The sequence below is a fragment of the Aquihabitans sp. McL0605 genome (assembly GCF_049993875.1).
Classification (GTDB): domain Bacteria; phylum Actinomycetota; class Acidimicrobiia; order Acidimicrobiales; family Iamiaceae; genus Aquihabitans.
The window spans coordinates 1,365,668-1,422,105 of the sequence record NZ_CP188252.1 but is presented as its reverse complement, the minus strand read 5'-3'; the positions used below and the strand labels follow the sequence as shown (position 1 = coordinate 1,422,105).

At 71.4% G+C, this 56,438-nt stretch carries 47 protein-coding genes, 1 tRNA gene and 1 pseudogene (2 of these 49 running past the window's edge); 22 read left to right on the top strand and 27 right to left on the bottom strand.

Translation table 11 applies throughout. The features are described 5' to 3' along the window. Nucleotides 1-131, top strand: partial view of an MFS transporter gene (locus ACPPVX_RS06400; protein ID WP_426574065.1) — the 3' end only. Its footprint begins 1,483 nt before the window's first position; the window shows 131 of its 1,614 coding nt (coding positions 1,484-1,614); its start codon lies beyond the left edge, outside the window; its stop codon occupies nucleotides 129-131. Here the strand turns inward: ACPPVX_RS06400 and ACPPVX_RS06395 are convergent. After that, nucleotides 122-1,423, bottom strand: coding sequence for a zinc-dependent metalloprotease (locus ACPPVX_RS06395; protein WP_426574064.1), 1,302 nt, complete (start codon nucleotides 1,421-1,423; stop codon nucleotides 122-124). The genes ACPPVX_RS06400 and ACPPVX_RS06395 overlap by 10 nt on opposite strands. A gap of 58 nt (nucleotides 1,424-1,481) precedes the next feature. Between ACPPVX_RS06395 and ACPPVX_RS06390 the strand changes: the two genes are divergently transcribed. Beyond that, a complete protein-coding gene (locus tag ACPPVX_RS06390) occupies nucleotides 1,482-2,507 on the top strand; it encodes an NAD-dependent epimerase/dehydratase family protein (protein ID WP_426574063.1) in 1,026 nt (341 codons plus the stop codon). A 17-nt stretch (nucleotides 2,508-2,524) separates the two neighbouring features. On the opposite strand, the gene ACPPVX_RS06385 is transcribed toward ACPPVX_RS06390, so the two are convergent. Then, nucleotides 2,525-3,718 carry a S1C family serine protease gene (locus tag ACPPVX_RS06385; RefSeq protein ID WP_426574062.1) on the bottom strand — a complete coding sequence of 398 codons (1,194 nt, stop codon included), beginning with the start codon at nucleotides 3,716-3,718 and terminating at the stop codon, nucleotides 2,525-2,527. A 65-nt stretch (nucleotides 3,719-3,783) separates the two neighbouring features. Between ACPPVX_RS06385 and ACPPVX_RS06380 the strand changes: the two genes are divergently transcribed. Genes ACPPVX_RS06380 through ACPPVX_RS06370 form a run of 3 tightly spaced genes read left to right on the top strand, consistent with a single transcriptional unit; the run spans nucleotide 3,784 to nucleotide 5,578 of the window. Then, a complete protein-coding gene (locus ACPPVX_RS06380) occupies nucleotides 3,784-4,302 on the top strand; it encodes a molybdopterin synthase catalytic subunit (RefSeq protein ID WP_426574061.1) in 519 nt (172 codons plus the stop codon). Then, complete coding sequence (locus ACPPVX_RS06375; protein ID WP_426574060.1) at nucleotides 4,299-4,577, top strand: hypothetical protein; 279 nt, start codon at nucleotides 4,299-4,301, stop codon at nucleotides 4,575-4,577. Before ACPPVX_RS06380 ends, ACPPVX_RS06375 begins: the two co-directional genes overlap by 4 nt. Then, a complete protein-coding gene (locus ACPPVX_RS06370; RefSeq protein WP_426574059.1) occupies nucleotides 4,577-5,578 on the top strand; it encodes a rod shape-determining protein in 1,002 nt (333 codons plus the stop codon). The genes ACPPVX_RS06375 and ACPPVX_RS06370 overlap by 1 nt, the downstream gene beginning before the upstream one ends. On the opposite strand, the gene bioD is transcribed toward ACPPVX_RS06370, so the two are convergent. Genes bioD through ACPPVX_RS06350 form a run of 4 tightly spaced genes read right to left on the bottom strand, consistent with a single transcriptional unit; the run spans nucleotide 5,562 to nucleotide 9,310 of the window. Further along, on the bottom strand, nucleotides 5,562-6,233 hold the full coding sequence (gene bioD / locus ACPPVX_RS06365; protein ID WP_426574058.1) for an ATP-dependent dethiobiotin synthetase BioD: 672 nt from the start codon (nucleotides 6,231-6,233) through the stop codon (nucleotides 5,562-5,564). The genes ACPPVX_RS06370 and bioD overlap by 17 nt on opposite strands. After that, nucleotides 6,230-7,384, bottom strand: a complete 1,155-nt coding sequence (locus ACPPVX_RS06360) for an aminotransferase class I/II-fold pyridoxal phosphate-dependent enzyme (protein WP_426574057.1) — start codon at nucleotides 7,382-7,384, stop codon at nucleotides 6,230-6,232. The genes bioD and ACPPVX_RS06360 overlap by 4 nt, the downstream gene beginning before the upstream one ends. Further along, nucleotides 7,381-8,676: an adenosylmethionine--8-amino-7-oxononanoate transaminase gene (gene bioA / locus ACPPVX_RS06355; protein WP_426574056.1), complete on the bottom strand. Its 1,296-nt coding sequence runs from the start codon at nucleotides 8,674-8,676 to the stop codon at nucleotides 7,381-7,383. Before bioA ends, ACPPVX_RS06360 begins: the two co-directional genes overlap by 4 nt. A 10-nt stretch (nucleotides 8,677-8,686) precedes the next feature. Next, on the bottom strand, nucleotides 8,687-9,310 hold the full coding sequence (locus ACPPVX_RS06350) for a HEAT repeat domain-containing protein (RefSeq protein ID WP_426574055.1): 624 nt from the start codon (nucleotides 9,308-9,310) through the stop codon (nucleotides 8,687-8,689). A 14-nt stretch (nucleotides 9,311-9,324) separates the two neighbouring features. On the opposite strand from ACPPVX_RS06350, the gene ACPPVX_RS06345 reads away from it, so the two are divergent. The 6 genes from ACPPVX_RS06345 to ACPPVX_RS06320 all read left to right on the top strand — a co-directional run bounded on the left by ACPPVX_RS06345 (nucleotide 9,325) and on the right by ACPPVX_RS06320 (nucleotide 19,116). Then, nucleotides 9,325-9,960, top strand: a complete 636-nt coding sequence (locus ACPPVX_RS06345) for a TetR/AcrR family transcriptional regulator (RefSeq protein WP_426574054.1) — start codon at nucleotides 9,325-9,327, stop codon at nucleotides 9,958-9,960. 38 nt (nucleotides 9,961-9,998) lie between these two features. Then, nucleotides 9,999-11,066 carry a YlbL family protein gene (locus ACPPVX_RS06340; RefSeq protein ID WP_426574053.1) on the top strand — a complete coding sequence of 356 codons (1,068 nt, stop codon included), beginning with the start codon at nucleotides 9,999-10,001 and terminating at the stop codon, nucleotides 11,064-11,066. Between the two features lie 47 nt (nucleotides 11,067-11,113). Next, nucleotides 11,114-13,249, top strand: a complete 2,136-nt coding sequence (locus ACPPVX_RS06335) for a DivIVA domain-containing protein (RefSeq protein ID WP_426574052.1) — start codon at nucleotides 11,114-11,116, stop codon at nucleotides 13,247-13,249. Between the two features lie 54 nt (nucleotides 13,250-13,303). Beyond that, entirely contained in the window at nucleotides 13,304-16,408 is a 3,105-nt protein-coding gene (locus ACPPVX_RS06330; RefSeq protein ID WP_426574051.1) for a UPF0182 family protein, read from the top strand. Between the two features lie 111 nt (nucleotides 16,409-16,519). Beyond that, nucleotides 16,520-16,596 (top strand) — tRNA-Met (locus ACPPVX_RS06325). A gap of 159 nt (nucleotides 16,597-16,755) precedes the next feature. Further along, nucleotides 16,756-19,116, top strand: coding sequence for an arylsulfatase (locus ACPPVX_RS06320; protein ID WP_426574050.1), 2,361 nt, complete (start codon nucleotides 16,756-16,758; stop codon nucleotides 19,114-19,116). Between the two features lie 420 nt (nucleotides 19,117-19,536). On the opposite strand, the gene ACPPVX_RS06315 is transcribed toward ACPPVX_RS06320, so the two are convergent. Genes ACPPVX_RS06315 through ACPPVX_RS06305 form a run of 3 tightly spaced genes read right to left on the bottom strand, consistent with a single transcriptional unit; the run spans nucleotide 19,537 to nucleotide 21,051 of the window. Continuing rightward, nucleotides 19,537-20,010 carry a tautomerase family protein gene (locus tag ACPPVX_RS06315; protein ID WP_426574049.1) on the bottom strand — a complete coding sequence of 158 codons (474 nt, stop codon included), beginning with the start codon at nucleotides 20,008-20,010 and terminating at the stop codon, nucleotides 19,537-19,539. A gap of 46 nt (nucleotides 20,011-20,056) precedes the next feature. Next, nucleotides 20,057-20,458, bottom strand: coding sequence for a VOC family protein (locus ACPPVX_RS06310; RefSeq protein WP_426574048.1), 402 nt, complete (start codon nucleotides 20,456-20,458; stop codon nucleotides 20,057-20,059). Beyond that, a complete protein-coding gene (locus ACPPVX_RS06305; protein WP_426574047.1) occupies nucleotides 20,455-21,051 on the bottom strand; it encodes a TetR/AcrR family transcriptional regulator in 597 nt (198 codons plus the stop codon). Before ACPPVX_RS06305 ends, ACPPVX_RS06310 begins: the two co-directional genes overlap by 4 nt. A gap of 65 nt (nucleotides 21,052-21,116) precedes the next feature. Here ACPPVX_RS06305 and ACPPVX_RS06300 point away from each other — a divergent pair, with 65 nt between their 5' ends. Further along, a complete protein-coding gene (locus ACPPVX_RS06300) occupies nucleotides 21,117-21,932 on the top strand; it encodes an enoyl-CoA hydratase/isomerase family protein (protein ID WP_426574046.1) in 816 nt (271 codons plus the stop codon). A 234-nt stretch (nucleotides 21,933-22,166) separates the two neighbouring features. Here ACPPVX_RS06300 and ACPPVX_RS06295 read toward each other — a convergent pair whose 3' ends face one another. Both ACPPVX_RS06295 and ACPPVX_RS06290 read right to left on the bottom strand, forming a co-directional pair. Further along, a complete protein-coding gene (locus tag ACPPVX_RS06295) occupies nucleotides 22,167-23,366 on the bottom strand; it encodes a cytochrome P450 (RefSeq protein WP_426574045.1) in 1,200 nt (399 codons plus the stop codon). A gap of 17 nt (nucleotides 23,367-23,383) precedes the next feature. After that, a complete protein-coding gene (locus tag ACPPVX_RS06290) occupies nucleotides 23,384-24,130 on the bottom strand; it encodes an SDR family NAD(P)-dependent oxidoreductase (RefSeq protein ID WP_426574044.1) in 747 nt (248 codons plus the stop codon). Between the two features lie 78 nt (nucleotides 24,131-24,208). Between ACPPVX_RS06290 and ACPPVX_RS06285 the strand changes: the two genes are divergently transcribed. Both ACPPVX_RS06285 and ACPPVX_RS06280 read left to right on the top strand, forming a co-directional pair. Then, nucleotides 24,209-24,811, top strand: coding sequence for a TetR/AcrR family transcriptional regulator (locus ACPPVX_RS06285; protein ID WP_426574043.1), 603 nt, complete (start codon nucleotides 24,209-24,211; stop codon nucleotides 24,809-24,811). A gap of 144 nt (nucleotides 24,812-24,955) precedes the next feature. Next, nucleotides 24,956-25,732 (top strand): SDR family NAD(P)-dependent oxidoreductase, encoded by a 777-nt coding sequence (locus tag ACPPVX_RS06280; protein ID WP_426575000.1) that lies wholly within the window; start codon nucleotides 24,956-24,958, stop codon nucleotides 25,730-25,732. 58 nt (nucleotides 25,733-25,790) lie between these two features. Here the strand turns inward: ACPPVX_RS06280 and ACPPVX_RS06275 are convergent, their stop codons facing one another. Continuing rightward, nucleotides 25,791-26,564 (bottom strand): SDR family oxidoreductase, encoded by a 774-nt coding sequence (locus ACPPVX_RS06275; protein ID WP_426574042.1) that lies wholly within the window; start codon nucleotides 26,562-26,564, stop codon nucleotides 25,791-25,793. Between the two features lie 84 nt (nucleotides 26,565-26,648). Between ACPPVX_RS06275 and ACPPVX_RS06270 the strand changes: the two genes are divergently transcribed. The 5 genes from ACPPVX_RS06270 to ACPPVX_RS06250 are packed head-to-tail and all read left to right on the top strand — an operon-like array spanning nucleotide 26,649 to nucleotide 31,260. Then, nucleotides 26,649-28,112, top strand: coding sequence for an aldehyde dehydrogenase family protein (locus tag ACPPVX_RS06270; RefSeq protein ID WP_426574041.1), 1,464 nt, complete (start codon nucleotides 26,649-26,651; stop codon nucleotides 28,110-28,112). After that, complete coding sequence (locus ACPPVX_RS06265) at nucleotides 28,109-28,915, top strand: SDR family NAD(P)-dependent oxidoreductase (protein WP_426574040.1); 807 nt, start codon at nucleotides 28,109-28,111, stop codon at nucleotides 28,913-28,915. The genes ACPPVX_RS06270 and ACPPVX_RS06265 overlap by 4 nt, the downstream gene beginning before the upstream one ends. Further along, a complete protein-coding gene (locus tag ACPPVX_RS06260) occupies nucleotides 28,908-29,705 on the top strand; it encodes a carboxymuconolactone decarboxylase family protein (protein WP_426574039.1) in 798 nt (265 codons plus the stop codon). Before ACPPVX_RS06265 ends, ACPPVX_RS06260 begins: the two co-directional genes overlap by 8 nt. A gap of 11 nt (nucleotides 29,706-29,716) precedes the next feature. Then, nucleotides 29,717-30,535, top strand: a complete 819-nt coding sequence (locus ACPPVX_RS06255) for an NAD(P)-dependent oxidoreductase (protein WP_426574999.1) — start codon at nucleotides 29,717-29,719, stop codon at nucleotides 30,533-30,535. Between the two features lie 35 nt (nucleotides 30,536-30,570). Further along, nucleotides 30,571-31,260, top strand: a complete 690-nt coding sequence (locus tag ACPPVX_RS06250; RefSeq protein WP_426574038.1) for a TetR/AcrR family transcriptional regulator — start codon at nucleotides 30,571-30,573, stop codon at nucleotides 31,258-31,260. A 72-nt stretch (nucleotides 31,261-31,332) separates the two neighbouring features. Here ACPPVX_RS06250 and ACPPVX_RS06245 read toward each other — a convergent pair whose 3' ends face one another. The 5 genes and pseudogenes from ACPPVX_RS06245 to ACPPVX_RS06225 form a co-directional block, all read right to left on the bottom strand. Beyond that, on the bottom strand, nucleotides 31,333-32,493 hold the full coding sequence (locus ACPPVX_RS06245) for a hypothetical protein (protein WP_426574037.1): 1,161 nt from the start codon (nucleotides 32,491-32,493) through the stop codon (nucleotides 31,333-31,335). A gap of 74 nt (nucleotides 32,494-32,567) precedes the next feature. Continuing rightward, nucleotides 32,568-32,953: pseudogene (locus ACPPVX_RS06240) on the bottom strand (VOC family protein). Then, complete coding sequence (locus tag ACPPVX_RS06235; RefSeq protein ID WP_426574036.1) at nucleotides 32,946-33,749, bottom strand: MarR family transcriptional regulator; 804 nt, start codon at nucleotides 33,747-33,749, stop codon at nucleotides 32,946-32,948. The pseudogene ACPPVX_RS06240 and the gene ACPPVX_RS06235 overlap by 8 nt, the downstream one beginning before the upstream one ends. Nucleotides 33,750-33,912: 163 nt before the next feature. Next, on the bottom strand, nucleotides 33,913-34,902 hold the full coding sequence (locus ACPPVX_RS06230; protein WP_426574035.1) for an alkaline phosphatase family protein: 990 nt from the start codon (nucleotides 34,900-34,902) through the stop codon (nucleotides 33,913-33,915). A gap of 160 nt (nucleotides 34,903-35,062) precedes the next feature. Further along, complete coding sequence (locus ACPPVX_RS06225) at nucleotides 35,063-35,491, bottom strand: hypothetical protein (RefSeq protein ID WP_426574034.1); 429 nt, start codon at nucleotides 35,489-35,491, stop codon at nucleotides 35,063-35,065. 113 nt (nucleotides 35,492-35,604) lie between these two features. Between ACPPVX_RS06225 and ACPPVX_RS06220 the strand changes: the two genes are divergently transcribed. After that, entirely contained in the window at nucleotides 35,605-36,813 is a 1,209-nt protein-coding gene (locus ACPPVX_RS06220; protein ID WP_426574033.1) for a sensor histidine kinase, read from the top strand. Further along, on the top strand, nucleotides 36,810-37,478 hold the full coding sequence (locus ACPPVX_RS06215) for a response regulator (protein WP_426574032.1): 669 nt from the start codon (nucleotides 36,810-36,812) through the stop codon (nucleotides 37,476-37,478). Before ACPPVX_RS06220 ends, ACPPVX_RS06215 begins: the two co-directional genes overlap by 4 nt. A gap of 66 nt (nucleotides 37,479-37,544) precedes the next feature. Here the strand turns inward: ACPPVX_RS06215 and ACPPVX_RS06210 are convergent, their stop codons facing one another. From ACPPVX_RS06210 to ACPPVX_RS06165, 10 genes are all read right to left on the bottom strand, one after another. After that, nucleotides 37,545-38,813 (bottom strand): hypothetical protein, encoded by a 1,269-nt coding sequence (locus tag ACPPVX_RS06210; RefSeq protein ID WP_426574031.1) that lies wholly within the window; start codon nucleotides 38,811-38,813, stop codon nucleotides 37,545-37,547. A 53-nt stretch (nucleotides 38,814-38,866) separates the two neighbouring features. Further along, nucleotides 38,867-39,331: a hypothetical protein gene (locus tag ACPPVX_RS06205; protein ID WP_426574030.1), complete on the bottom strand. Its 465-nt coding sequence runs from the start codon at nucleotides 39,329-39,331 to the stop codon at nucleotides 38,867-38,869. A gap of 161 nt (nucleotides 39,332-39,492) precedes the next feature. Beyond that, on the bottom strand, nucleotides 39,493-40,992 hold the full coding sequence (locus ACPPVX_RS06200; protein ID WP_426574029.1) for an alpha-amylase family glycosyl hydrolase: 1,500 nt from the start codon (nucleotides 40,990-40,992) through the stop codon (nucleotides 39,493-39,495). Then, on the bottom strand, nucleotides 40,985-43,702 hold the full coding sequence (locus ACPPVX_RS06195; RefSeq protein ID WP_426574028.1) for an MGH1-like glycoside hydrolase domain-containing protein: 2,718 nt from the start codon (nucleotides 43,700-43,702) through the stop codon (nucleotides 40,985-40,987). Before ACPPVX_RS06195 ends, ACPPVX_RS06200 begins: the two co-directional genes overlap by 8 nt. 163 nt (nucleotides 43,703-43,865) lie before the next feature. Next, entirely contained in the window at nucleotides 43,866-44,585 is a 720-nt protein-coding gene (locus ACPPVX_RS06190) for a spermidine synthase (RefSeq protein ID WP_426574027.1), read from the bottom strand. A gap of 86 nt (nucleotides 44,586-44,671) precedes the next feature. Continuing rightward, on the bottom strand, nucleotides 44,672-51,556 hold the full coding sequence (locus ACPPVX_RS06185; protein WP_426574026.1) for a fibronectin type III domain-containing protein: 6,885 nt from the start codon (nucleotides 51,554-51,556) through the stop codon (nucleotides 44,672-44,674). A gap of 147 nt (nucleotides 51,557-51,703) precedes the next feature. Continuing rightward, nucleotides 51,704-52,492 carry an ABC transporter permease gene (locus tag ACPPVX_RS06180; RefSeq protein WP_426574025.1) on the bottom strand — a complete coding sequence of 263 codons (789 nt, stop codon included), beginning with the start codon at nucleotides 52,490-52,492 and terminating at the stop codon, nucleotides 51,704-51,706. After that, nucleotides 52,489-53,490 carry an ATP-binding cassette domain-containing protein gene (locus tag ACPPVX_RS06175; RefSeq protein ID WP_426574024.1) on the bottom strand — a complete coding sequence of 334 codons (1,002 nt, stop codon included), beginning with the start codon at nucleotides 53,488-53,490 and terminating at the stop codon, nucleotides 52,489-52,491. The genes ACPPVX_RS06180 and ACPPVX_RS06175 overlap by 4 nt, the downstream gene beginning before the upstream one ends. Before the next feature lie 69 nt (nucleotides 53,491-53,559). Continuing rightward, a complete protein-coding gene (locus ACPPVX_RS06170) occupies nucleotides 53,560-54,429 on the bottom strand; it encodes a DUF4097 family beta strand repeat-containing protein (RefSeq protein WP_426574023.1) in 870 nt (289 codons plus the stop codon). Between the two features lie 93 nt (nucleotides 54,430-54,522). Beyond that, nucleotides 54,523-55,056: a hypothetical protein gene (locus ACPPVX_RS06165; protein WP_426574022.1), complete on the bottom strand. Its 534-nt coding sequence runs from the start codon at nucleotides 55,054-55,056 to the stop codon at nucleotides 54,523-54,525. 9 nt (nucleotides 55,057-55,065) lie between these two features. Between ACPPVX_RS06165 and ACPPVX_RS06160 the strand changes: the two genes are divergently transcribed. Continuing rightward, nucleotides 55,066-56,438 carry the 5' portion of an FAD-dependent oxidoreductase gene (locus tag ACPPVX_RS06160; protein WP_426574021.1) on the top strand. 124 nt of this gene lie beyond the right edge of the window, so the window shows 1,373 of its 1,497 coding nt (coding positions 1-1,373); it begins with the start codon at nucleotides 55,066-55,068; its stop codon lies off the right edge, out of view.

Genomic DNA, 56,438 nt, shown 5'->3' with positions numbered 1-56,438 from the left:
ACCAGGACCTGGCCCCCACCTCACCGGTGGCGTGGCGGCCCGAGAACGGCACCGAGCCGCTGCCCACCGAGTACCCGTGGGCGGCGCGGCCCGAAGACCCCACCGTCCCGCACGACGACCGTCAGGGCTGATCGCCGCCCAGGCCGCCGAGACCACCCAGGTCGTCGGGGATGTCGCCCAGGTCGCCCAGGTCGTCGGGCAGGTCGCTGGCCAGGTCGATGCGGGCCAGCCACAGCCCGGGGGCGTCGACCTCGTTGGGGGTGGGCAGCGAGTCGGCAGACGACCACAGGCGGTCGAGGCCGGCCTGGCCGGAGCGCTCGATGACGCCGGCGATGAACGAGGCGCCGCGGTCGAAGTGGGCCTGGGTGAGCTCGAGCCCGAGCAGCCGCTCCACGAAGCGGTCGGCGGCGTTGGCCTCGACCCGGCGGCGGCGGAGGGCCTCGGTGATCTGGGGGTACGAGCCCACCAGCCCGTGGCCGATCTCGTCCATGATGTGGTCGACGTAGGCGGCGAGCACGCACACGAGGGCGTCGAGCCAGGGGAGGATCTCCTGCTGGCGGCTGGAGCGCACCGCCCCGAGGACGACCTCGGGATCGCCCATCAGCTCCTGGAAGCGGGCCATCGGGTCGCCGCCGGTGGGGTCGACGTCGAGCTCGCCGAGCTTGCTGCCCAGGGCGTCGGGGTCGGACTCGAACGAGGAGGCGTAGTCGCCGAGCAGCTCGTCGAGGCGGGCCCGCACGTGGGGGAGGCCGAGCACGGCGTGGTTGGTGAGCTGGTGGAGGCAGACCCAGAGGCGCAGGTCGTCGCCGTCCATGGACCAATCGGAGGCGAAGGCCTCGACGTTGGCCGCGATGATCAGCACGTCGTCGGACGGCGGGCGGGGGATGGGCAGGTCGAACAGGCCGAAGTTGCGGGTGGCCAGGTGGCCGACCAGCGACCCGGTGGTCATGCCGAGCAGCATCGGGCTGAGCAGGCCCATGATCTGGCCGAGCCACGCCTCGGTGGGGTCGACGCCCTCGATGGCATCCTGCTGCTCGGCCAGACCGAAGCCGGGCACGCCGCCGCCGTCGGAGGTCGTGGGCGGGTGCAGCGCGGCGGCCATCTTCTCGATGAGCGGCCGGTAGGCATCGAGGGTGGCGAGCGTCCACTGGGTGCGCGTGACCGGCGTGACGGTGACGGAACGGCCCGTGGTGGAGGTGGACAGCCCGGTGGCCCGGGCCACGTGGAGGTCGGCCACGCGGGCCAGCTGCTCGTAGCGCACCCGTTCGAGCGGGTCGACGTTGGCCTCGCTCTCGCCGCCGGTGGCGATGGAGAGCGCCAGCTGGCGGGCGCCGTCCCACTGGACGGGGCCCTGCGAGCCCAGCATCTTCAGGAGGTCACCGAAGAACGGCATCCCTTCGAACGGGTTGGGGCCGGAGCTCATGGCAGCCATCGTACGACCCGATGTGGTGTTCCGTCCCTGCGGGCGGCAAGCTCGCGTGATGGTTCGCGTGGTGGTCACCGGAGCGGCGAGCTCCCTCGGACGGCGGGTGTCGGCGCTGCTCGCCGCGCACCCCGAGGTGGACGAGGTGGTCGGCATCGACCTGCGCGCCGGGGCCGGCGTCCGCGCCACCGACCTGGTGACCGGCGACCTGGCCGTCGCCTTCGAGGGGGCCCAGGCCGTGATCCACCTGGCGTCGGCGTTCGGACCGGCCATCGAGAGCGCCGAGATCGATGCCGCCGTCGACGTGGCCATGGCCCGGCGGGTGCTCGAAGCCGCCGACAAGGTGGCAGCCGCCCGCGTCGTGCTGCTGTCGAGCGCCACGGTCTACGGACCGTGGGCCAACAACGCCGTGCCGCTCACCGAGGAGGCGCCCCTGCGCCCGCACCCCGATCTCGCCTACGCGGTGCAGCTGGCCGAGGTGGAGCGCCTGGCGGCCGACTGGGCCGCCGACCACCCGTCCGCCACGGTGGCGCGGCTGCGCCCCGCCCCGGTGGTCGAGGACGGGCGCCTCGGCTGGCTGGCCCGGGCGTTCGACGCCGCGGGCGACGTGCCCACCGCCGACGACACGCCGGCTCAGTACCTGCACCTCGCCGACCTGGCCTCGGCCGTGGTCACGGCATGGTCCGCCGGCCTCGACGGGCCGGTCAACGTGGCTCCCGCCGGCTGGCTGACGCCCACCCAGCGCCGGGCGCTCGATCCGGTCCCCCGGATCCGGCTGCCCGAGGCCGTCGCCCTCAAGGTGGCGTCGTGGCGGTGGCGGCTGGGGCTGGCCCCCACGCCTCCCGGCATCCTCCCCTACGTGCGCCACCCGTGGGTGGTGGCCAACGATCGGCTCGTCGCTGCCGGCTGGGAGGAGACCTCCAGCAACGAGGAGGCCTACGTCATGGGCCACGAGGCCAGCGCGATCGAGCAGATCTCGCCCCAGCGCCGCCAGGAGCTGGCGCTCGGCGTGGCGGGCGCGGTCGCGGTGGCCGCCGCGGTGGGCGCCGGTGCGTTCATCCGCCACCGCCGTCGTCGTCGGTAGCTGCTGGTCGGCGGCGATCAGCCGCCGAGCTTGACCTCGGCGTGGTCGGTCGTGGTGCCGCGGTGCCAGGTGACGTCGACCCGGTCGCCGGGCTTCCAGGCCCGGAGCGAGACCACCAGGTCGCTGGCATCCTCGATCGTCTTGTCGTCGACCTGGGTGATCACGTCGCCGGGTCGCATCTCGGCGGCCGCGGCCGGTGAGCCGGCCGTGACGGTGGTGAGCTCGGCGCCACCGGGCACCCGGAGGAGCTCGGCGGCGGTGGGACTGAGGTCGACGGCGCGCACGCCCATCCAGGCGCGGCGGACCTTGCCGTCGTCGCGGAGGTCCATGGCGGCGGCGATGGCATCGTCGGCCGGGATGACCACGGCGAGGTGGTCTTGGCCCGACTGGGCGAGGACGATGCCGACGAGGTTCCCGTCGGCGTCGACCACGACGCCGCCGAGGGCATCGGTGGGCACCGCCCGGTCGAGCTGGACCGCATCGTGGAGGACCAGGGGATCGACGGTGGCGCGCAGGCCGGTGGCGCTGACCGAGGCGGTCATCACGCGCTGCTGCGGTGAGCCGTCGGGAGAGAGGGATGCCGCGCCGATGACCGCCACGGGCTCGCCGGCCGCCGCGTCGACCTGCTCGGTGCCGACGGGGGTGCCCGTCTCGCCGACGGCTCGGAGGATGGTCATGCCCGTGGCGTTGTCGTAGGCGCCGGCCTTGGCGGCGACGCGGGTGCCATCGACGTCGGTCACCATGAGATCGGTGGCGCCGCTCACGAGCGTGGACGCGACGGCGACGGTCCCGGCGGTGTCGATCCACACGCCGGTGCCCGACTGCCACTGGCCGTCGCGCTGGGCCTCGACGCGCACGAGCGATGGGGCCATGCGCTTGGCGAGCGACTGCGACGGGACGCCGGCCGGGGAGAAGACGGCGGTGGTGACCGCTCGGGCCGCCACCGTGCTGGGCGGGCGGACCTCGACGCGCTTGGGGCCGGCGACCCACATCACCGCCAGGGCTGCGGCGGCACCGACCACGCCGGCGCCGAGCAGCGCCACGGCCGCCCGGGCCCGCCGAGGAGGCGCGGGAGGCATCGGTGCGGGCCAGGCGGCCGGCGTGGGCATGCCGTGGCCCACCTCGGACGGGTGCCGCCACAGCCGGTCGTCGGGGGGCAGCGGAGGGCCCGCGGAGGGGCGTTCGGGGTCTTCGTCATCGTCGAACGCCATGGGCTGCCACGCTACCGATCCGCGCTTGCGGGTGGGCCGCGGCCGGTCACGCCTACGATGAGCACATGACCGCGGACGTCGACGCCATGTGGTTGCCGCCTGCCGGCGATGACTGGTTGGCCTGCGCCGACACGTCCCTGCCCGTGTCCAGGGCGTCGGAATGGGTGGTCAGGCCCGGTACGGGCGCCTCGATCACGTTCGTCGGCACCGTCCGCGACCACGCCGGAGACCGCACGGGCGTCCACCAGCTGGAGTACGAGGCGTACACCGAGCAGGTGGTCCCGGTCCTCGCCGTGGTGGCCGCGGCCACCCGGTCCCGGTTCCCGGAGGTCGACCGGCTGGTGCTCTGGCACCGCACCGGGACGCTGGCCGTCACCGAGTCCGCCGTGGTGGTGGCCGTGTCCACGCCCCACCGCGACGCTGCGTTCGATGCCGCCCGGTGGGCCATCGACGAGGTCAAGGCCACCGCCCCGATCTGGAAGCGCGAGCACTGGGACGGCGGCCACGACGATTGGGGCCGCTGCGACCACCGCGCCGGCCACGACGTCGCCGGCCTGCACGATCGGCAGGAGGCACCGGCGTGATCGTCCTCCTGTTCGTCCTCCTCCCGATCCTCGTCGTCGCCACCTACGCCATGTACGTGTGGGCCCGGAACCGCCAGCCCACGTCCGTCGAGTCCGGGGTCGATGCGTTCCGCCGCGAGATGACGGCCCTGTCCCCCGATGCGGCACCGGTGCAGCGCCGTCCCGACCGCGGCTACGACGCCGGGCCCAGCTCGCCGCGGCAGGCGCCTCGGCGGCCCGCTCCGGGTGAGGGCGATCGACCGATGCCCGGTGCCGACGAGACGGACCTGCCCTGATGGCAAGAGACCTCGCGATCGATCTCGGCACGGCCAACACGCTCGTCTACGCCAAGGGCCAGGGCATCGTGCTCAACGAGCCCTCGGTGATCGCCCTCAACCAGCAGACCGGCGACGTGCTGGCCATGGGCCAGGAGGCGTGGCAGATGATCGGGCGCACGCCCGGCTACATCGTGGCGGTGCGTCCGCTGCGCCAGGGCGCCATCACCGACTTCGACGTGACCCAGCGCATGATCCGGCTGCTGCTCCAGCGCGCCGGCGTGTCCAAGTTCAACCGGCCCCGCGTGGTCATCTGCGTGCCGTCGGCCATCACCGAGGTGGAGCGCCGAGCCGTCACCGAGGCCGCCCGCCGCGCGGGTGCCGCCGACGCCCAGCTCATCGAGCAGCCCATGGCCGCGGCGCTGGGCGCCTACCTCCCCGTCAACGAGCCCGCCGCCAACATGGTGGTCGACGTCGGCGGCGGCACGTCGGAGACCGCGCTCATCAGCCTCGGGGGCGTGGTGGCGCTGCAGGCCGTGCGGGTGGGGTCGTTCGACATCGATGCCGCCATCCAGACCTTCATCCGGCGCGAGTACGGCATCGCCATCGGCGAGCGCACCGCAGAGGAGATCAAGGTGGCCATCGGGTCGGCGTGGCCGGTCCAGGACGACGTCAAGGCCGAGGTGCGGGGCCGAGACCTCATGAGTGGGCTGCCCAAGACGGTGATCCTGTCGCCCCAGGAGGTCCGCGAGGCCATCTCCGAGCCGGTGTCGTCGATCGTCGACTCCGTGGTCGCCTGCCTCGGCGAGGCGCCGCCCGAGCTGGCGCACGACCTGATCGTGCGGGGCATGCACCTCGTGGGCGGCGGCGGCATGCTGAAGGGCCTGGCCCATCGGCTGGCCGAGGAGACCGAGATCCCGGTCACCCTCGTCGATCAGCCGCTCGAGGCCGTGGTGCTGGGCGCCGGGCGCTGCATCGAGGCCTACGACCAGCTGCGCGTGATGTTCATGGGGAACCGCTGATCCCCTGACCGCCCACCACCTCGGTGAGCACGTCGAGATCGGTGACCACGTGCAGCGGCGACTGCTCGCGCAGCCAGGCCAGGTTGCGGGCGTGCAGGTCGTCGGCGGGGTCGAAGCGGTTCAGGAAGACCACCACCGGGAGGGCGCCGAACGCCTCGGCCGACAGCAGGACCGCGTTGACGGTGCCGAGGCCGGCGTCGGCCACGAGGACCACGAGGTCGGGCTCCAGCCGCCCGGCCACGGTGACTGCATCGCCGTCGGAGCCGATGGGCGAGCGGGGGCCGCCCACGGTCTCGAGCCAGCCGATGCCCACCGGGCCGCCTTGATCGTGGGCGGGCCAGCGGAGCTCGTCGAGGAGGTCGTCGATGGTGGGGACCGGAAGGCCGAGCGCGGCCGCGGCCATGGGCGGGGCCATGGCCACCGTGTAGCTGCGGTGGGGGAGGCAGACGGTCTCGACGGGCTCGCCGCTGGCGCCGGCGAGGACCTGGGCGTCGGACGGGCCGGGGTCGCCCAGGTCGGCCGACTGCGCCGGCTTCCGGGCGGCGACGGTGGTGCCGGCGGCGCGGAGCCGGGCCAGCACCTGGCCGCCCACCCACGTCTTGCCGATGTCGGTGGCGGTGCCGGCCACCAGCACCAGGCGGACGGGACGGGTCACGGCGAGGGGACCTCGGTGTCGAGGGCGGCGAGCGCCCCGACGAGGCGGGCCACCTCGTCGTCGGTGTGGGCGGCGGACACGGTGACGCGCAGCCGGCTCGAGCCGGGGGCGACGGTGGGCGGCCGGATGGCCGGGACCAGCAGGCCCTGCTCGAGCAGGGCGGCCGCCGCGGCCACCGCCCGCCGCTCGTCGCCCATGACGACGGGGATGATGGGGGACGGGTGCCCGGGCAGGAGCTGGTCGACGTGGCGGCGCAGGGTGCGGCAGAGCTCGGCGCCCTCGGGGCTGCGCAGCACGCGGATGGCGGCCAGGCCGGCCGCGGCGTCGGCGGGGCTGAGCCCGGTGGTGAAGATGGCCGACCGGGCCGCGTTGACCAGCAGGTCGGCGACGGCAGACGAGCAGGCGGCGAACCCGCCCAGCGAGCCCAGCGTCTTGGACAGGGTGCCGACGCGGACGACCTCGAGGTCGACCAGGTCGACGGGGGTGGGGTGGGGCCCGAGCACGGCATGGGCCTCGTCGAGCACGAGCAGGGCCCGGTGGCGCCGGCAGATGTCGGCCACGGCGACGACGTCGAGGGCATCACCGTCCATCGAGAAGACCGTGTCGGCCACGACGATCACGGGGCCAGGGGCGTCGGCGACCACGGCCTCGAGGGCGGGCAGGTCGCCGTGGGGGAAGATCGCCACGTGGGCCCGGGCCAGGCGGGCGCCGTCGATGATCGAGGCGTGGTTGAGCTCGTCGGAGACGATGGTGACGCCGGGGCCGCCCAGGGTGGAGAGCACGCCGAGGTTGGTGGCGAAGCCGGTGGGGAACAGCACGGCGCGATCGGTCTGCTTCCAGTCGGCCAGCTCCAGCTCGAGCTCCTCGTGGACGGGACGATCGCCGGTGACCAGGCGGGAGGCGCCCGAGCCGGTGCCCCAGCGGTCGAGGGCCGAGTGGGCCGCGGCGATCACCGCCGGGTGGATGCTTAGGCCGAGGTAGTCGTTGGAGGCGAACGACAGGACCTTCCGGTGCGTGCCGTCCTCCTCGACGAGGCCGCCGCGCGGGCCGAAGGCGTCGAACTCTCGGTGGGCCCGCCACCGGCCCTGGTCTCGGATGGTGGAGAGCCGGCCGTGCAGCCACGCGGGCCAGTCGCCGCGCTCGCGGTTCACCCGGCTGCGACCAGGCGGATGGCGGCTTCGAGGGCGTCGACGATGCGGACGATCTCCTCGGCCGTGGTGGTGAGCGGCGGCATGATCACGATCACGTCGCCGAGCGGGCGGATCAGGACGCCGCGCTCGACGCACGCGGCCGAGACCTTGCGGCCCCAGCGCAGGCCGTCGGCGGGCGGCGCCAGCTCGATGCCGGTCATCAGGCCGCACCGGCGGACCGCGGCGACGCCGGCCAGCGGCTCGATCTGGGCCGCCAAGAGGCGACCGAGCTGCGCGGCCCGGTCGTTCACGTTCTGGAGCACGTCCCACTCGTCGAGGAGCTCGAGGTGGCGCAGGGCGACCGCGCAGCCCAGGGCGTTCCCGCTGTAGGAGTGCCCGTGGTAGAAGGTCATCTCCGACAGGTCGGGCCCCAGGAACGCCTCCCACACGCGCTGGCTGGCCACGGTGGCGGCCAGCGGGAGGTAGCCGCCGGTGATGCCCTTGCCGATCACCATGAGGTCGGGCTGCACCCCGCACTGCTCGGTGGCGAACAGGGTGCCGGTGCGCCCGAAGCCCGTCGCCACCTCGTCGTGGATGACGAGCACGTCGTGGTCGGCGGCAGCCCGGGCGACGGCGGCCACGGCGTCGGCCGGGACCAGGGCCATGCCGGCCGCGCCCTGCACGAGCGGTTCGAGCACCACGGCGGCCAGCTCGTGGGCGTGCTCGGCGATCATGCGGATGGCCTCGTCGACCGCGCCCGGCTCGCCGAGGCACGGCGTGCGCAGGACGGGGAAGCGGAGCGGGTCGAACACGTCGGTGCCGAAGCCGCCGTCGCCGATGGCGAGCGAGCCGATCGTGTCGCCGTGGTACGCCCCGGTGAATGCGAGGTACTTGGTGCGCCCGGTGACGCCCTGGTTGGTCCAGTACTGGAACGCGATCTTGATGGCCTGCTCCACCGCGGCAGCGCCGTCGGAGGCGAACAGGAACCGGGGGCGGTCGACCGGGACCCGGGGCGCCAGGGCCTCGGCCAGCTCGATCACGATGCGGTTGCCGTGGCCCAGCATGGTGGTGTGGGCGACGCGGCCGAGCTGATCGCGGACCGCCTGGTCGAGCTCGGGGACGCCGTGGCCGAGGGTGGTGACCCACAGCGAGGAGATGGCGTCGAGGTAGCGGTTGCCCTCGATGTCGATCAGCTCGCGGCCTTCACCCCGCTCGACGATGACCGGGCTGTTGCCCGCGTACGCCTCCATCTGGGTGAAGCCGTGCCACACCGAGGCGACGTCTCGGTCGATCCATCCGTTGAGGTCTGCCACGGGGTCGACGCTAGTTGGAGGTCAGGTCCTCGGCCGATTGGCGGACCTGCCAGTCGCGGTCGGTGAGCGCCCGTTCGAGGGCGGCATCGACCTCGGGCCCCTCGAAGGGGGCGAGCGCGAGGACAGCCCGCCGCCGGACCGTGGCCTTGTCGTCGGTGGCGGCGAGGATCGCGGCCAGGCCCTGGGGATCGCCGATGGCGCCGAGCGCGGCGACGGCCGACTCGCGGACCAGGGCGTCGCCGTGGTGCCGGGCCAGCTCCGCCAGCGCGTCGACGGCGCCGGGCTCGGCGGGCTCGCGCTCGCCGGCGGCCCACGCGGCCACCTCCACCACGGTGTCGTCGTCGTCGTGCAGCAGCGGGAGGGTCGTCACGGCGGCGGCAGCGCCGCCGCCGTGCAGGGCGGCCACCACCTCGAGGGCGCGGGTGCGGACGGCGACGGCTTCGTCGGCGAGGGCCGCCACCAGGTCGTCGGGCTCGAGGCCGTGGGCCCGGAGGAGGGCGCCGAGCGCCGCCGCGCGCACACCCGCGTCGTCGTCGCCCAGGAACCCCCGAGCGGTGGCGGCATCGCCTTGGTGGCCGGCGATCGCCGCTTGGCGTCGGCGCCGAATGGGGTCGGCTAGCGTCCGATCCGTCATAGGAGGAACGCCAGATGGCGGGTGCGAAGCGTCAGGAGCGGGCCGCGGCCACACAGGCCCAGCTGCTCGAAGCAGCACGGGAGGTGTTCGCCGAGCGCGGCTACCAGGCCACGTCCGTCGCTGCCATCACCGACGCTGCGTCGACCGCTCACGGCACGTTCTACCTGTACTTCCGCAACAAGGAGGACGTGTTCGCCCAGTTGATGGCCTCGGCCATGGACGAACTGTACCGCCACACGCTGACCGAGCTCGACCCTGAGGACCACCTCTACGACGTGGGCGTGGCCCGCGAGCGGGTGGCCGGGTTCCTGCAGGTGGCCGAAGCCAACGCCCGGCTCTGGCGGGCCCTCCTGGAGGCCATCTTGGTGAGCCCCACGGTGGAGGCCACCTGGCTCGAGATGCGGGCCAAGTTCTGCAAGGGCCTCGCCGACCGGCTGCGCATCTACCAGTCGCGGGATGAGTTCCGGGACCTCGACCCGGACCTCACCGCCTCGCTGCTCGCCGGCATGCTCGAGTGGGCGGTCTTCATGAGCGCCTCGTTCAGCATCCCGGCTCCTCTCGAGGCCAGCGACCAGTTCATCGACACCGTGGCCGACCTGTGGGCCTCGGCGGTCGACATCGGCGGCACCAAGCGCTCCTCGTCGCACTGACGGAGAGGCTGCCTGCGGTTCTGGCAGGCTGACCCACCGTGGATCCCGCCCCTCGCATCTCTCGCCTCTGGTGGTTCAGCGCGCCGGTGCTGGCCATCATGATCGGCGCGGTCGTCGTGATCGGCACGCTGCGCGTCCCGTACGTGATCCTCTCGCCCGGTGGCGCCCGCTCAGTCGGCCCGCTGGTGACCATCACCCAGAAGCCCGGCGGGCCCAAGGTCACGGTCGACCCCGCCACCGACGACCTGCTGTACCTGACCGTCTCGTCCATGGTGAAGCCCAGCGGCTTCCTCGCGCTCCGGGGCTGGCTCGACGACAAGGCCGAGGTCGAGCCGTCGGCGCCGTTCCTCGGCACCCAGACCAACCAGGAGAACCGTCGCCTCAACCTGGAGCTGATGACCGACTCCCAGGCCAAGGCCAAGAAGGTGGCCCTGGAGCGGTTGGGCTTCGAGGTGAAGACCGTGCACCAGGGGGCGTTCCTCGAGGACGTCGATCCCACGCTGCCGGCCGGCAAGGTCCTCAAGCCCGGCATGACCGTGGTGGGGGCCGACGGCAAGCAGATCGCCACCCGTGACCAGCTCGTGGCCGCCATCGGCGAGCACGACCCGGGCGACACCATGGAGCTACAGGTCGTCCCGCTCGGCGAGACCAAGCCGGTCACGGTGAAGGCCACGCTGGGCGAGCGTCCCGACCAGCCTGGCGAGCCCGTCCTGGGGGTCTCCACCGTCGATCGGTCCACGTTCGTCTACCCGGTCGACATCAGCATCGACTCCGGGCAGGTCGGCGGGCCGTCCGCGGGCCTCGCGTTCACGTTGGCGATCCTCGACCGCATGACCCCAGGGAGCCTCACCGGCGACGGCCGGGTGGCGGTCACCGGCACCATTGAGCTCGACGGCTCGGTGGGCCCCGTCGGCGGCGTCAACCACAAGACCGAGGCCGCCATCTCCGAGGGCGCCAAGCTCATGCTGGTGCCGCCCGACGAGTACAAGGAGGCCGTCAAGGCGTCCAACGGGCGCATCAAGGTCGAGTCGGTGTCGACCCTCGACGAGGCGCTCGCAGCGCTCGAAGCCCACGGCGGCGATCCGCTCCCCGCCGCCACCAGGTGATCTGAGGCTCCCCGAATCGGCCCGGCCGCGGTCGTACCATCGGTGCCGTGCCCGCTGAACCATCCGACCGATCCGCCCTCGATCCCGACGACGTCGCGGGGCACTCGTTCGCGAAGGTGCGCAAGGGGTTCGAGGTCGACGAGGTCCGGGCGTACCTGGTCTCGCTGGCCTCGCAGATCCGGGAGGCGCAGCTGAAGCAGGCCGATGCCTCGCGGCGCCTGGCCGAGCTGGAGCGGCGCGCCACCGACCCCAAGGACCTCGACGAGGAGCAGGTCACGCAGCTGCTCGGCGAGGAGACCGGCCGGGTCCTCGAGAGCGCGCGCAAGGCGGCCGCCGAGATCCGCGCCAAGGCCGAGGCTGCCGCCACCGAGTCGGTGTCGGTCGCCGATGCCGAGGCCACCTCCACCCGCTCCGCCGCCGACCAGTACGCGGCCGGCGTGCGCGCCGACGCCGATGCGTACGCGATCGGCGTTCGCGCCACCGCCGACGCCGAGGTGGCCGAGCAGCGGGCCACCGCCACCGCCCAGACCGATGCGCTGCGGGCCGATGCCGAGTCGGTGCTCGCCGAGCGCACCGCCGAGGCGGAGTCGGCGGCGGCGGAGATCCGCGCCGAGTCCGACTCCTACGCCACGTCGTCGCGGGAGCTGGCCGAGACCTACGACGTCGAGACCCGCACCGCGGCCGACATCTACGGCTCCAACACCCGAGAGTCCGCCGATGCCGCCGCCGCCGAGGCCCGCTCGGCTGCCGACGAGTACGCCACCACCACCCGCGAGGGCGCCGACCGGGTCCGGGCCGAGGCCGATGCCGCCGCCACGGCGCGGATCGAGGCCTCCGCCATCGAGGTCGAGGCCATCCTCGACGCGGCCCGCGAGCAGGGCCGGGGCATGGTCGACGAGGCCCGGGCCTACCGCGAGCGCGTGATCGCCGACCTGGCCGATCGCCGCCGGGCCGCCCGAGCCCAGATCGACCAGCTCGCCGCCAGCCGCGACGCCTTGTCGGTCACCCTCACCGACGTCGCCGCTCGCATCGCGGCCTCGCACCAGGCCCTGGCCGACACCGTCATCGACCCCCGCTCGCTCGGCGACATCGCCACCGACCGTGCCGCGCTCCTCGACGACACCGACGCCGACCCCGCCGCGGAGCCCGAGGCCCCGGTCGAGCCGGAGCCGGAGCTGGAGGCGGACTCCGAGCCCGAACCGGAGCCCGAGGCGGAGGCGGAGCCCGAACCGGAGCCGGAGCCGGAGCCGGAGCCCGAGCCCGAGCCCGAGCCCGAGCCGGAGCCCGAGCCCGAGCCCGAGCCCGAGCCCGAGCCCGAGCCGGAGGTGGAGGCGGAGCCCGAGCCGGCGTCGGCCCCGGTCGCCGCCACCGCGGATGCGGTCGACGCGGTGTTCGCACAGCTGAAGGCGCAGCGGGCCGACGAGCCCACCGCGATGGTCGAGGTCGTGGAGGTGGTCGAGACCGTCGAGATCATCGAGATCGTCGAGGAGGCCCCCACCGGGGACGCGGCGCCCGAGGGCGCGGCCGACGCGGCCAGCCCCGACACCGATGTGCTGGACCGGCGCGATGCGGCCACCGACGAGCTCGAGCGGCAGCTGGCCCGCCGCCTCAAGCGGGTCCTGTCCGACGAGCAGAACGAGGCGCTCGACCGGCTGCGCCGCGTCCGGGGGGTCCCCACCGCCGAGGGCGTGCTCCTCAGCCAAGGTGAGCACCTGGGCCGGTACCACGCCGCCGCGCTGGAAGACCTGGTGGTGGCCGAGCGGAGCGGGGCGTCGTTCTTCGGCACCGCTCCTCGCCGCACCGCCGACGTGGGCGACGTGGCCGGGGAGTTCGCCGCCGAGCTGGTCCGCCAGCTGCGCGGCCGCCTGGAGGCGGCCTTCGACGACGGAGGCGACGAGCAGGAGATCAGCGACCGGATCCGCTCGTGCTACCGGGAGTGGAAGACCCAGCGCATCGCCGACACGGCCGCTCACTACGTGCTGGTGGCGTTCAACCGAGGGGTCGCCGAAGCGGCTGCCGACGGGTCGGCGGCGCGCTGGGTGGTCGACGACGGCGGGGCGCCCTGCCCCGACTGCGACGACAACGCCCTCGCCGGCGCCGTCCCGAAGGGCGAGCCGTTCCCCACCGGAGACCTGTACCCGCCTGCCCACCAGGGCTGCCGCTGCCTCGCCGTGCCGACCTGAACCCTTCCCGGGCTGCAGCCAACTCGCCAGGGGTGACCGGTAGGCTCGCCGCCCATGCCCCCCCAGCCCGAGATGCCCCGCCGTCCCACGCGGCGCGAGCGACAAGCCGCCAAGAAGGCTGACGGCAGCTCGTTCACCGCGGGTCGGGGTCGCATCTTCCTCGGCGCCTTCCTGGCGTTCGCGTTCATCCTGCTCGTGTCGCTGCGCGGCATCGCCGGCTTCTACACCGACTACCTCTGGTTCGACTCGCTGCACCTCAGCCCGGTGTTCAACCGGGTGCTCGCCACCAAGGCGATCCTGTCGATGGTGGGCGGCCTGGCCTTCTTCGCCCTGTGCTGGGGCAACCTGCTCATCGCCGAGCGCCTGGCCCCCGTGTTCCGCCCGTCCTCGGGCGATGACGACCTGATCGAGCGCTACCACGAGGTGGTGGGCCGCCGGGCGTGGATGGTCCGGCTCGGCGTGGCGGCGTTCATGGCCCTGGTGGTGGGCGTGAGCCTCGGGGCCAGCTGGAACGAGTGGATCCTGTTCACCAACCGGGTCGACTTCGGGCAGAAGGACGCCATCTTCCACACCGACGTCGGCTTCTACGTGTTCCAGCTGCCGTTCCTGCTCGCCGCCGCGAGCTGGCTGTTCTCGTCGCTGCTGGTGGTGTTCGTCATCACCGTGCTCGCCCACGTGGTGAACGGCGGCATCCGGTTCCACACCCAGCTCGACCGGGTCACCCCCCAGGTCAAGGCCCACCTGTCGGTGCTGCTCGGCCTGCTCGCCCTGGTGCAGGTGGGCCGGTACTGGCTGAGCCGCTACCAGCTCACGTTCTCCACCCGCGGCACGGTCGATGGCGCCACGTACACCGATGTCAACGTCGAGCTGCGCGCCATCAAGCTGCTGATGCTGATCGCCCTGTTCGCCATCGGCCTGTTCATCGCCAACATCTGGCGGCGCGGCTGGGTCCTGCCCGTCATGGCCGTCGGCCTGTGGGTGCTGGTCGCCGTGCTCGCCGGCGGGGTGGTCCCGGCGTTCGTGCAGCGGTTCCGGGTCGAGCCCACCGAGTCGTCGATGGAGCGGAAGTACATCGCCAACAACATCGCGGCCACCCAAGCGGCCTACGGGTTGAGCGACGTCGAGAGCAGACCCTTCGACTGGACGGCCAAGGACATCCCGCCATCCACCCTGGCGGCCAACGCCGGCACGCTGAACAACGTGCGCCTGTGGGATCCGAAGAGCATGCAGGACTCCTACCGCCAGAAGCAGGAGGTGAAGTCCTTCTACGAGATCAACGACGTCGACGTCGACCGCTACGTCATCGACGGCAAGTCCACGCAGGTGATGATCGCGGCGCGCGACCTGGCGGCCGACGGCATCAAGCAGCCGTCGTGGGAGGCCACCCACCTGGCGTACACCCACGGCTACGGCGTCGTGGCCGCCAAGGCCAACGACCAGTCGGTCAGCGGCGACCCGGTCCTGGTGGCCGAGGACATCCCGGTGAAGGTCTCCGACGGCATGCCCGAGGTGAAGCAGTCCGCCATCTACTTCGGCGAGAACAAGTCCGGGTACGTGATCGTCGACACCAAGCGGCGCGAGATCAACTACCAGGACGACCAGAACAAGACCACGTTCACCACCTACGAGGGCAAGGACGGGGTGAAGATCGGCTCGGGCCCGGCCGGGTTCCTGCGCAAGGCCGCCTTCTCGCTGCGCTTCGGCGACATCAACCCGATGGTCTCGGGCAACATCGAGCCCCAATCGCGGGTGCTGCTCGAGCGCGACGTCACCTCCCGCCTCAAGACGGTGGCGCCGTTCCTGGCCTACGACCACGACCCCTACGTGGTGGTCAACGACGGGCACCTCCAGTACGTGGTCGACGCCTACACCACCACCCGCAACTTCCCGAACGCCCAGCGGGCCGACACCGGCGGCCTCGACCCGGCATCGGGCCTCTACGGCCGGTCGTTCAACTACGCCCGCAACTCGGTGAAGGCCGTGGTCGACGCCTACGACGGCACCGTCAAGCTGTACGTGGTCGACGACAAGGACCCGCTCATCAAGGCGTACCAGCACGCCTTCCCCGAGCTGTTCACCCCCAGCGACAAGATCCCCGACGCCCTCCGGGAGCACTTCCGCTACCCCGAGGACCTGTTCACCGTCCAGACCCAGATGTGGGCCAAGTACCACGTCAGCGATCCCGACGACTTCTACAACCGCAGCGACGAGTGGAGCGTCCCCCACGACTCGGGTGCGTTCAAGAAGTCGGGCAGCACCAACACCCCCGTGGGCCCCGACGGCCAGGAGCTCACCGGCAACGACAAGTACCCGTCCACCTACCAGCTGATGCAGCTGCCCGGTGAGGACAAGCCGTCGTTCGTGCTCCAGCGCCCGTACGTGACCTCGGCCGACGACTCCGAGGCCGGGGGCGGGCAGAACCAGCTGCGCGCCTTCATCGTCGCCGACAGCGATCCCGGGTCGTACGGCCAGCTCAAGACGTACCTGCTCCCGGTCACCGACCTGCCCGACGGTCCCAACCTCGCGGCCGCCGACATGCGCGCCGACGGCGACGTGGCCGACAAGGCCAAGTCCCTGTGCACCGACAAGCGGATCTGCACGTTCGCCGCGCCCTCGATCGTGCCCGTGGGGGACTCGCTGCTGTACGTGCAGTCATTCCTGGTGGCCGGCGACAAGCAGGGTGCGCCCAAGATCGAGCACGTCATCGTCAACTACCGCCGCCCCGGCGTGTCCGACGTGGCCATCGACACCACCCTCTACGGCGCCCTGTCGCAGCTGTTCGAGGGGGTGCCCACCTCCGTCCAGGGTGGGGACCAGGGCACGGTCACCGACCCGGGCACCGACCCGACCACGCCGTCCCAGCAGCCCAGCGACAAGGGCGGCACCATCACCGCCCAGGAGAGCGACCTGATCGACCAGGTGGTCGCGGATCTGGCCGCCGCCGACGCCGCGGCCCGCAAGGGCGACCAGGTGACGTGGGCCGAGAAGGTCACGTCCGCCAGCAAGGCCGCCGAGAAGCTCCAGACCCTGCGCGACGAGGCCAAGAAGAACGGGACCGGCAAGGGCGTCCAGGAGGATGGCGGGGCCACCACCACGACCACCGCTCCGGCCTCCACCACCGACCCCAAGGTCACCACCACCACCTCGGCCGGCACGTAGCCCGATCGGCGGGTGACCGGCCATCGAAGCTGGTCAGGGCCTCGCCGGCCGGGTTGGTCCCGGCGTCAGGTTGCAGGTCGGACGGAGCGGTCGGTAGGGTCAACAGCACGCCGCGGGGTGGAGCAGTCTGGTAGCTCGTCGGGCTCATAACCCGAAGGTCGCAGGTTCAAATCCTGCCCCCGCCACCAAATCGGTACGCAAAGAGGCCCCGCTCCGGCGGGGTCTCTTCGCGTCTGGATTCCGACAGTGCGGGTCCATCGCATTCGTGCAACCACCTGCGCCTGCGCCACCGAGGAGGTGGCGCAGGGCCGAGGACCGAGGCCGTCAGGGGGCGGTATGTTCGGGCCATGAGCACCCCAGACCCTCATCGCACCGTCCTTCCGGCGCCGATGGAGCCGTTCAGCGGGAAGGTGGCACCGCGGGCCACGGACTCCACCCCTGCGTTCCCCAAGCCACCGACCCCGCCGGCAGGTGCACCGAACGTGGTGCTGGTGATGCTCGACGATGTGGGGTTCGGGGCATCGACCACCTTTGGCGGTCCGTGCAACACGCCCACCCTGGACGCGCTCGCTCAGCGGGGCCTCCGGTACAACAAGTTCCACACCACCGCGATGTGCTCCCCGACGCGAGCGGCGCTCCTGTCGGGTCGGAACCACCACTCGGTGCACACCGGGCAGATCATGGAGATGGCCACCGGGTACCCGGGCTACGACACCCTCAACGGCCACGACACCGCCGGGATCGGCGAGATCCTCAAGCAGAACGGGTGGAACACGGCCTGGTTCGGCAAGAACCACAACGTGCCGGACTGGGAGACCAGCCAGGCCGGCCCGTTCGACCGCTGGCCCGTCGGCCTCGGGTTCGAGAAGTTCTACGGGTTCATCGGCGGCGACATGAACCAGTGGCGGCCGTGCGTGTTCGACGGCACCACGCCGATCGAGCCCTACGTCGGCGACCCCGACTACAACCTCGACTACGACCTCGCCGACCAAGCCATCTCGTACATCCAGATGCAGCACTCGGTCGCCCCCGACAAGCCGTTCTTCGTCTACTACGCACCCGGCGCCACCCACGCCCCCCACCACCCCCGTGCCGAGTGGGCCGAGAAGTACCGCGGCCAGTTCGACGACGGCTGGGACGCCCTTCGCGAGCGCACCCTCGCCCGCCAGAAGGAGCTCGGCGTGGTCCCGCCCGAGACCGAGCTCACCGAGCGGTCCGCCGGCATCCCGGCCTGGGATGACCTGTCCGACGATCAGCACACGCTGTTCGCCCGGATGATGGAGATCTACGCCGGCTACATGGAGCAGACCGACCACAACGTCGGCCGCGTGCTCGCCACCCTCGACGACCTCGGTCTCGCCGAGGACACCATCGTGATCTACATCTGCGGCGACAACGGAGCGAGCGCCGAGGGCCAGATCGAAGGGGCGATCAACCTCGAGTCAGCGATGAACGGCGTCGTCCTCACGGCCGAGCAGATGCTCCCCCACATCGACGACCTCGGCACCTGGAAGACCTACAACCACTTCCCCGTCGGCTGGGCCCACGCCCTCGACGCCCCGTTCCAGTGGACCAAGCAGATCGCCTCGCACTACGGCGGCACCCGCAACGGCATGGTCATGTCGTGGCCCGGGCACATCTCCGACGAGGGCGGCCTGCGCGAGCAGTGGCACCACGTCATCGACATCGTCCCGACCCTGCTCGACCTGCTCGGCCTCGAGCAGCCCACAGAGGTGAACGGCGTCGACCAGCGCCCCATCGAGGGCGTGAGCATGGGCTACACGTTCGACGACCCCGACGGACCGTCGACCCGCCGCACGCAGTACTTCGAGCTGTTCGGCAACCGCGCGATCTACCACGACGGCTGGATCGCAGCCACCACGCCCGCCGGACCCCCGTGGTCCTCGGACATCCCGAAGCTCGACCTGATCGACGGGTACGCGTGGGAGCTCTACCACGTCGACGAGGACTTCTCCGAGGCCCACGACATCGCCGCCGACCACCCCGACAAGCTCGCCGAGATGCAGAAGCTGTTCTACGAGCAGGCCGAGGAGTTCCACGTCCTCCCGCTCGACAACGACCGCGTCATGCGCCTCAACCCGGTCTACCGGCCGAGCCTCGCCGGCGGCCGCACCTCGTTCACCTACCACGGCGCCCAGAAGCGCATCCCCGAAGGCGTCGCCCCCGACATGAAGAACCGGTCGTGGACGCTGACGGCCGACGTCACGGTCCCTGACGGGGGCGCGACCGGGATGATCGTCACCCTCGGCGGCCTCTTCAACGGGTGGGCCCTCTACCTCGAAGATGGCATCCCGGTGTTCCACTACAACTTCGGCAACGTCGCCCACTCCCGGATCGCCGGCACCGAACCACTCACCCCGGGTGACCACACCATCGTGATGGACTTCGCCTACGACGGCGGCGGTATCGCCAAGGGCGGCGACGTCACCCTCGCCGTCGATGGTGCCCAGGTCGGGGCCGGCCGGGTCGAGCACACCGTCGCCATCCGCTTCACCATGAGCGTCGAGACCTTCGACATCGGCTCCGACACCGGCACGCCCGTGAACCTCGACTACGACGTCCCGTTCACGTTCACCGGCACCATCCACACCGTCACCATCGACCTCCACCCCCGCGACGAGCACACCGCGTCCACCCACGCTGCCGCCCAAGCCGAAGGCGCCGTTGAAGCCGCCCTTCGCGACTAGAGCCAACCCTGGGTGAGGTGCCCCCGGGAAGTGCCGTTCTTGGATGGCCTCCGTCGATGTCCCGTGACCTGCGCTGTGGCCGTCACCGGTGTCCCACTGATGGGCCACCATGGTGCCGATGCATGAGATCGGCACCGGGAAATCTTGGCAACGTGCCAACAAATCGGTAGGAGGGTTAGGTGTGCAGCAGCCTGTGCACCCACCTGTGCAGGGCCTCTCACCTGCGGCAACGTCGGTGGAAGAACTCGATCGTCGGCCGATCTTCGGCTGCCCCCGCCACCAACGGAATGCGGCAACAAGAGGCCCCGCTTCGGCAGGGTCTCTTCGCGTTGCGATGTCGACCGTGCGGGGTGGTCACGTTCGCGCAACCACGTTGCTCGTCGGGCTTCTGTAGAGGATGTCCTGCGTCGCGAGGGCTCTTCAGGTGGCGAGCGCCTTGCGGATGCAGGCGGCGCGCTCGGTGGTGAAGACGCCCAGGTCGAGCAGGGCGATGATCGAGAGCGGTGCGCCGCTCGCGCCCCAGCTGCCTTCGTCGATGGTGCGGAACGTCACCCACCAGGTGGGGGGCGCGACGTCGACGACGAGCGCGGTGCGGAGCGCGGCGAAGGTGCGTTCGATGACCTGCGCGCGCTCGGCCGGCGTCCACGAGCCGTCCATGACGGCGATGTCGACGGTGAGCGGGGCGATATCGGGGAGGTCGGCGGCCAGGGTGCCGCCGATGGCGATCTGGTCGGCCGGGAGGTCGAGGAAGTGGACCTGGAACCCCCAGCGGGCGGCCGGGTCGATCTGGCCGCACTCGACGAGGGCGACGGCGTCCGTGAGGGTGGTCGCGAGCTCGCGGCGCTGGTCGAGCGAGATCGTGCCGGCGGTGGCGTGGATGGAGATGATCGTCATGGGAGGTCCTTCGTTGGTCGAGCGCGGAGTCGGCGGTCCGGGAGTGTCACCAGGCGAACCAGTCGCGGGGTCCGCCCGTGAGCTGGTCCTCGTGGGCTTCGAAGAGCTCGAGCAGGACGCCGTCGGGGCCTTCGGCCATGACGTAGCCGACGCCGGGTGTGCCGGTGATGGGCTTGCGGAACTCGATGCCGCCGGCGGTCATCTGGTCGATGAGCTGGGGGAGGTCGTCGGTCTGGATGCCGATGTGGTGCACGGCGTTTCGGCCGTGGTCGCGCGGGGCCTGGTCGTAGAAGTTCAGGCGGCCGTCGCCGATGGCCATCATCACGTTGCGGGCGCCGGCGTAGACCTCGTCGGCGAGGACCTCTCCGTGGAACCAGCGTTGGTAGAAGGCGATGCTGGCGTCGAGGTCGGAGGCGAACAGGTGGACGTGGTGGACGCGGACCTTCATCGGTCATCTCCCGTGGCGGGGGTGGCGTGGTGGAGGAGGCGGGCGGCGGCTCGGCAGGCGTCGAGCAGGGGGGCGGTGCTGTGGGCGGTGCGCGACAGCAGGAGCCCGCCTTCGATGACGCTGATGATCATGGTGGCGAGCTGGTCCGCGGCGGCCCGGTCGACGCCGTCGAGGAGCAGGCGCTCGGTGTAGAGCGCCCGCCACCGATCGAAGAAGTCCTGGCAGGTGTCGCGCAACCCAGCGTCGGTGCTGGCCACCTCGAGGGCGACGGTGGCGACCGGGCAGCCGAGCTGGTAGCCGGTGGCCTCGAGCACCGCGGCGAGGTGTTCGCCGGTGCGGGTCACGGCCTCTCCGGTGGAGGCGGAGTCCGCGACGGCTCGGGCGGCTCGTTCGAGGGCCCGTCCTGTGGAGAGCGCCAGCGACTCGGCCACGAGCTGGGGCTTCCCGTCGGGGAAGTGGAAGTAGATCGAACCCCGCGAGGCGCCGGCGGCTTCGACCACGTCGAGCATGCCGGTGGCGGCGTAGCCGTTCGATGCCAGCAGCTGGGCGCCGGCCTTCACCATCCGCTGTCGGGTGTCGTTGCGGGCGCCCATCGTTCTCCTTCTCCCCGCCGGCCTCTCGTTGACAGATAGTATGCACTACTGCATAGTTTCGCGCCATGACCTCCTCCACCGAGACCGCACTCACCACCACCGAGCACCTCGACGGGGGCGTCGCAGTCGTCCGCCTCAACCGGCCGGATCACCTCAACGCCTTCAACTTCGACCTCGTCGACGCGCTCGAAGCCGCACTCGAAGCCCTGCGCCACGACGTCGAGACACGGGTCATCGTCCTTGGGGCCGAGGGCCGCGCGTTCTCCGCTGGCCTGGACCTGGCGGACCTCCGGCCGCTCCCGGGCACCGAGGGCTTCGGGCGCGTCCAGGGTGGCCTCGCTGCGCAGGAGCGCCTGGTCAGCCTGGCCCCGCTGATCCACCACCACCCCAAGCCGATCATCGCCGCGGTCGGCGGAGCAGCGGCGGGCATGGGCATGGCGATCGCACTCGCCGCGGACATCCGGGTCGTGTCCCCCAAGGCCTCGTTCGCCGCCGCGTTCATCCGAGTCGGCCTCGGCGCCTGCGACTTCGGCACCAGCTACTTCCTGCCCCACCTCGTGGGCGCAGGCCGGGCGGCGGAGATCCTCCTCACCGGACGCAAGGTCCCTGCACCAGAGATCCTCGACCTCGGTCTCGCATCGGACCTCGTCGACGAGCCCATCGAGCGAGCCATCGAGATCGCCCGGAGCATCACCGCCCACTCGCCGTTCGGGGTCGCCATGACCAAGCAGGTCCTGTGGGCCAACATCACCGCCCCATCGCTCGAAGCGGCGATGGCCCTCGAGAACCGCACCCAGACCCTCGCCCTGCTCACCGAGGACATGGGCGAAGCCGTCGGCGCCTTCATCGAGAAGCGCCCCGCCAACTACGCAAACCGGTAGGAGGGCTCGGCGTCGGGCTCGGCGCCGTCGTACTTGAACTTTGCTCGGTCATCGTCACGGGCGGTCTCCAGCGGGTTCGTGGTCCAGCCGAGCTGCAGGATCTCGACGTCGATGGACTGGACGGCCTGATCGGCCGGAGCGCAAGCGAGCTCCTGTTGCCGTTTGATAGGTCCGCTCTGGCCGCCGTCGTCTCGGTGGCCATCGTGTGCTTGAGCCCAGATCCCGGAGTGGCCGCTACGGGAGGAGGACGGGCATGCTCTCCCACCCGCGGACCGTAGAGGTGGGGAACAGCGACATGCCGCTGTAGTCGACGTCCCACTCGGGGAACCGGTTCAGCATCTCGTCGAGCGCGACACGCCCCTCGAGCCGGGCGAGGTTCGCCCCGAGGCAGTAGTGCAGGCCGTAGCCGAAGGTGAGGTGCTGCGTGTCGGCCCGGTGGATGTCGAAGACGTCGGGGTTGGTGAAGTGGCGGGGGTCGCGGTTCGCGGCGGCCAAGGAGATGAGGATCGGGCTGCCCGCCGGGACCGTGGTTCCGTAGTACTCGATGTCCTCGGTGACGTAGCGGGCAGTCGCGTGGCCGGTGGGCTCGAAGCGGAGGGTCTCGTCGATCACCTTCGGGAGCAGGGAGCGATCTTGGTGGACCGCGCGCCGCTGATCGGGGTGCTCGGCCATGAGCTTGGTGAGCCATCCGATCAGCCGCCCGGTGGTCTCGTTGCCGGCTCCCGCGAGGACTGCGGTGTAGATCGAGACCTCCGCTCGGGTGAGCTGGCGGCTCGTGCCCGTCTCGTCCTCGAACTCGGCGTTGAGCAGGACGGTCATGAGGTCGTCGGACGGGTGCTCCGCTCGCCAGTCGATGTAGTCCTCGAACATCGCTCCGCTGGCGACCTCTTCCTGCTTGATGTTCATGGGCTTGCCTGGCTCGGTGCGGAGGTTCTTGTCGGTCTTGTCCCGCACGGCCTCCTGGTCCTGCTCGGGGATGCCGAGCAGCATGCTGATGACCTTCATCGGCAGCATCCTGGCCAGCTCCTCGATGATGTCGAAGCTGCTCGCCCCGACGAGCGGGTCGAGGCACGCGATGCAGTAGGCCCGAACCTCGTCCTCGAGCTCGGCCATCCGTCGTGGCGTGAAGACCCGTGACATCAGCCCCCGGTGCTTGGTGTGCACCGGCGGGTCTTCGAAGAGGATCACGCCTCCGGGGAGGTCGTAGCCCGCCCGGATGATGTCGAGGATGTCGGACCGGGTGCTGGTGAAGGTCTTCCAGTTGACGAGCGCCTTCTCGACATCGGCGTGGCGCGTCAGCATCCAGAAGTCGTGCTCGGCGTTGTAGTAGATCGGCGCCTCTTCGCGCAGGCGCTCGTAGATCGGGTACGGATCGGCGTTGATCTCGACGTCGTAGGGGTCGTAGTAGAGGTCGGATCCGGTCGTGGTGGACATGTCTGTCTTCCTTCGGGTCAGCTCGGGAGCATGCAGGTGCTGCCGCCGTCGATGGCGATGACGGCTCCGGTGATGTACGTGGCGCGGTCGGACGCCAGGAACGAGGCCAGCTCGGCCACCTCCTCGGGTTGGCCGCCGCGCTTGAGCGCGCTGCCGCCGACGAGGGCGGGGAACCGCTCGGCGGCACCCTTGCCGCCGGACATCGCGGTCTCGACGAACCCGGGGCAGATCGTGTTGGCCCGGATCCCCACGTCGCCGTACTCGATGGCTGCGGCCTTGGTGAGCGAGATCACGCCGGCCTTCGAGGCCGAGTAGGCGGCGGTGGGGATGCGAGAGCCGTTCATGCCGCCGGTGGAGGACCAGTTCAAGATGGCACCGCCGGTGCCGGCCATGGCCCGGATGCCGTGCTTGGTGCCGAGCATCACGCCGGTGAGGTTGACGGACAGGTAGCGCTCGAACTCCTCGACGGTGAGCTCGGCCAGGGGTGCTGCGCCGGCGATGCCCGCCACGTTGAGCACCGCGTCCACCTTTCCGAAGGCGTCGAACGCGGCGGCGAACATCGCCTCGATGTCGGCCTCCTTGGACACGTCGACGTGGAGCGGGACGACGGCATCGCCGAGCGCAGCGGCGGTGTCCTCCTGCTGTCCGCTGACGTCCGCAGCCAGGACGACCGCACCTTCGCGGACGAACACCTCTGCAGCTGCGCGTCCCATCCCCGATCCGGCGCCGGTGATGACGGCGACCTTGCCCTGGAGCTCTGCCATGGACATGTTGTACTCATTTTGAACGGCCGTTACAAGTTCTGCCCTTTCCCCTGGTCCCTCGATCGCCGACAATGGCGCATGGTCCAAGAGCGCCGCCCCCGTGCCAGTACCGAGGCGAAGCGCCGACGGATCCTGGATGCAACCGAGGAGCTGATCCTGGAGAGCGGCTACGCCGCGGTCAGCTCGAGGAGCGTCGCCGGGCGGGTCGACATGCAGGCACCGCACCTGCACTACTACTTCGGCACCATCGATGACCTGTTCGTGGCGGTGCTCCACCGCCGGAGCAGTGGAGCCGTCGAGCGGATGGCCGAAGCGCTGGACTCGTCGGAACCCCTGCGCTCGTGGTGGGAGATCGCCTCGGACCGCCGGGGGACTGCGCTGTTCGTCGAGCTGCTCGCTGCCGCCAACCACCGGCCGGCGCTCAAATCGGAGATGGCGGCGATGGCGAAGGAGGTCCGTGCGCTGCAGATGGAGCGCCTGGGCGTGCTCCTCGATGAGTACGGCCTGGACTCGGAGCTGCTGGCCCCCGTGCTGGTCGCGGCGGCGATGCAGGGGCTCGCCTTCGCCGTGGTGACCGACCAGGCCGCGGGGTACGACACCCACCCGGATGAGGCGGCGGCAGCCATGGACCGGCTGGTCGCCGACCTCGAGGCTCGCCGGGCCCGTCGAACCGCTCCCTGAGGCGCTCAGCGTCCCGTCGCTGGAAGGCCCCGGCCCAAAGCTCGATTGACGGTCGCGTACCTCCAAGTTAGAACGGTAGGTAAAACTTCTTCGGGGGTCTGCCGTGACGACATCCATGACGACGAGCCTCTCCGGGGGCCGGTGATGCACCTGCAAGGAAGGTCGGCCGTCGTTGCGGGCGGAGCCGGTGGGCTCGGCGGGGCGACCGTGCGCCGACTCGTCGAGGGCGGCGCGGGCGTCGTCGTGCTCGACCCCGACGGTGAGCGGTCGGCGGCGATCGCCGCGGAGCTGGGCGCAGTGGTCGCGGGGGTGGAGGGCGACAGCAACGATGATGCCGCGGTGGGCAGGGCGATCGCCGCGGCGCGATCGCTCGGAACGTTCTCCATCGCGGTGAGCGCGACGGGCGTGGTCATCCCGAGCCAGCGGCTCGTCGACGGCGACGGCTCGCTCCTCTCCAAGGAGGCGCTGCTGGCCAACCTGGAGCTGCACGTGACCGGGCCGTTCAACCTCGCTCGGTTGGCGGCGGCCGCCATGGCCGACAACGAGCCCGACGAGGACGGCGGACGGGGCGTGATCGTCCAGACGGCGTCGATCAGTGCCTACGACGGCCAGGTCGCCATGGTTCCCTACGCCGCCGCGAAGGGGGCGATCGTCTCGATGACGCTGCCGATGGCGAGGGATCTCGCTCCGCTCGGGATTCGGGTGTGCGCCGTCGCCCCGGGCGCGTTCGCGACGCCCCGCCTGTCATCGCCGGCGGTGCAGCAGCTCCTCGTCCAGGACGTCGCGTTTCCCAAGCGCGTGGGTCATCCCGACGAGTTCGCCGCGCTCGTCGAGGCGATCATCCGGAACCCGTACCTCAACGGTGAGGTGATCCGGATCGACGGTGGGGCTCGTCTCCGGGCGGACATGCGAACGCGGTGAGCCCCGCTGGGAGTCGGCAACGGGGGCGGCCGGGCTCCCCACCCGGGTGGCCGCACGCTCAGAGGCGGGTGATCCAACCACCGTCGATGAGGATCGTCTGGCCGGTGATCCAGTCCCCGGCCTTCGAGCACAGCAGGAGGAGGGCACCCACGAGGTCCTCGGGCGGCCCTGACGGCTTGCCGGGGATGGTCGCCGCGATCATCTCGCGGAACTCTGAATCCTTCGGAAGGGCGACGTAGGCGCTCTCGTTGTCGACGAGCCCGGGTGCGATCGCGTTGACGTTGATGCCGCGGCCGCCCAGCTCCGCAGCGAGGTTGACGGTCAGCCCGTGGAGGGCGAACTTGCTGACGCCGTAGATGCCGCCGGGCATGAACGCTCCCGCGGACAGGCCGTTCACGATCCGCCCGCCGCCTCGAGCCTCCATGGCGGGGATGACCGCCTGCGTGCAGAGCAGCGGGCCCCGGAAGTTGACGTCGATGACCCGGTCCCAGTCGTCGACCGGGATGTTCGAGAGCCCGTAGGGCGGAAGGTCGGTCATGATCGCCGCGTTGTTCACGAGGATGTCGATGCCGCCGAACGCATCGACAGCTGCCTGCGCCATCGCGGCGGCCGACTGGGCGGAGCGCACATCGACGGCGACGCCGGCGACCCGGTGACCCTTCGCGCTCAGCGCGGCTGCCGTGGTCGTCGCCGCCTCGAGGTCGACGTCCGCCACGACGACCGAGGCACCGGCCTCGGCGAGCGCCTCGGCGTACACGACACCGATGCCGCCGGCGCCGCCCGTGATGACGGCGACCTTGTCGGTCAGATCGAAGAGCTCAGATGCAGTCATGGGGTTGACAAGACCACGTCGATGGGGTCAAGTCAAGTAGCTTATTTCGGAAGTTGTACGGCTTAGGCCGAGGAGAAGGGGACCATGGAAGCGATCGATCGCAGGGTGCCCGACGTGCACCTGCACATCGGAGACGAGCAGCGTTCGTCCGGTCGAGGCGGTGTGCACCAGCACATCTGCTCGGCGACGGGCGAGGTGCAGGGACCGGTACCCCTGGCAGGTGCCGACGATGTCGACGATGCCGTGCGCGCCGCCGGCACCGCCTTCGAGACCTGGCGGACGTGGACCCCGGCGCAGCGGCGAGACGTGCTCGTGCGCCTTGCTGATCTGCTGGACGCTGCGAAGCCCGAGATGGCTCGACTGTCGGTCCTCGACAACGGCATGACCTACGGGATCGCTCACTTCACCGCCACCTCGGTCGTCGACTACGCCCGCTACTACGCCGGGTGGGCAGACAAGATCGAGGGGCGGGTCGCGTCGTCGCATGCTCACGGTCGTGAGCTCGCCTACACGCTTCCGGAGCCGTACGGCGTCGTCGGCATCATCATCACGTGGAACGGGCCGCTGGTCTCGGTTGGGATGAAGGTCCTTCCTGCGCTCGCCGCGGGGAACACCGTGGTCATCAAGCCATCGGAGCTGACCCCGTACGCGATGGAGCACTTCATGGCGCTGGTCCGTGACGCCGGCATTCCGGCGGGAGTCGTCAACGTCCTTCCGGGGACCGCTGAGGCGGGCGAGGCGCTCGTCCGGCACCCGCTGGTCCAGAAGATCAGCTTCACCGGCGGACCGACCGCCGCGAGGCAGATCCTCGCCACCTGTGCCGAGACGCTGAAGCCCGCCGTGCTGGAGCTGGGAGGCAAGTCGGCCTGCCTGGTCTTCCCCGACGCCGATCTGGAGGCGGTCGCCTTCATCATCACGGCGTCGGTGCATCAGACGCTCGCCGGCCAGGGTTGCGCACTGGCCACCCGGCTGCTGGTCCACGACAGCGTCTACGACGAGGTCGTCGACCGGGTCATCGGCTTCACGCGAGACATCTCCCTCGGTGACCCGTTCGATGCATCGACCGGCATGGGTCCCGTCGTCAGCCGGGCGGCACAGGAGCGGATCGTCGCGATGATCGCCAGGGCGCAGGAGCAGGGTGCCGGCAAGCTCCTCTTCGGCGGGGGAGTCCCCGGCGGCGACCTATCGGAGGGCTTCTTCGTCGAGCCGACCGTGTTCGGCGATGTGGATCCGCACAGCGAGATCGCCCAGGTCGAGGTCTTCGGGCCGGTGCTGTCGATCATCCGGTTCCACGACGAGGACGAAGCGATCGAGATCGCCAACGGCACGTCCTACGGTCTCGCTTCCTACCTCTGGACGAACGACGTCAACCGCATCAACCGGCTCGTGCCCCGGCTGGAGGCCGGCGGCGTCTACATCAACGGCGCGCCTCCCGTGGTGGGGTGCGAGTTGCCCTTCGGAGGTGTCGGGGCCTCAGGCTTCGGACGAGAAGGGGGGCTCGAGGGGCTCCTCGAGTTCGTCCGCACCAAGGCGGTGGCGATCGCATGACCATCCCCTTCGACCTCAACGGAGGCGCGGCCGTCATCACCGGTGCCGGCAGCGGCATCGGCCGAGCGAGCGCCCTGTCGTTCGCTGCACGCGGCTGCGCCGTGGTGGCGAGCGATCTCGACGGTGCCCGAGCCGACGAGACCGCCGAGCTCGTCCGAGCGGCCGGCGGAGAGGCGGCGAGCCTCGCCGTCGACGTCTCCAACCACGAAGACCTCGAAGCCCTGCGCGACCTGGGCATCAGCCGCTTCGGCCGCATCGACGTCGTCATGAACAACGTGGGCGTCCTGGCCATGGGGCCACCCGAATCGCTGCCGATCGAAGCCTGGCAGCGCGTCGTCGACCTCAACCTGATGAGCGTCGCGCGGAGCAACCTCGTGTTCCTGCCGCTCCTCTTGGACCAAGGCCGAGGCCACATCGTCAACACGGCCTCCGCCTCTGGCCTGCTCGCCTACGGGTTCGACCGGCTGCCCTACGTCTCCACCAAGCACGCCGTCGTGGGCCTCTCGGAGGCACTCGCGCTGTACCTCGCACCACAAGGTGTCGGCCTCACCTGCGTCTGCCCGTCCGGGGTGATCACGAACATCCTCGAACAGATCAGCTTCCACGGCGATGCCACCACGCCCCGTGCACCGCAGCATCCGCTCGTCGGGCCGGACGTGGTCGGCGAGCTCGTGGCCGACGCCGTCGTCGCTGGCCAGTTCCTCGTCGTGACCGCGCCGGAGATCCACGACGAGCTGCGAGAGCGCGCGAACGACCCAGAGGCGTACATGCAACGGATGATCAAGGAGCAGCTCGATGCCTGAGTGGCACGACCGAGACCAGCGCCAGGCCTCCGCTCGCGCGGAGTTCGAACGCATCATGACGAGCGAGAGCCCCACCCCGATGGGTGCCTACATCGAGACGGGTGTGATCGGGTACGTGTTCGGTGAGATGTGGCAGCGCGGAGTCCTCACCGCACGGGATCGTCGCTTCATCACGCTGTCGTGCGTGGGCGCCGCCGACGCCGGGACCCCGATCGACACCCACGTGTGGGCGGCGCTGAACAGCGGTGACCTCACCTATGCCGAGTTCGATGAGTTCGTGTTGTTCTTCGGGACGCAGCTCGGCTGGCCGAAGGCCTCCGTGCTCTCGATGCAAGGCATGGTCTCCGCGTTCCGGCTCGCCGAGGAACGGGACCAACCCCTGGAGGAACACGATTTCGAGCTCTGGGCCGATCCCATCGACGACGAGGCTCGGCGCCGGCGCGGTGAAGCCGCCTACCTCGAGGTCCACGGTGCACCCAGCCCATCGGACGCCACGGCGTTCCGCGGTCGCGCCTACCTCGACTTCCTGTACGGCGAGATCTGGACTCGGACCAAGCACCTCACGAGGCGCGACCGACGGATCGTCAGCATCTGCTGCGCGGCAGCCGCGGGAGTCGATGACGAGGTGTCCGAGCATCTCCGAGCGGCGCTCCAGACCGAGGAGCTGACCTACGAGGAGCTCCAGGAACTGGTCGTCCACTTCGCGGTCTACATGGGTTGGCTGCTCGGCCGGCACCTCGACGACCTGCTCGTCACGGCCGCCGAGGGCGTAGGGAACGAGGGGCCATGACCGCCGATCTGATGCGCGTCGGGTTCGTCGGGCTGGGCAGCCAAGGTGCGCCGATGGCCCGACGCATCGTCGATGCCGGATTCCCGACGTCCTTGTGGGCGCGCCGGGCCGCGTCGCTGGAGCCGTTCCACGGGATCGGTGCGACACCTGTCGACACGCTGGTCGAGCTCGGTGCCGCATCGGACGTGCTCTGCGTGTGCGTCGTCGATGACAACGGGGTCGATGACGTCTTGCGCGGCCCGGACGGGGCGCTCCAGTCGATGAGCGATGGCTCCGTGGTCGTCATCCACAGCACGGTCCACCCGGTGACCTGTGTGCGCCTCCAGGAGGACTTCCCGCACCTCTACATCGTCGATGCACCCGTCAGCGGTGGCGGCCACATGGCCGCCACCGGGGAGCTCCTGGTGATGGCAGGTGGTCCCACGGAGGTGGTGGAGCGAAGCCGACCGGTGCTGGAGACGTACAGCAACCAGGTGCTCCACCTGGGCCCGCTCGGATCCGGCCAGGAAGCGAAGGTCCTCAACAACACCATCTTCGCCGCACAGCTGGCCATGGCCACAGAGGCCTACGCGCTGGCGGCCGAACGCGGGCTCGACCAGCAGGCGCTCGCCGCCATCCTCGCCAGCGGCAGCGGCCGCAGCTACGCCGGTGAGGTCGTTGCGGGCGGTGGCTTCAACCTCGATGGCCTCGCCCCGCTCGCAGGGGGGCTTCTCGCCAAAGATGTCGGGATCCTGGTCGACCGCGCGGGCCTCGCTGGCACCGCGCTGCTCATGGCGGCCGATCGGGCCCTCGAGCAGATGGGGGTCTCACGACCCGGAAGCACCCCATGACCGAGCCGCCCGCCCCCCGTGGCAGGCTAGGAGCCGTGGCTGCCGCCGAACCCGCCCCGCCGTCGGCCAGCGCACTCAAGCTCGTCGTCGCCGCCGAACGACTCTTCGCCCTGCGCGGCATCGAGGGGGTGTCGCTCCGTCAGATCGCGGCCGAGGCCGGCTCAGCCAACAACTCAGCCGTCCACTACTACTTCGGCTCGAAGGTCGGCCTCATCACCGCGATCTTCCAGCACCGGCTGCCCCAGATCATCAGCGAGCGCCGCCTCCTGGTCGCTCAGTGCGACCGCTCCGACCTCCGCTCGCGGCTCGAAGCACAGTTCCTGCCGGTGTTCGCCATGGCGGATGCAGCGGACAACCACTACATCTCGTTCGTGGAGCAGCTCCAACGGCACGAGCGGGGGAGAACCGATGACCTCCGTGAGCTGCCGTCGGTGGGCCAGGACTCGAACGACGAGTTCCGAAGCGACCTCCACCTCATCCTCGGCGACCTGCCCGAGCCCTACCGGATCCTGCGCATCGAACAGGCCCAGGCGTTCTGCGTCCACGCCGCCGCCGACCGTGAGCACACCGTGATCTCGGGTCGACCATCCATCCCCTTCGACCTGTTCGTGAACTCCATGTTCGACGGGATCACCGGGTTCCTCTCTGCCCCCGAATCCGAAGTGACCCGGCGCAAGGTGGGCCGCGTGGGCGACCCGCAGCCCCCAGAGCTCCGCCTGCTCTAGAGGATCTGCGTGCCGCTTCCGACCGCGAGCGGCGACGTACCTGCCGCGTGACCCCGCGCTAGGGGGGGCGAGTCACATCCACGGCTCATCGGCCAAGCCGAGGTCGGGCCAGGGGCCGGCGGCGATGGGTTGGCAGTTGCCCCAGCCGGTTCCGCCTCCTACGGGGTCGGTCACGCGCACCGTGGTGTCGCGGATCTGGTGGAGCCGGCGGGCGTTGGTGGGGGTGCGGCAGTCGTCGATGCGTTCCCCGTCGATGTGGAGCTCGCCGCGCCATTCGCCGTGGTGGTGGCCGTCGAGTCCGAAGTACAGGCCGGCGCCGAGTTGGATGCCGGTGTCGCCCAGGACCTCGATCTCTATCGGGCGTTCGGAGCCGTCCGGCATGACCGCGGTGACGGTGCCGCCGAGCAGGCGGCGGTTCTCGGGGTCGAAGCGCAGGTCGGGGCGGAGGTCGTGGATGTCCTCCACCCGGCCATCGGGGTGCTCGACGCTGGCGACGACCGACTTCTGCTCGAAGCCCGGCATCTGGATGAGGGTGAAGTGGAGGTGCAGGGCGTACCGGGTGCCGTCGGCCCGCTCCAGCAGGGCGGGGCACCAGATCATCATGAACCCGACGCCGGCCGGGAAGGCGTTGAGATCGCCTCGGTCGGTCGCTGGGGGGCCGACGTCGTAGCGGACCCCCCACGAATGGTCGCGGGTGCTGACCCACGTCGCCGGGTCGACCTCGGTGCGGATCCCGTCGATGTCGACCCAGCCGGTCGGCACGCCGATCTGGTGGTAGCGGACGAGGTCGGCCGACACCCGGAACTGGTCGCGCAGGTGGGTGCGCTCCTCGAGGTGCGGGGGCACGACCGCTGCGAACTCGATGTCGAACGAGATCGGTTGGACGTCGTTGGGTTCGAGCAGGAACCGCACACGTTCCATCGGCTCGACGACCTCGTAGTGGATCGGCCCGACGGAGGTCGACTCGGGTGCCGAGGCCAAGCTGCGGCTGGCCCGCACGGTGGTCTGCTCCGGTCCCCGGCTGGTGGCTGCATAGGCGTCGAGGACGTTGCGGTTGGGGTAGCGGCCGAGGCCGAACCCGATCTGCAGGCTTCCGTCTCGGGCCATCGCCATGGCGCAGACCTTCTCGGTCCACGCTGGGTCGCTGGTCCCGACGAAGGCGAACGTGTCGGCGATCTGGTGGTTGAAGCCTTCGTCGGCGTCGCCGAGCGGTCCGATCGGGTTCTTGGCCATGGCAGGAGGTCTCCAGTTGGTTCGGGGGTGGTCAGCCGAGCTCGACGTCGGTGCCGTCACGGCTGGACGCGGCTTCAGGTCTGAGCGGGTTGGAAGATCTCCACGACGTTGCCGGAGGGGTCGGCAGGAGGATCTGCTGACCTCCCGGCCCCTCGACGATGTCGTTGCGGAACCGGGCACCGGCCTCCCGCAGGCGGGCGACGTCGGCACCGATGTCGTCGGTGAGGAGGTGGATGCGGTTCCACCCGCCGGGCTCCGGAGTGGTCCCGTCCGGCATCGGCCGCCCCGCCGAGCTCTTGGGTCCGGAGATGAGCAGCCGCAGGTTGCCCAGGGTGGCGTCGGCGAAGGCCGGCGCGGCGTTGAGGCCCACCTCGAAGCCGAGGAGCTCGGTGTAGAAGGTCACGGCATCGGCGACGTCGTGGACCATGTAGCGGACGTTGACGGTCTCGGGCTCATGCATGGTGGCTCCTTCGTTCTGGGTGCTCGGCCTGCTCGGCCAGTTGGCCCAGCAGGTGGATGATGCGGCGCTCGAGCTCCACGGCCGTCTGCTCGAACGCCGGGTAGCCGGCCTCGTCGGTGGCGGCGCCGGCTGAGGGGTCGGGCAGGCTCCAGTGGATCGGCGTCGGGTGGCCGGGGAGCTCCGGACACACCTCGCGGACCCGGTCGCAGAGCGTGATGACCAGGTCGAACGTGACCCCGGCGACGTCGTCGATGTGCTTGGTCCGGTGGTCGCCGATGTCGATCCCGCGCTCGGCCATGACCCGGACGGCGTTCGGGTGCAGCACCTTCGGGTGGCTCCCGGCGCTCGCCACGTCGACCGTCCCGTCAGAACGAGCGGTGAGGAGCGCCTCAGCCATGGGGGACCGAGCGCTGTTCCCGGTGCAGAGGAAGAGGACGCGGGTTCGTCGACCCTCGACCGGGGGGATCGACCTCGTCGGTTCGATCGGACCGGCCAACGCAGGGTGGAGCGCCGCTCCCGCGTCCCGGAACTGGTCGCGACAGGACTCGAGGTCGATCGAGTAGTAGGTCGCCCGGCCATCGGCCGAGCTCCGCCGCGACCTGACCACCGCACCGTTGCGAAGCTGGCGGAGGTGGTACGAGACCAGGTTCTGCGGCTGGCCGAGCCGGTCCGTCAGCTCCCGGACCGACCGGTCGCTGCGCACCAGCTCCTCGAGCACGGCCCAGCGAAGCGGGTTCGCCGCCAGCACGAGGATCCCGGGCGGCGAGCCGCCCCTCGATCGGGTCTCGAGGTCCATCCCTCGACCCTACGCCCGTCGGTTCCATACATCAAACCAAATTGATGCATCCAGGATGGCCATCGCGATCGCAATTGCGCTCGACCGCGTGAACGCCGCGGCGCCGAGCCCGGCACCACGGCCGCAGATCGAACGGCCGACGGAACCGCCGACCCGGGGAGGGTCAGAGGTTCGAGGAGGAGCGGAGGCTGACCGCGTCGGGAAGCTGGCCTTGGTCCATCACGGGAAGACCGAGCACCTCCTCGATCGTCTTGAGCAGACCAGCATGGGATCCGGTCACCGTAGAGATCGCACCCCTGTTCGCCGTGGGGGCGATGAGCAGGTTCGGCACGGGTTGGTCCTCGTCGTAGACGACGACCACCAGGGTGGTACCGGACCGATAGGCCTTGCTGGCCAGGATGGGTGAGAGCGTCTTCTGGGCCCATGCATCGACGGTCGCATCGTCGCAGTCGTGGCCGTCGTTGCAGAGGTCCGGCACGATGAACGACAGCGTCGGGAGGGCAGACGGGTCGAGCTGGGAGAGCGGCACCACCTCTTGGTGGCAGAACGATGCGTCGTCGCCGCCCCGGTAGTAGAGCGCGGGGATGTGCTTGGCGGCGTTCTTCCCGGGCGAGCACGTCTCGGTGGCGTTGTCGACGTAGGTGCGTGGTGTGCCGCCAGCGTCACGGACCTGGCGGAACAGGTTGTCGTCGGTGGAACGGCAGATCGCTGAGGGTGTGCAATCGAACACGGTGCGCCGGTTGGCGACGCCTGAGGTGAGCCCGATGTACTGGTTGAGGCTGTTCTGCCTGCTGTTCGTCTCGGCCCAGTCGGTGTAGTAGCTGCACTGCGCGGCGAGGCTCGCCAGGTACGGCATCTCGCCGCCGGAGAAGCCCATGCCGACTTGTGGGGTCCGCCCACCGGTCCACGTCCGGTTCTCCTCGACGAGCATGACGACGTGCTCGTAGGTGTGCGGAGCCGAGGCCGTGGACGAGCACGGCTTCGAACCCGGTTTCGCCGGCGGTCGCGACGTGGTCGTGGGCGCGGCGCTCGCAGCTGTCGTGGTGGTGGACGCGGCGCCCTTGTCGGAGCCGCACCCAGCCACGAACGTCGCAAGGGCCGCGAACGACACGACGACGACCAGCGCACGGAAAGGGGAAGGGCAGCGGACCATCCCGGGAAGCTTCGCACGCGCCCGTGCCCACCGGGTCAGCGGCGGAGCCGGTCGATGGATCTCGGCCCGGGTCGTTTCGGTCCCGGGCCGCGATCCTCTGCTCCCTCCGAGCGGTGAACGCACGGTCAGAACCGTGCCGTCGCCCCGATCGAGCGGGTCATCACTGGCCAGCGGGCGGGCCGCAGTAGTCATCGACCTGGCCCGAGGCTTGGCCGATCTCCTGGGTCCGGAGGGCGCCGGCGTCACCCTTTGCCGCGGCCTGCATCGCGGGGACGAGCGTGGCCACGGCGTCAGCGATCTCGTCGGGCGCGGCAGCTTGGGCCTTGGGAAGCAACGGCTCGATCTTGACCGATGCCGCGACGATCGCTGCGGGGTTCCCGGCGGCGAACGCGGGGCCGAGCAGGGCGTCGATCTGGGCCTCGATGGCGCAGTACTCCTCCTTCGGCGAGGCCGCTGCCTTGGTGGTCGATGCTGCGGCTCGTGTCGTGGTGGGCGCGGCTTTCGCCTCGGAGCTGCCAGTGCTGCACGAGGCAAGGCCCAGCGCCAGGCTGGTGGCCAGGAGCACGGCGGGAACGGCGGTGATTCGCATGGTGGACCTCTTCGGTTCTCGTTCGGGCCGGCGCTTCCGACCCTCAGACACAACCGAGCACATCGGGGATCGGCACCACATCGGCCGAACGGTGGTCAGAACCGGTCGTTCGGATGACCGGGTTCGTCCCCATGGCCGACCCGACCCACCAGTACATTTCGGCGATGGAAGCGGAACCGGCCCTCACGATCAGTCCGCTGGACGTCGTCATCGCCGGCAGCATCACGCTCCTCGGGATCCTCACCGTGGCGACCGCAGACACCTACGAGGGTGGCAAGGCTCGTCTGGCCGTCGCCATGCTCCTCCAGACGGTCCCGCTCGTGTGGCGGCGAGTCGCCCCGCTGCGGGCCACGGCGCTCTCGGCGATCGGCGTGGCGATCGAGGTTGCGGGCGTGCCCGCGTACGGCGACATCGCGGGGCTGCTGGGCTACCTGATCCTGGCGTATTCCATCCAGCGCTGGGCCGTGGGCCGCGACCGGACGCTCGGCACCGCGATCTTGGCCGTCGGCTTCGTCGTGCACCTCACGGCGCAACCGCACGACAGCGTCGTGCAGACGATCTCGAACGTCATGTCCGTTGCCCTCGTCACGGCCGCGATCGGCGGGCTCGGCCACATCGTTCGAACCCGTTCTGACCGCGTGATCGATCTCGAGTCGGACGCGCGGGAGCGGGAGGCCGGTTTCGCCGAGGAGCGGGCGGCCGTGGTTGCCGAGGAGCGGCGTCGGATCGCCCGGGAGCTCCACGACATCGTCGGTCACGCTCTGGCCGCCATCGCGTTGTCGGCGGCCGGTGCCGAGCCCCGAGTGCCGTCCGACGCCGACGACGTTCGCCAGGCGCTCCTCCTGATCCGCTCCACGAGTGCCGATGCGTCCGCTGAGGTCCGCCGGCTCGTCGGCCTCCTGCGCACGGAGGGAGACATCGACGGCACCACCCCGCAGCCCACGCTCGCGTCGGTCGCCGACCTGACGAGACGGGCCACAGAAGCAGGGCTCCCGGTGCACCTCCGGCTCGACGTCGATGGGACGGCCGTTCCCGCTGGGGTCCAGCTCGCGGCGTACCGCCTCGTGCAGGAGGGGCTCACCAACGTCCTCAAGCACGCCGGCTCGACCTCTGCCGAGGTCCGTGTCGAGGAGGTGGGTGGGCGCATCGAGGTGGAGGTCCTCAACGACGGTGACCCCCAGGCGCCGACGGCCTCGTCCGGCGACGGGCTCGGGCACGGCCTGATCGGGCTCAGGGAACGGGTCGCCTTGTACGGGGGGACGCTGTCGGCCGGGCCGCGGCCCGAAGGGGGCTATGTCGTGATGGCGTCGATCCCGCTGTGAGCGACCACGACCGGATCACCGTGCTCGTGGCGGACGACGAAGCCATCGTTCGTCATGGCGTCCGGCTGATACTGGATCACGCAGATGGCATCGAGGTGGTCGGCGAGGCCGCGGACGGGAAGGCCGCGATCGATCTCACCGCCTCGCTCCGGCCCGATGTCGTGCTCATGGACATCCGCATGCCCGAGATCGATGGCATCGAGGCGACCCGTCGCATCACCGCCGGCCCGGCGCACGTCCTCATCCTCACCACCTACGACCTCGATGAGAACCTGTACCTCGCCATGCGCGCCGGCGCGTGCGGATTCCTCCTCAAGACCTCTCCCCCCGACGACCTCGTGCACGCCGTACGGGTGGTCGCCCGAGGTGACGCCATGGTCGAGCCGGTGATCACGCGCCGACTGCTCGCCGAGTTCGTCGACCGACCCCCGTCATCCGTCGGGCTCCCAGACAAGGTCGCCGGGCTCTCCGCTCGGGAGCGGGAGGTGCTGCAGCAGATGACGCTCGGGCGATCGAACGCCGAGATCGCCAGCGCGCTGTTCCTCAGCGAGGGAACCGTGAAGTCCCACGTGGCCAGCATCCTGTCCAAGCTGGGAGTCCGCGACCGGGTGCAGGCGGTCATCGCGGCGTTCGACTGCGGGTTCGCCCGACCAGGAGGCCCCTAGCGTCCGCTGGTTCGGCTCCTGTGCTCGGCTCGGTCCGGCCCCGCCTCGGACAGCTCTGAGCTTCGGTCAGTTGCCGGGGCCGTAGGCCTGGTCGCAGGGGAGCGGGGGCAGGTCGTAGGTCCGGGAGTTGTCCTCGACGTCGTAGTAGCCCTGCAGGAGGCAGCCGACGTCGCGGGACTGGTGGTCGGCCTGGTCCGCCTTGAACTCCGAGGTGTCCTGCCAGATCTGGTTGGTCTCGTCGAGCAGCTGCTTCGACCGCTGGCTGCGCTGGGCGATGGCCCCGCTCGGGTCCCAGGACTGCCAGGCCTTCAGCAGGCCGGAGCCGACCGAGCCGTCGCTGCCGGCCGGCACGCTGATGTTCGTGAAGTACCAGTTCCACTCGAAGTTTCCGTACTTCGACGGGTCGTCGGTGGCGACGATGGCCACGCCGGTCCAGGGCGTGCCGTTCCAGTCGTAGGTGTAGCCGTACATGCCCGAGGACGTGTAGCCATCGATCACCCCTTCGGCCGCCGTCGAGGTGACCTGCACGTTGCTCGCGCCCTGGAGCAGCTTCGGGATCATCACGCCGAGCGACGATGCCGCGTCGGCGTAGGGGGCGATGACCCCGCCGCTCCCGGCCGGCGGCGCGTTCTCGGGGGTCAGGACCTGGATCGTCACGCCGAACACGAAGTTGCCGACGTCGCTCGAGCCCTCGATGGTCCCGCCGTTGCTCGAGATGGTCCACTTCGGATCGGCAGGGACCATCCCGGTCGCACCGCCGTCGGGGGCCGAGTACTGCTTCAGCTCGATGGTGCTGCTGGTCGGCGCCGGCGGGGTGAGCGACACCGCCCCCTTCGCGCTGTCGGCGGCGGCCTTCACCTCGGCGAGGTCCAGCCCTCCGCCCTCGGGGGCGTGGCCGGTGGTCACGGCGATCGCCCCATCCTCCTGGCGGATCACCAGCAGCTCCCGCGCGCCGTCCCGGCTGACCTCCGCCGTGTACCCCGTGCCGTCGCTGTCTTGGCTGACCACCTCGCCGCCGAGCTGGGCGAGGAGCTCCTGGAGGAACGCCTCCGGCGTGGCGTCGGTGGTGGTGCGCGAGTAGCTGATGGAGCGGTCGCCGTCGGCCATCACGTAGACCCCGGACCGCTCCTTGATCTTGAACCCGGCCGGCACCTCGATGGAGAACTTCCCGGAGGTGAGCCGCTTCGTCGCCGGGGCTGAGGCCTTGGTGGTGGTCGTCCCCTTGGCGGTGGTGGTCGTCGAGGTCTTGGCGGCGCTGTGGGTGCCGCCGCTCGTGCTGCAGCTGGTGCAGATCGCGATGCAGGTCACGAAGGCCAGGACTCTCGTCAGCGTCATGGACCAAGCGTCTCGCGCTCGGCGCGAACGAAGCGCGAACGGGGGAGCGATGATCAGGAGGGGAGCGCCCGGTCCTTCCCGCCGCGGTCCAGGGCCTGGTCCATCGCGTCCATGAGCTTCCTGGTCGTGGTGGGCTTGGTCACGACCGTCACGTTCTCGGGGACCGGGGCTCCACCCGGGCCGCCCGCGACCAGGTCGGTGGCACGGGGGATCTCGGCGATCACCGCCGGGGGCCGCCTGGTGCCGGCGACGGCATGGAGCACGTCGTGCTGGACGGGCCCCGGCGTCAGCATGTTGACCACGACGTCCGCGCCGTCGACCAGCTCGCACGCCCCGTACGCGAGCAGGGAGCACGGCCGCGCTCCAGGGCCCTCGCAGGTGCGGACGGCGTAGCCATGGCGCTCGATGAGCTGGGCGATGAGGGCGGGCGACGCCTCGGCTGGGCACTCCAGCACGACGCGGACGCGATCGTCGCCGTCGTCAGCATCCCAGCGTTCGCTGGCCGTGGACTTCCGCATGGCAGGGCCTCCCTGGTGGTGGGCGGAGCCGACCCGGCGGGCCGCGCCCCGACCGGGCTGATCGTGCTCAGCATGCGCTGTCGGGGACCGGTGGCCCAGGGTCGAAGGTCCCGATCGCGCCCGGCCCGGCCGGTCCTAGGACGAGGTGGGCCAAGGGGTGATCAGGTCCTGATCTGGTGCGTCGCGGAAGTGACGGCGAAGACGGGGTGGGCCCAGGGGACGACGTCGAGGTAGAGGCCCGAGCGCCGGAGCTCGTCGCCGTCGCGCTCGTGGTGCTCGGCCCCGAGCCGATCGGTGAGCGTGACCGTGCGACCGGCGAGCGCGGCATCGCCGAGGTGGACGTACCCCTGTGCCGGCGTGTCGGCCAGGTTCACCGCGACCAGGTAGCGCAGCTCGCCGTCGGCGGTCGACCAGGTGAACGCGACGATGCGCTCGTGGCTGCTGTTCCCGTCCCACGCGGCGGTGACCTCTGCCAGCTGCCACGTCCCGTCGTGGACGACCGGATCGGCGAGCACCGCGAGGAGCTGGTCGTAGAAGCCGCGGAGGTCGTTCCGCAGAGGCTCGTCGGGCGCGCGGCAGAGGTGGACCGGGACGTGGATATCGGCCGCCTCGGGCTGGCCGTCCTCGAAGAAGCGCAGGCCGGGGACCAGGTAGCTGATCACCGCGGCGGCGCGGTGGCGGTCGCCGACCCCGAAGGTCGCCGCGGCGCGCGGTTCGTCGTGGTTCTCGAGGAACCGTGCCGAGCGGGCCTGGTAGCCGGGGTCGGCCTGGAGGTGGCCCCGCACCGAGCCGAGGTCGCCGACGAGGCGGTCGTAGAGGCGCTTGTCGTAGGTGGCGTCGAAGCCCTGCTGCTGCAGGTCGTACTCGCGGTCCCAGTAGACCTCGGCCAGGAAGGTGAAGCCCGGCTGCTCGGCGCGGACGGCCGCGAGCGCGTCGGGCCAGAAGGGCTCGATCGTCTTGCCCCACGTCCGCTCGAACACGTCGGGCAGCAGGAGCATGGCCATGTCGCAGCGCAGCCCGTCGCCGTGGCTCGCCGCGGTCAGCAGCGCCTTGGTCATCGCCGAGCGCACCTTGGGCCTGGAGTAGTCGAGCTGCAGCGTGTCCGGCCATCCCGCGAAGTACGGGTCGCGGCCGTAGGCCACGATCCGCTCGCCCGTCGCAGTGGCCACCTCGGTCCAGTCGCCCGGCGCCGCGTCGAGGTCGGCCTCGGTGCCCGTGATGTAGCGCTTCGGGTGGGCGGCCACCCACGGGTGGTCGGGCGCGGTGTGGTTGGGCACGAAGTCGAGCATGAGGGCGATGCCCCGAGCGGCGAGGCGGGCGCGGAGGCGGGCGAGGGCGGCGTCGCCGCCGAGGCGCTCGTGGACCTGGTAGCCGGTCACCGCGAAGCACGACCCGCAGATGTCGTCGTCGCGCACGTCGGGCAGGGCCTCCTCGCACGAGCGGCGGATGTCGGGGTTGCGACGGGAGACCTCGCGCCCGGCGGCGCCGGTCTGCCAGACGCCGAGCAGGTACAGCCAGTCGACGCCGACGGGCAGGAGCCGGTCGAGCTGCGCGTCGTCGAGGTCGTCGAGCGTGGCCCCGGGTCCGAGGTGGCGGACGGTGGTCCGGGCGTTGACCTGCCAGAGCACCGGGAACCGGCGGGTCCGCAGGCGGTCAGCCACGGTCGGTCTCCGGGTGCATCTCGGCCTTGAGCGCCCAGCTCTCGGTGGGCGGGTCGAGGAGCAGGTCGATCACGAGGGCCGTCCACCCCGTCTGGTGCGACGCGCCGAGCCCCGCGCCGTTGTCGCCGTGGAAGTACTCGAAGAACAGGAGGTTGTCCCAGGCCGGATCCTGCTGGAACCGGGTCTCGCCCCCGAACACGGGCCGGTGGCCGTCGGGGGCGCGCACGAAGAGGGAGACGATCCGGTCGGCGAGGTCCTGCGCCACCTCGAGCAGGTTGCGCTCGTGGCCCGAGCCCGTGGGGTACTCCACGGTGAAGTCGGGGCCGACCCAGGTGTGGAACCGGGCCAGGGCGCGGATGACGAGGTAGTTCACGGGCACCCACACCGGGCCCCGCCAGTTGGAGTTGCCGCCGTACATCGGCGTGGTCGACTCGGCCGGTTCGTAGTCCACGATGTAGCTCACGCCCTCGACGGTGACGGCGTAGGGCCGACCGTCGTAGCGCTTCGACAGCGCCCGCAGCCCATGCGGGGAGAGGAACGCGTCCTCGTCGAACAGCTCCGCCAGCGTGGTGCGCAGCTGGTCGGGCGTGACGACGCTGACCAGCAGCTCGGCCGCCGTCCCATCGAACCGCAGGCGGCCGAGCGCCTCGAGGTCGGCGATGCCCGATGCTTCGACATCGAGGAGCCGCAGCAGGCGCCGGCGCAGATCGTGGCTCCGCTCATCGTCGTCGGCCCCGCGCATGGTCACGGCGGAGAACAGGGGCACGGCGCCCCCGATCGTCTCGACCTCGACCCGCTCGCGACCGTCGGGGCCGTCGATGAAGTCGTAGAAGAAGCCTCGATCAGGGTCGTAGAGGCCCGACGAGTTGATCGCCCGGGTGATCGACATGAACCGCTCGACGAAGGTGACGACCAGGTCGTCGTACACCGGGTCGTGCTCGGCCAGCCGCTGGGCCATCGAGAGCATGGCCAGGCTGTTGAAGGCCATCCACGCCGACCCGTCCGCCTGCACGAGCGAGGCACCCGGGGGCAGGTGCGACCGGTCGATGGGGCTGATGTTGTCGAGGCCGAGGAAGCCGCCGCCGAAGAGGTTGTTGCCGTCGGGATCCTGGCGGTTCAGCCACCACGTGTAGTTGATCAGCAGCTTGTGGAACGCCCGCTCGAGGAACGCGAGATCGTGGTCGCCCGCGATGGCGAAGACCCGGAACGCCGCGAACGAGTGCACCGGTGGGTTGACGTCGTCGAAGCTCCACTCGTAGGCGGGGAGGGCACCGTTGGGGTTGAGGTACTCCTCTCGCAGCAGGACCAGCAGCTGGTCCTTGGCGAACGCCGGGTCGAGGTGGGCCCAGGCGATGGTGTGGAACGCCAGGTCCCAGGCCGCGAACCACGGGTACTCCCACGGGTCCGGCATGGCCAGGATGTCGTTGGCGTCGAGGTGCCGCCACCCCGCGTTGCGGCCGTGACGGTGGGCCTCCGGCGGAGGAGGCTCGCCGGGGTCGCCGTCGAGCCAGCGGGCCACCCGGTAGGCGTAGTACTGCTTGCTCCACACCAGGCCGGCCGACGCCTGGCGGACGACCTTCGCCCGCTCGGGATCGAGCGTGCTCGGAGTGATCGCCGCGTAGTACTCGTCCGCATCGCGGGACCGCTCGGCCATCACGGCGTCGAACCCGGAGCCGAGGTCGGGGGAGGCGGCAGTCGTGGCGGAGGTGGGATCGACTCGGCGCAGCCGGAGGCGCAGCTCGGCGTCGGCACCCGCGGCCACGGTCATCCGGTGCCACCACGCCGCCTTGGTGCCGGTCTGGGCGGGGTCGACGGTGGTGGCGCCGCTGACCACGTGGTCGTTGATGCCGTCCTTCGGGAACGCGGTGGTGGCGGGCGCACCGAAGATGCGCGGGGCGTTGGTCTCGTTCTCGCAGAACAGCGCCACCGGAGCCCCGCCTGGACCCGACGCGCTCACCAGCTCGTAGGTGGACGACCGATCGAGCTCGGCCCGGATGGCACCGTCGTCGAACCTCACCACCGGCTTCGGTCCCTGGTCGCCATCGGCGTCCCAGGTGTTGCGGAACCAGAGCGTGGGGAGGACGTGGAGCTCGGCCGCCTCGGGCCCGTGGTTGTGGATCGAGATGTGCATGAGGAGGTCGGTGGGGTCGGCCTTGGCGTAGGTGACCTCGACGGACCAGTAGCGGTCCTGGTCGAACGCGCCCGTGTCGAGCAGCTCGAACTCGGGGTCGTGGAGCCCTCGACGACCGTTCTCGGCGACGAGCAGGTCGTAGGGGAACTCGCCCTGCGGGTAGTGGTAGCGCCACCGCAGCCACGCGTGGCTGGGCAGGGCGTCGAGGTACCACCAGTACTCCTTGGCGTCCTCGCCGTGGTTGCCCTCCGGGCCGGTCAGCCCGAAGATGCGCTCCTTCAAGATGGGGTCGCGGCCGTTCCACAGCGCGAGCGACAGGCAGAGGCGCTGGTCCACGTCGCTGACGCCGGCGAGCCCGTCCTCGTTCCAGCGGTAGGCGCGCGAGCGGGCGTGGTCGTGCGGGAACGACGACCAGGCGTCGCCGCTCTCGCTGTAGTCCTCGCGCACCGAGCCCCAGGCCCGCTCGGCGAGGTAGGGGCCCCACTCGTACCACTCGTTCCCGACGGCCGGGTCGCTCCCGGGTCGGGCCGGTCTCGCGAGGCGGGCGTGCTCGGCGGTGTCATGAGACGAGGAGGGCATGGGCAGCGACACCTGACGCGATGGACGCAGAGGTGTCGATCATGGACCATCGCGGGCCCTCCCGTCGGCCGGATCGGCGACCGAGGGCAACTGTTCACCCGTCGGCAATCCGAGCGAGACGACCGCGCCCGGCGTCGCTCAACCGGTTCCGCTCGAGCTTGGGTCAGCTCCGGGCGAGGTGACCGAGGTAGACGGAGTTGGTGGACTCGTCGCCGCTGTAGGGGTTCGGGAACGGGACGACGTGGGTGGTGACCGGAGCGAAGACGCGGTCCATGACGGCGACGAACGATGGGTCGGGCAGCTCGTCGGACCACAGGCCGAAGGCGCCCCCAGGCGCGAGCAGCGAGCGCAGCCGACGCAGGCCGTCGGGCTCGTAGAACGCGGCGTGGCTCGGGTGCAGGAGCCAGCTGGGCGAGTGGTCGATGTCGACCAGGATCGCATCGAGCCGTTCCGGGACCTCGGGGCCGAACCCCTCTCCCGACGCGACGAGGGCGAAGAAGTCGCCCTGGTGAAGGTGGCACCTCGGGTCGGCCGTCAGCTCGGCGGAGAGCGGGAGCAGGCCGCGGCGGTGCCACCCGATGACCTCGGGGAGGGCCTCGATGACGTGGAGCGACCGGACCCGCTCGTCTCGCAGGACCGCCTGGGCGGTGTAGCCGAGCCCGAGGCCCCCGACCACCACGTCGAGGCCGTCACCATCGATCTGGGCGAGACCCAGGTCGGCGAGGGCGATCTCGGCCACGGTGAACAGCGTGGACATGAGGAACTCGTCGTCGAGCTTCGCCTCGTACACGTCGACGTCGAGGGCGAGCTCCCGTCGGCGCCGGAGGCTGATCTCGCCCATCGGGGTCGTCTGGTGGTCGAGTTCCTCGAAGAGGGCGCTCACGGTGGGACCTCGGTGCTGGACGGCGGGGCCGAACCCTACCCAGGACCCGGGCCGGTCTGAGGGTGGTGCCGCCCGCCCCTGGGCGGTCAGCTGGTGATCTTGGTGGCGTACTCGGGGCTGTCGATGATGGCCTGGGCGATCGCCGTGGGCGTGGTGGTGTGGGCGTCGAGGGCGGCCACCAGGTCGTTGAACACCACGGTGGTCGGGGCGACGCCCTTCAGGAGGATGTAGAGCACCGACACGTCGACCTCGCTCACCTGCTTGGTCAGGTACTCGTGCGACTCGGAGAACCCGGTCATGACCTGGCCGCGGGTGGCGGTCCGCTTGTCCAGGCGGGAGGTCCAGTAGTCGACGCCGCTCACCTCGCCGTCCCGGCCGAGCACGTTCCGGTAGACGCGCTCCACGTAGCCCCGGTTGGTGAGCGAGCCGTACTTGGTCTTGAACTCGCTCGACTGGGCGAACGAGTCCGAGATGTACTTCAGCGTCCGCCCCTTCCGGCGCTGGGCGATCCAGTAGACGAGGCCGCCCTTGTCGGGGATCCGCAGGAAGTAGGCCCGGTACAGGCGGGTGACGGGGTCGACGTTGTTGACGTTGTCGGTGTCGAACCGGAGGCTCGCCACCAGGCCGCCGGGCGTCTGGGTCCCGGCGCCGAGCTGGGCGATCGCCGTGGAGCGCTCCGGCGCGGTGGGCGCCCGGCCGAGCATGTCGAGGTAGAAGCGGTCCACCATCGCTCCCCAGGAGGCGAACGGTGCGAACGGTGCGGACGGCGTCTGGGGCGTGATGGCGGGGGAGGCAGCGGAGCCGGCCCCGGTGCCGGCGCCGTTCGTGGCGGCGACGGTGAAGGTGTAGGCGGTGCCGTTGGTGAGCCCGGTGATGGTCTGGGTGGTGGCGGCAGCGTTGAAGGTGATCGGGGCCTGGGCGGTGGCGCCGATGGAGGGGGTGACCGTGTAGCCGGTGACGGGGGAGCCCCCGTCGGTGGCGGGTGCGGTCCAGCTGAGGGAGACGGTGGTGTTGCCGGCGGTGCCGGTGACGGCGGTGGGGGCCCCGGGCACGGTGCGGGGCGTGACCGCGGCGGACGCGGTGGAGGCGGTGCCGGTGCCCGCGGCGTTCACGGCCTTGACGGTGAAGGTGTAGGCGGTGCCGTTGGTGAGGCCGGTGATGGTCTGCGTGGTGGCGGTGGAGCTGAACGTCACCGGGGTCTGGGCGACGATCCCGATGTAGGGGGTGACGGTGTACCCGGTGATGGGGGAGCCGCCGTCGGTGGCGGGTGCGGTCCAGCTGAGGGAGACGGTGGTGTTGCCGGCGGTGCCGGTGACGGCGGTGGGCGTGCCGGGCACGGTGCGGGGCGTGATGGCCGCTGATGCGGTGGAGGCGGTGCCGGTGCCCGCCGCGTTCACGGCCTGGACCTTGAACGTGTAGGCGGTGCCGTTGGTGAGGCCGGTGATGGTCTGGGCGGTGGCCGTCGACAGGAAGGCGACGGGGGACTGGGCGACGATCCCGATGTAGGGGGTGACGGTGTACCCGGTGATGGGGGAGCCGCCGTCGGAGGCCGGTGCGGTCCAGCTGAGCGAGACCGTGGTGCTGCCGGGCGTGCCCGTGACGAAGGTGGGGGCGCCGGGCACGGCCAGGGGGGTGATGGCGGCCGAGGTGGACGAGTCGACGCCGGTGCCGGCGACGTTCGCGGCCGCGACCTTGAACGTGTAGGCGGTGCCGTTGGTGAGCCCGGTGATGGTCTGCGTGGTGGCGGTGGAGCTGAACGTCACCGGGGTCTGGGCGGCGGGCCCGACGTAGGGGGTGACGGTGTACCCGGTGATGGGGGAGCCGCCGTCGCTGGCGGGTGCGGTCCAGCTGAGGGAGACGGTGGTGTTGCCGGCGGTGCCGGTGACGCCGGTGGGCGCGCCGGGCACGGTGCGGGGTGTGATGGCCGCTGATGCGGTGGAGGTGCTGCCGGTGCCTGCCGCGTTCAGGGCGGCGACCTTGAACGTGTAGGCGGTGCCGTTGGTGAGGCCGGTGATCGTCTGGGTGGTGGCCGTCGACCCGAAGCTGATCGGGGCCTGGGCGGTGCCACCGATGGAGGGGGTGACGGTGTAGCCGGTGATGGGGGAGCCCCCGTCGGAGGCCGGTGCCGTCCAGCTCAGCGCCACCGTGGTGTTGCCGGCGGTGCCGGTGACGCCGGTGGGGGCGCCGGGCAGGGCGCGCGGGGTGACTGGCGCCGATGCCGACGAGGTGCTGCCGGTGCCCGCCGCGTTCACGGCGGCGACGGTGAAGGTGTAGGCGGTGCCGTTGGTGAGGCCGGTGATGGTCTGGGTGGTGGCCGTCGACCCGAAGGTGATCGGGGCTTGGGCGGTGCCACCGATGGAGGGGGTGACGGTGTAGCCGGTGATGGGGGAGCCGCCATCGGTGGCGGGTGCGGTCCAGCTGAGGGAGACGGTGGTGTTGCCGGCGGTGCCGGTGACGCCGGTGGGCGTGCCGGGCACGGTGCGGGGTGTGATGGCCGCTGATGCGGTGGAGGTGCTGCCGGTGCCCGCCGCGTTCAGGGCGGCGACCTTGAACGTGTAGGCGGTGCCGTTGGTGAGGCCGGTGATCGTCTGGGTGGTGGCCGTCGACCCGAAGCTGATCGGGGCCTGGGCGGTGCCACCGATGGAGGGGGTGACGGTGTAGCCGGTGATGGGGGAGCCCCCGTCGGAGGCGGGTGCGGTCCAGCTGAGGGAGACGGTGGTGTTGCCGGGGGTGCCGGTGACGCCGGTGGGGGCGCCGGGCAGGGCGCGCGGGGTGACGGCGAGGGAGGGAGCCGAGTCGGCGCCGGTGCCCGCCGCGTTCGTGGCGGCCACCTTGAACGTGTACGAGGTTCCGTTGGCGAGGCCGGTGATCGTCTGGGTGGTGGCCGTCGACAGGAAGGCGACGGGGGACTGGGCGACGATCCCGATGTAGGGGGTGATGGTGTAGCCGGTGATGGCGGCGCCGCCGTTCGAGGCGGGTGCGGCCCAGCTGAGCGAGACCGTGGTGTTGCCCGGCGTGCCCGTCACCGAGGTGGGTGCGCCGGGCACGGTGCGGGGCGTGACCGCGCCGGACGCGGTGGAGGCGGTGCCGGTGCCCGCCGCGTTCACGGCCTGGACCTTGAACGTGTAGGCGGTGCCGTTGGTGAGCCCGGTGATGGTCTGGGTGGTGGCCGCGGAGTTGAAGGTGGTGGGGGCCTGGGCGGAGCCGCCGATGGAGGGGGTGACCGTGTACCCGGTGATGGCGGCGCCGCCGTCGGAGGCCGGCGCGGTCCAGCTGAGGGAGACCGTGGTGCTGCCGGGCGTGCCGGCCACGAAGGTGGGGGCGCCGGGCACGGCCAGGGGGGTGATGGCGGCCGAGGCGGACGAGTCGACGCCGGTGCCGGCGACGTTCGTGGCCGCGACCTTGAACGTGTAGGCGGTGCCGTTGGTGAGCCCGGTGATGGTCTGGCTGATCGTGGGCGCGGGGGCCACCGGGTCGAACACGACCGGGGTCTGGGCCACCCCCCCGATGTAGGGGGTGACGGTGTAGGCGGTGACCGTGGCGCCGCCGTTCGAGCCGGGCGCCGACCAGGTCAGCAGCACCGAGCCGTCACCTCGGGTGCCCGTCACCGAGGTGGGTGCGCCGGGCACGGTGCGCGGGATGACCGCCGCCGACGCGGTGGAGGCGGCGCCGGTGCCCGCGGCGTTCACGGCCTGGACGGTGAACGTGTAGGCGTTGCCGTTGACCAGGCCGGTGACGGTCTGGGTGGTGGCGGTCGAGGCGAAGGTGGTGGGCGCCTGGGCGGTGACGCCCAGGTACGGCGTGACCCGGTAGGCGGTGATGGACGACCCGCCCGTCGAGGTGGGTGCGGTCCACGAGAGGGTGACCTGCGCGTTGCCGGCCGTCCCGCTGACGGCGGTGGGCGGGCCGGGCACGTCGACGGGCGTGACGGCGGCCGACGCCGAGGAGGCGCTCCCGGTGCCTGCGGCGTTCACGGCGGCGACGGTGAACGTGTAGGCGGTGCCGTTGGTGAGCCCGGTGATGGTCTGGGTGGTGGCCGCGGAGTTGAAGGTGGTGGGGGCCTGGGGCGTGGCGCCGATGGAGGGGGTGACGGTGTAGCCGGTGATGGCGGAGCCGCCGTCGGAGGCGGGTGCGGTCCAGCTCAGCGCGACCGTGCCGTTGCCACCGGTCCCGGCCACGCCGGTGGGCGCGCCGGGGGTGGTCCGTGGGGTGAGGGCGCCGGAGGCGGGCGAGGGGTTGCCGCTGCCGGCCGCGTTCACGCCCTGCACGACGAACGTGTAGGCGGTGCCGTTGGTGAGGCCGGTGACGGTCTGGGTGGTGGCGGTCGATCCGAACGGCACGGGCGTCTGGGCGGTGGGCCCGATGTAGGGGGTGACGGTGTACCCGGTCAGCGGGGAGCCGCCGATGGAGGTGGGCGCGGTCCAGGCGAGGGTGACCTGGCCGTTGCCGGGGGTGCCGGTCACGTTGGTGGGGGTGCTCGGCACCGTGATGGGCGTGACCGCGCTGGTCGCCGCCGAGTCGGCCCCGGCTCCGGCGACGTTGTAGGCGCGGACCCTGAACGTGTAGGTGGTGCCGTTGGTCAGGCTGCCGATGACGCGGGTGGTGGCGCTGGCGTCGAAGTCGCTGGTGGTCTGGGCGGTGGCGCCGATGTACGGCGTGACGGTGTAGCCGGTGATGGGCGAGCCGCCGGACGACGGCGCCGTCCACGAGAGGGTGACCTGGCCGTTGCCGGGCGTGGCGCCCACGCCGGTGGGCACGCCGGGGACGGTTCGCGGCGTGACGAGGGACGATGCCGACGAGTCGGCCCCGGTGCCTGACCCGTTGATGGCGGCCACCGTGAACGTGTAGGCGGTGCCGTTGGTGAGCCCGGTGATGGTCTGGGTGGTGGCGGTGGAGTTGAAGGTGGTGGGGGTCTGGGCGGTGGCGCCGATGTAGGGGGTGACCCGGTAGCCGGTGAGGGCGCTGGTGCCGGTGTAGGTGGGCGCGGTCCAGGCGAGGGCGACCTGCCCGTTGCCGGGCGTGCCCGTCACCGTGGTGGGGGCGTCGGGCACCGCCTGGCAGGTGGCGAGGCCGCTGATGGCGGCGCTGGCGTTGACCCGCCCGCCGCCCACGGCGTCGACGCCGTAGGCGCCGATCGCGATCCCCGAGGCGCGCTGGGCGGCCAGCACCTCGGCAGGGGTGCGGCACGGGCGGGCCTGGAGCTGGAGCGCGGCGATGGCCGCGGCGTGCGGTGACGCCTGCGAGGTGCCGTAGAAGCGCCACACCCCCGAGACCTGCTGGCCGAAGAACGAGTTGGCGGCACCGTCGGTGGCGGCCACGTCGATGGTGTCGGTGACGCACGACGGCAGGGCGGTGGCGGCGGTGGTGCCGACGACGGGGTTCCAGCAGTAGGTGGCGGGGCCTCGCGACGAGAACGTCTCCGGCGCGGTGGTGGTGTCGTAGCGGATGGCGGCGATGGATCCGGCACCGCGCATCATGTTGTGGCCGAACGAGGTGGGGCCCACGATGTCGCCGCCCGACGAGGTGTTCCACTGCACGGACGTCACGCCGCTCAAGGTCATCATGATCACCTTGAACCGCGGCGTGGTGGGCGTGGTGGAGCGCCGGGCCACCACCAGGCGGTAGGTCTTCGTGGACCCGCCCGAGTTGGTGTAGTCGATCAGCTCGTAGGCCTGCTTGGTGGTGGTGGGGTTGTTGGTCCTCGAGCTGGCGACGACGGCGTTGGTGCTGTTGTCGAGCAGGAACAGGTCGAGGTCGGTGGTGATCCCGTACTGCGGCTCGTTGTAGCCGAGCTTGACGAGGACCTCGCCCTTGTTGGCCACGGTGATCAGGTCACCGGCATCGGCGCCGGCCCCGGGGTCCCAGTCGTGGCAGTCGACGCTGTAGGTGGCGGTGAGCGTGCCCGGGCAGGTGGTGGGCCGGTAGCTCGGCGCCTCGTAGGAGGCCACCTCGTGCCCGCCGATGATCGTGTTCGAGTTGGCGGCGGACGAGAAGTAGGTGACGCCCGCGGCGGTGACGTCGGCGATGGCCTTGGCGATGATGCCGTCCTGGTAGACGGGCTCGTTGAAGTAGGAGACGTCGTCGACGATGACCTTGGCGCCGGCGGTGGCCAGGTTGCGGATCTGCTGGGCGAAGTCGACGTCGCCGTTGAACGCGGTCGCCACCATGATCGTGGCGCCGGGGGCGACGTCGTGGACGGCCTGGGCCATGCCGCGGGCCTCGTCGGTCCCGCCGCTGGCCTTGTCGGACTGGACGATCACGGGGGTGGTCCGGCCGCAGGGGTTGCCGGTGCCGGGCAGCTCGCCGTTGCTGACGTCGGTGGCGGCGCCGCCGACGTTGTTGTACGAGTCCGACAGCACGCCGATCGTGACACCGGTGCCGTCGACGGCGTAGGTGGTGCGCGCCGCGGCCGCGCCCAGCTGCGTGTCGGCCTCGGAGATGACCCGCGAGCTGCAGGTGGCGCTGGTGGTCACGCCGTCTTGGGTGAGCGCGGCGGCGAGCTGGTGGCGGTCGGTCCGGTGGATCTGCGGGGTGAGGACCTCCTCGAGCCACTCGACGCCGCTGACCGAGGCCACGGCCGAGATCTCGGTGGCGTCGAGCGCCAGGGTGACGAGGTGGTCCGGCACGCTGCGCGCCGTCACCCGGGCCCCGGCGGCGGTCAGCGCCGCCTCGGTGGCATCGTCGACGGTGGTCAGGCGGGCGTTGGCCAGGAAGGTGCCGTCGGGCTGGTGGAGCAGCGAGCCGGCCCCGCTGGTCGGCAACCCGGCGGCGCGGTCCTCAGCGGCATCGGAGGTGGCGACCCCGGAGCGCGCCGCCAGCTGCTCGAGGCGTGGGGAGGTGTTGCTGCTGTCGGGCGCCGCGGCGGGGGCCGCCTGGGCGGTGGCGACCCCGGCGGTGAGCGGCACGAGCGCGGCGATGAGGCCCACGCCGACGACGACGACGGCACGACGGACGACCTTGGTGGCACTCATCGACTGCGCAGCTCCCCGGGAACGTCGAGCGCCCCGCGGCGGCCGAGCTCACAGGGTAGATCGGCACGGCGCGCCCGACGTTGAGCCTGGTGGGCGCCGTAGCGCTCCCTGGGACCGTCGTGCTCGTCGCGGAGCGGGTCGGCTCGCTCAGCGCAGGGAGCGGCGCTCGTAGGACGAGCGGGCCCAGAGGTAGCTGCCGCCGGCGATCGCCGCGCACCAGATCGTCGTGGCGAGGGCGCTGGTGCCGACCGGAGCGCCGGCGAGCAGCCCTCGCACGGTGTCGATGAACGGCGTGAACGGCTGGTGGGCGGCGAACCACCGGACCGCCGGCGGCATCGAGTCGGTGGGGGCGAAGCCGCTGCTCAGGAACGGCAGGAGGATGAGGAACATCGGCGTGTTGCTGGCGGCCTCGACCGAGGAGCTGGCCAGGCCCAGCGCCACGGTGAGCCAGGTGAGGGCGAAGGCGATCATGGCGAGCACGGCGGCGACGGCCAGCCACTGCACGGCGGAGGCCGGAGCGCGGTAGCCCATGACGAGGGCGACGAGCGTGACGGCGAGGAGCCCGAGCGCGGTCTGGATCATGCTGCCGCCGACGTGGCCGGTCAGCACCGCGGCCCGGGAGATGGCCATCGTGCGGAAGCGGGCGATGATGCCCTCGGTCATGTCCATCGCGACCGAGATCGCGGTGCCCTGGGCGACGGCGCAGACGGTGATGACGAGGATGCCGGGCACGACGTAGGCCAGGTAGTCGGCCCGCCCGCCCCCTCCGTCGAGGCCGTGGCCGAGCGTCCCGCCCAGCACGTAGACGAACAGCAGGAGGAACACGACCGGCATGCCGATGAGCATCACGGTCACCGACGGGTAGCGGATCAGGTGCTTGAGGTCGCGGCGCAGCATGGTGGCGGAGTCGCTGAGGGCGTGGGTGGTGGCGGTCATCGTGAGGCGTCCTTCCGGGGATCGGGCTGGTGGGGATCGGGCTGGTGGGGATCGGTGTCGAGCCGATCGGTGAGGGCGAAGAACACGTCGTCGAGGTCGGGGGTGTGGATCGCCAGGCCGCCGACGTCGATCGAGGCGTCATCGAGCCGCTGGAGGACGGCGCGCAGGGTCCGGACGCCGCCGTCGCTCGGGACCTGCAGGGTGAGGGCATCGGGGTCGGGCACCGAGCCTCCGAGGGCGCCGGCGGCGCGCTCGAGGTCGTTCCGACCGCCGAACTCGAGGAGGATGTGGCCCCCGGGGACCAGGCGCTTCAGCTCGGCAGGGGAGCCCTCGGCCACCAGCGCCCCTCGGTCGAGCACGGCGATGCGGTCGGCGAGCTGGTCGGCCTCGTCGAGGTACTGCGTGGTGAGGAAGATCGTGACCCCGTCGTGCACGAGGTCCCGGATGATCTGCCACATGGTGTGGCGGCTCCGCGGGTCGAGGCCGGTGGTGGGCTCGTCGAGGAAGATGATGCGCGGCCGGCCGACCAGGGTCATCGCCAGGTCGAGGCGCCGCCGCATCCCGCCGGAGTACGCCGACAGCGGCGTGCCCGCGGCCTCGACGAGGTCGAACTGCTCGAGGAGCTCGGCCACGCGGCGCCGCCCGGCGGTCCGTCCGAGGTGGCACAGGTCGCTCATGAGGCGGAGGTTCTCCTGGCCCGTGAGCAGCCCGTCGACCGCGGCGAACTGCCCGGTCATGCCGATGGCGTGGCGGACCCCGTCGGGGCTGGCCGTGACGTCGTGCCCCGCCACCTGCGCCTGGCCGCCGTCGGGGGCGAGGAGGGTGGTGAGGATGTGGATCATGGTGGTCTTGCCGGCCCCGTTGGGGCCGAGGAGGGCGAAGACGGTGCCTTCGGCGACGGTCAGGTCGATGCCGTCGAGCACGGTGGTGCCGGCGAAGGACTTGCGGAGCCCGGCGGTGGTGATGGCCGGTGGGGAGGTGGTCGTGGGCGCGTGCAAGGAGACCCCTTGGTGGTGAGGGTGGTCGGGATGGTGGGGAGCCCGCCGGGGCGGGCCGGAGGGGGCGGGTCAGGCGGCGGAGGCGCGGCCGTCGGTGCGGTGGAGGGTGATGTCGCCGGCCGAGGTGTGGGCGTGCAGCTCGACGACCTCGTCGGTGGGGGCGGGGCCGTCGCTCGCGTCGAGGTCGCTGTGGATGCGGCCGAACCGGGAGCGCACGTCGAGGTTCACGGCCGTGCCGTCGGCGACGCCGCACGACAGGTCGCCCGCCGCCGTCTCGAGCTCGGCGACGCCCCGGCGGAGCTCGCCGACGTCGATCGAGCCGTTGGCGGTCTTGGCGACGACCGATCCGTCGGCCCTGGCGATCGAGATGCTGCCGTTGGCCGCCTTCACCCGGACGTCGCCGCCGATGTGGGCGATGGTGGTGGCGCCGTTCGAGTTCCTGACGATCGCGGCGCCCGCGATCGTGCCGAGGCGCACGTCGCCCGACCCGGTCTTGATGTCGGCGTCGCCCTCGACGCGATCGACGTCGACGTTGCCGTGGCCGGTCTTGAGCGCCAGCACCGCAGCGTGGTCGAGGCGGATGTCGCCCATGGCCGTCTTGAGCTGGCACCGGCCGAGCTCGCCTTCGACGTGGAGGTCGCCGAGCGAGGTCGAGGCATCGAGGTGGGAGCCGGTGGGGACATCGATCGTGACCTGGACCGAGCCGGACCGGTCGAAGGGGGAGAAGCGCTTCCACTGCTTGGGAGCGCTGATGGTGAGGCGGCCGTCGGCGTGCTCGACGCGGATGTCGTGGGCCGCGGTGACGTCGGCCGCCCGGGTGGGGTCGGCGGGCACCACGGTGACGACGGTGTCGGGGCGGTCGGCGGCGGTGATGCGCACGTCGCCCACGGTCAGGTCGACGGTGATGGTGAGGGGACGGGGGGTCTCGAACGTTGGCATGGTGGCTCCTCGCGGCGCCTCGGTGGCGCCGGTGGTGGTGGTGGTCGGTGGTGGTGGTCGGGTGGGGGCGAGCGGGAGCGCCGTGGGACGCGATCAGCGCGCCCAGCCGCTCAGGCGCTGCCCGCCGAGGGGGGTGGTCGCGGTGGGTCGGGGGTCGGGGCGGCCGGAGCCGAGGGCATCGGCCACCGCCCGGACGAGCCAGGCGTTCACGGACAGGCGGTCCGCGGCGGCGGCCTGCTCGACCTGGGTCTTGAGCTGCTCGGGTAGGCGGAGGGTGATCCGGGAGATCTCCCCGTCGTCGTCGCCGGTGGGCTCGGGGCGAGCGGTGGACGGCGGCGGCGCGGTGGCGGCGGGGGCCGTGATGTCAGGTGACGTCATCGCGGCGGGCGGGGGCACCACCTCGAACTCGGGGTCCCGGCCCCGGAGCCGCACCGACACCGAGCCGGGGGCCAGCTCGGTGGTGATCTCGTCGGCGGCGGCCGAGAGCGCATCGAGCAGCACCAGGCGCACCATGCCCTCGAGGTGGGGGACCAGGCGCTCGGCCAGGGCGCGGGTGTCGTCGCCGCCCAGATCGGCGGTGGCCACCAGCTGCTGCTTGAGCTCTTCGACGTAGCGCGTCATGTCCATGGCGTCACTATGACGTCATTGATGACGTCATGTCAAGCGCGGCCTCCGATCGGGAGGTACGGTCCGCAGGACGCCGACCAGGAGGCCGCCGTGGCTGGGGTAGCGATCGCGGGTGGTGGGTTCGCCGGGCTGATGACGTCGATCCTCCTGGCCCGCCGGGGCCATGAGGTGACCGTGATCGAGCGCGACCCTCCCCCCGCCTGGGAGCCCTCCGGCCCGCCGACGGTGGACGACGATGCCGAGGTCGACGCCTGGCGCCGGGCGGGAGCACCGCAGTGCCGCCAGTCCCACGTCCTGCTGGCGAGGGCTCGTCGGGTCTTGGTGGAGGAGGCGCCCGACGTGCTCGATGCCCTCCTGGCGAGCGGCGTCCGGGAGCAGGCGGCGAACGTGGGGGCCGGTGATGTGCCGGGCGAGGCCATGTTGCTCGGCCGCCGCCTGGTCACCGAGGCCGTGATCCGCGGGTTCGCCGACCGGGAGCCCCGGGTGACCGTCCGCTCGGGCGACGCCGTGACCGCGCTGGTCGCCGTCGACGGTGCCGTCCCGGTGGTCACCGGCGTGCGGACCCAGTCGGGCGAGGTGCTGGCCGCCGACCTGGTGGTCGATGCCGGCGGCCGGCGCTCGGCGCTGCCGGGATGGCTGGCCGACCTGGGCGCTCGGCCTCCGGTCGACGAGGAGCAGCCGCTGGGGTTCTTCTACCTCACCCGCTTCTACCGGGTGCGGCCGGGCTGTGCCATGCCGGTCATGCGGGTGCCGGGATCGGTGCCGCTCGACTACGCGACCGTCATCGCGTTCGGCGGCGACAGCGACACCTTCTCGCTCACGATCACCCTCTCGGTCGAGGATCCGCATCGGACGGCGATGCGAGATCCGGTGAAGCACCGGCAGTTCCTCGCCGCGGTGCCGATGGCGGCGGAGTGGCTCGAGATCGGCGATCCGATCAGCGACATCGCCGTGATGGCCCGCATCGAGAACCGTCGGCGGCGGTTGGTCGACCCGGACGGGCCCGTCGTCGGCGGGCTGGTCCCGATCGGCGATGCGTCGCTGCACACCAACCCGACGCTCGGCCGGGGGACGGCCATGGCCTTCTGGCAGGGGCAGCAGCTGGCGAACCGGATGGCGGATCCCTGGGAGCCCATCGGGCTGGTCGACGAGATGGATCGGTGGACCCAGGAGAACCTGGGCATCTGGTACGACACCCAGGCCGCCGCCGACGCCGCCGGCATCGTCCGCCTGGAGGCCGGCATCCGGGGCGAGCGGTTGCCGATGCCCGACGATCCGATGGCCCGGTTCGTCGCCGGCGCGATGGCGCTCGCGCCGACCGACCCGGCGGTCGGGTCGGCGGTCACCCGGGTGGTGCACCTCCTCGCCTCGCCGATGGAGGC

What these genes read in the sequence shown, in the direction of transcription:
- ACPPVX_RS06395 (WP_426574064.1), bottom strand. Translation starts at nt 1,423, where the DNA reads ATGAGCTCCGGCCCCAACCCGTTCGAAGGGATGCCGTTCTTCGGTGAC.
- ACPPVX_RS06390 (WP_426574063.1), top strand. Translation starts at nt 1,482, where the DNA reads ATGGTTCGCGTGGTGGTCACCGGAGCGGCGAGCTCCCTCGGACGGCGG.
- ACPPVX_RS06385 (WP_426574062.1), bottom strand. Translation starts at nt 3,718, where the DNA reads ATGGCGTTCGACGATGACGAAGACCCCGAACGCCCCTCCGCGGGCCCT.
- ACPPVX_RS06380 (WP_426574061.1), top strand. Translation starts at nt 3,784, where the DNA reads ATGACCGCGGACGTCGACGCCATGTGGTTGCCGCCTGCCGGCGATGAC.
- ACPPVX_RS06370 (WP_426574059.1), top strand. Translation starts at nt 4,577, where the DNA reads ATGGCAAGAGACCTCGCGATCGATCTCGGCACGGCCAACACGCTCGTC.
- ACPPVX_RS06350 (WP_426574055.1), bottom strand. Translation starts at nt 9,310, where the DNA reads ATGACGGATCGGACGCTAGCCGACCCCATTCGGCGCCGACGCCAAGCG.
- ACPPVX_RS06345 (WP_426574054.1), top strand. Translation starts at nt 9,325, where the DNA reads ATGGCGGGTGCGAAGCGTCAGGAGCGGGCCGCGGCCACACAGGCCCAG.
- ACPPVX_RS06330 (WP_426574051.1), top strand. Translation starts at nt 13,304, where the DNA reads ATGCCCCCCCAGCCCGAGATGCCCCGCCGTCCCACGCGGCGCGAGCGA.
- ACPPVX_RS06320 (WP_426574050.1), top strand. Translation starts at nt 16,756, where the DNA reads ATGAGCACCCCAGACCCTCATCGCACCGTCCTTCCGGCGCCGATGGAG.
- ACPPVX_RS06315 (WP_426574049.1), bottom strand. Translation starts at nt 20,010, where the DNA reads ATGACGATCATCTCCATCCACGCCACCGCCGGCACGATCTCGCTCGAC.
- ACPPVX_RS06310 (WP_426574048.1), bottom strand. Translation starts at nt 20,458, where the DNA reads ATGAAGGTCCGCGTCCACCACGTCCACCTGTTCGCCTCCGACCTCGAC.
- ACPPVX_RS06305 (WP_426574047.1), bottom strand. Translation starts at nt 21,051, where the DNA reads ATGGGCGCCCGCAACGACACCCGACAGCGGATGGTGAAGGCCGGCGCC.
- ACPPVX_RS06300 (WP_426574046.1), top strand. Translation starts at nt 21,117, where the DNA reads ATGACCTCCTCCACCGAGACCGCACTCACCACCACCGAGCACCTCGAC.
- ACPPVX_RS06295 (WP_426574045.1), bottom strand. Translation starts at nt 23,366, where the DNA reads ATGTCCACCACGACCGGATCCGACCTCTACTACGACCCCTACGACGTC.
- ACPPVX_RS06290 (WP_426574044.1), bottom strand. Translation starts at nt 24,130, where the DNA reads ATGGCAGAGCTCCAGGGCAAGGTCGCCGTCATCACCGGCGCCGGATCG.
- ACPPVX_RS06285 (WP_426574043.1), top strand. Translation starts at nt 24,209, where the DNA reads ATGGTCCAAGAGCGCCGCCCCCGTGCCAGTACCGAGGCGAAGCGCCGA.
- ACPPVX_RS06280 (WP_426575000.1), top strand. Translation starts at nt 24,956, where the DNA reads ATGCACCTGCAAGGAAGGTCGGCCGTCGTTGCGGGCGGAGCCGGTGGG.
- ACPPVX_RS06275 (WP_426574042.1), bottom strand. Translation starts at nt 26,564, where the DNA reads ATGACTGCATCTGAGCTCTTCGATCTGACCGACAAGGTCGCCGTCATC.
- ACPPVX_RS06270 (WP_426574041.1), top strand. Translation starts at nt 26,649, where the DNA reads ATGGAAGCGATCGATCGCAGGGTGCCCGACGTGCACCTGCACATCGGA.
- ACPPVX_RS06265 (WP_426574040.1), top strand. Translation starts at nt 28,109, where the DNA reads ATGACCATCCCCTTCGACCTCAACGGAGGCGCGGCCGTCATCACCGGT.
- ACPPVX_RS06260 (WP_426574039.1), top strand. Translation starts at nt 28,908, where the DNA reads ATGCCTGAGTGGCACGACCGAGACCAGCGCCAGGCCTCCGCTCGCGCG.
- ACPPVX_RS06255 (WP_426574999.1), top strand. Translation starts at nt 29,717, where the DNA reads ATGCGCGTCGGGTTCGTCGGGCTGGGCAGCCAAGGTGCGCCGATGGCC.
- ACPPVX_RS06245 (WP_426574037.1), bottom strand. Translation starts at nt 32,493, where the DNA reads ATGGCCAAGAACCCGATCGGACCGCTCGGCGACGCCGACGAAGGCTTC.
- ACPPVX_RS06235 (WP_426574036.1), bottom strand. Translation starts at nt 33,749, where the DNA reads ATGGACCTCGAGACCCGATCGAGGGGCGGCTCGCCGCCCGGGATCCTC.
- ACPPVX_RS06230 (WP_426574035.1), bottom strand. Translation starts at nt 34,902, where the DNA reads ATGGTCCGCTGCCCTTCCCCTTTCCGTGCGCTGGTCGTCGTCGTGTCG.
- ACPPVX_RS06225 (WP_426574034.1), bottom strand. Translation starts at nt 35,491, where the DNA reads ATGCGAATCACCGCCGTTCCCGCCGTGCTCCTGGCCACCAGCCTGGCG.
- ACPPVX_RS06220 (WP_426574033.1), top strand. Translation starts at nt 35,605, where the DNA reads ATGACCGGGTTCGTCCCCATGGCCGACCCGACCCACCAGTACATTTCG.
- ACPPVX_RS06210 (WP_426574031.1), bottom strand. Translation starts at nt 38,813, where the DNA reads ATGACGCTGACGAGAGTCCTGGCCTTCGTGACCTGCATCGCGATCTGC.
- ACPPVX_RS06205 (WP_426574030.1), bottom strand. Translation starts at nt 39,331, where the DNA reads ATGCGGAAGTCCACGGCCAGCGAACGCTGGGATGCTGACGACGGCGAC.
- ACPPVX_RS06195 (WP_426574028.1), bottom strand. Translation starts at nt 43,702, where the DNA reads ATGCCCTCCTCGTCTCATGACACCGCCGAGCACGCCCGCCTCGCGAGA.
- ACPPVX_RS06185 (WP_426574026.1), bottom strand. Translation starts at nt 51,556, where the DNA reads ATGAGTGCCACCAAGGTCGTCCGTCGTGCCGTCGTCGTCGTCGGCGTG.
- ACPPVX_RS06180 (WP_426574025.1), bottom strand. Translation starts at nt 52,492, where the DNA reads ATGACCGCCACCACCCACGCCCTCAGCGACTCCGCCACCATGCTGCGC.
- ACPPVX_RS06170 (WP_426574023.1), bottom strand. Translation starts at nt 54,429, where the DNA reads ATGCCAACGTTCGAGACCCCCCGTCCCCTCACCATCACCGTCGACCTG.
- ACPPVX_RS06165 (WP_426574022.1), bottom strand. Translation starts at nt 55,056, where the DNA reads ATGGACATGACGCGCTACGTCGAAGAGCTCAAGCAGCAGCTGGTGGCC.